The 56,074-nt window shown below is 62.3% G+C and carries 56 protein-coding genes (2 of these 56 only partly in view); 36 read left to right on the top strand and 20 right to left on the bottom strand.

Going from position 1 to position 56,074, the window contains the following annotated elements; translation table 11 throughout:
* Together ACODTY_RS04440 and ACODTY_RS04435 are read right to left on the bottom strand one after the other, a co-directional pair.
* Positions 1–338 carry the start of an ABC transporter permease gene (locus tag ACODTY_RS04440; RefSeq protein ID WP_488993072.1) on the bottom strand. The gene continues 1,336 nt to the left of window position 1, outside the view, so the window shows 338 of its 1,674 coding nt (coding positions 1–338); its start codon is at positions 336–338; its stop codon lies beyond the left edge, outside the window.
* A 12-nt stretch (positions 339–350) separates the two neighbouring features.
* A complete protein-coding gene (locus ACODTY_RS04435; RefSeq protein ID WP_488993071.1) occupies positions 351–1,343 on the bottom strand; it encodes an ABC transporter substrate-binding protein in 993 nt (330 codons plus the stop codon).
* Between the two features lie 253 nt (positions 1,344–1,596).
* On the opposite strand from ACODTY_RS04435, the gene ACODTY_RS04430 reads away from it, so the two are divergent.
* Both ACODTY_RS04430 and ACODTY_RS04425 read left to right on the top strand, forming a co-directional pair.
* On the top strand, positions 1,597–2,817 hold the full coding sequence (locus tag ACODTY_RS04430) for a carboxylate--amine ligase (RefSeq protein WP_488993070.1): 1,221 nt from the start codon (positions 1,597–1,599) through the stop codon (positions 2,815–2,817).
* Positions 2,814–3,860 carry a polysaccharide deacetylase family protein gene (locus ACODTY_RS04425; RefSeq protein WP_488993069.1) on the top strand — a complete coding sequence of 349 codons (1,047 nt, stop codon included), beginning with the start codon at positions 2,814–2,816 and terminating at the stop codon, positions 3,858–3,860. Before ACODTY_RS04430 ends, ACODTY_RS04425 begins: the two co-directional genes overlap by 4 nt.
* A 35-nt stretch (positions 3,861–3,895) precedes the next feature.
* Here the strand turns inward: ACODTY_RS04425 and hslU are convergent, their stop codons facing one another.
* Genes hslU through hslV form a run of 5 tightly spaced genes read right to left on the bottom strand, consistent with a single transcriptional unit; the run spans position 3,896 to position 7,956 of the window.
* Positions 3,896–5,206: an ATP-dependent protease ATPase subunit HslU gene (gene hslU, locus ACODTY_RS04420; RefSeq protein ID WP_488993068.1), complete on the bottom strand. Its 1,311-nt coding sequence runs from the start codon at positions 5,204–5,206 to the stop codon at positions 3,896–3,898.
* Between the two features lie 29 nt (positions 5,207–5,235).
* Positions 5,236–6,294 carry a hypothetical protein gene (locus tag ACODTY_RS04415; protein WP_488993067.1) on the bottom strand — a complete coding sequence of 353 codons (1,059 nt, stop codon included), beginning with the start codon at positions 6,292–6,294 and terminating at the stop codon, positions 5,236–5,238.
* A gap of 3 nt (positions 6,295–6,297) precedes the next feature.
* Positions 6,298–6,897 carry a DUF2585 domain-containing protein gene (locus ACODTY_RS04410; RefSeq protein ID WP_488993066.1) on the bottom strand — a complete coding sequence of 200 codons (600 nt, stop codon included), beginning with the start codon at positions 6,895–6,897 and terminating at the stop codon, positions 6,298–6,300.
* The gene (locus ACODTY_RS04405; protein ID WP_488993065.1) at positions 6,894–7,415 is read right to left on the bottom strand and encodes a GNAT family N-acetyltransferase; all 522 of its coding nucleotides are present in this window, start codon (positions 7,413–7,415) and stop codon (positions 6,894–6,896) included. The genes ACODTY_RS04410 and ACODTY_RS04405 overlap by 4 nt, the downstream gene beginning before the upstream one ends.
* Positions 7,405–7,956: an ATP-dependent protease subunit HslV gene (gene hslV, locus ACODTY_RS04400; protein WP_488993064.1), complete on the bottom strand. Its 552-nt coding sequence runs from the start codon at positions 7,954–7,956 to the stop codon at positions 7,405–7,407. The genes ACODTY_RS04405 and hslV overlap by 11 nt, the downstream gene beginning before the upstream one ends.
* 221 nt (positions 7,957–8,177) lie before the next feature.
* Here hslV and hisB point away from each other — a divergent pair, with 221 nt between their 5' ends.
* From hisB to coaA, 8 genes are all read left to right on the top strand, one after another.
* Positions 8,178–8,777: an imidazoleglycerol-phosphate dehydratase HisB gene (hisB, locus tag ACODTY_RS04395; RefSeq protein ID WP_488993063.1), complete on the top strand. Its 600-nt coding sequence runs from the start codon at positions 8,178–8,180 to the stop codon at positions 8,775–8,777.
* A 2-nt stretch (positions 8,778–8,779) separates the two neighbouring features.
* A complete protein-coding gene (locus tag ACODTY_RS04390; protein WP_488993062.1) occupies positions 8,780–9,256 on the top strand; it encodes a DUF2628 domain-containing protein in 477 nt (158 codons plus the stop codon).
* A 1-nt stretch (position 9,257) separates the two neighbouring features.
* Positions 9,258–9,908: an imidazole glycerol phosphate synthase subunit HisH gene (hisH, locus tag ACODTY_RS04385; protein ID WP_488993061.1), complete on the top strand. Its 651-nt coding sequence runs from the start codon at positions 9,258–9,260 to the stop codon at positions 9,906–9,908.
* Positions 9,905–10,654 (top strand): 1-(5-phosphoribosyl)-5-[(5-phosphoribosylamino)methylideneamino]imidazole-4-carboxamide isomerase, encoded by a 750-nt coding sequence (hisA, locus tag ACODTY_RS04380; RefSeq protein ID WP_488993060.1) that lies wholly within the window; start codon positions 9,905–9,907, stop codon positions 10,652–10,654. Before hisH ends, hisA begins: the two co-directional genes overlap by 4 nt.
* On the top strand, positions 10,651–11,487 hold the full coding sequence (locus ACODTY_RS04375; protein WP_488993059.1) for an arginase family protein: 837 nt from the start codon (positions 10,651–10,653) through the stop codon (positions 11,485–11,487). The genes hisA and ACODTY_RS04375 overlap by 4 nt, the downstream gene beginning before the upstream one ends.
* 103 nt (positions 11,488–11,590) lie before the next feature.
* A complete protein-coding gene (hisF, locus tag ACODTY_RS04370) occupies positions 11,591–12,385 on the top strand; it encodes an imidazole glycerol phosphate synthase subunit HisF (protein ID WP_488993058.1) in 795 nt (264 codons plus the stop codon).
* A gap of 9 nt (positions 12,386–12,394) precedes the next feature.
* Positions 12,395–12,721 carry a phosphoribosyl-ATP diphosphatase gene (locus ACODTY_RS04365; protein ID WP_488993057.1) on the top strand — a complete coding sequence of 109 codons (327 nt, stop codon included), beginning with the start codon at positions 12,395–12,397 and terminating at the stop codon, positions 12,719–12,721.
* Positions 12,722–12,745: 24 nt separating this feature from the next.
* Positions 12,746–13,705, top strand: a complete 960-nt coding sequence (gene coaA, locus ACODTY_RS04360) for a type I pantothenate kinase (protein WP_488993056.1) — start codon at positions 12,746–12,748, stop codon at positions 13,703–13,705.
* A gap of 262 nt (positions 13,706–13,967) precedes the next feature.
* Here the strand turns inward: coaA and ACODTY_RS04355 are convergent, their stop codons facing one another.
* The 4 genes from ACODTY_RS04355 to ACODTY_RS04340 form a co-directional block, all read right to left on the bottom strand.
* Entirely contained in the window at positions 13,968–14,582 is a 615-nt protein-coding gene (locus ACODTY_RS04355) for an alpha-ketoglutarate-dependent dioxygenase AlkB family protein (RefSeq protein ID WP_488993055.1), read from the bottom strand.
* A gap of 87 nt (positions 14,583–14,669) precedes the next feature.
* Positions 14,670–15,185, bottom strand: a complete 516-nt coding sequence (gene lysM, locus ACODTY_RS04350; protein ID WP_488993054.1) for a peptidoglycan-binding protein LysM — start codon at positions 15,183–15,185, stop codon at positions 14,670–14,672.
* Positions 15,186–15,255: 70 nt separating this feature from the next.
* Positions 15,256–15,693: an alternative ribosome rescue aminoacyl-tRNA hydrolase ArfB gene (gene arfB, locus ACODTY_RS04345; RefSeq protein ID WP_488993053.1), complete on the bottom strand. Its 438-nt coding sequence runs from the start codon at positions 15,691–15,693 to the stop codon at positions 15,256–15,258.
* A gap of 86 nt (positions 15,694–15,779) precedes the next feature.
* On the bottom strand, positions 15,780–17,390 hold the full coding sequence (locus tag ACODTY_RS04340; protein WP_488993052.1) for a phosphoenolpyruvate carboxykinase: 1,611 nt from the start codon (positions 17,388–17,390) through the stop codon (positions 15,780–15,782).
* A 327-nt stretch (positions 17,391–17,717) separates the two neighbouring features.
* Here ACODTY_RS04340 and ACODTY_RS04335 point away from each other — a divergent pair, with 327 nt between their 5' ends.
* From ACODTY_RS04335 to ACODTY_RS04275, 13 genes are all read left to right on the top strand, one after another.
* Positions 17,718–18,419 (top strand): response regulator transcription factor, encoded by a 702-nt coding sequence (locus ACODTY_RS04335; RefSeq protein ID WP_488993051.1) that lies wholly within the window; start codon positions 17,718–17,720, stop codon positions 18,417–18,419.
* Between the two features lie 41 nt (positions 18,420–18,460).
* Positions 18,461–20,239, top strand: coding sequence for a stimulus-sensing domain-containing protein (locus tag ACODTY_RS04330; protein ID WP_488993169.1), 1,779 nt, complete (start codon positions 18,461–18,463; stop codon positions 20,237–20,239).
* 5 nt (positions 20,240–20,244) lie between these two features.
* On the top strand, positions 20,245–20,718 hold the full coding sequence (locus ACODTY_RS04325) for an HPr kinase/phosphorylase (RefSeq protein ID WP_488993050.1): 474 nt from the start codon (positions 20,245–20,247) through the stop codon (positions 20,716–20,718).
* 203 nt (positions 20,719–20,921) lie between these two features.
* On the top strand, positions 20,922–21,323 hold the full coding sequence (locus ACODTY_RS04320; RefSeq protein ID WP_488993049.1) for a PTS sugar transporter subunit IIA: 402 nt from the start codon (positions 20,922–20,924) through the stop codon (positions 21,321–21,323).
* A 2-nt stretch (positions 21,324–21,325) separates the two neighbouring features.
* Complete coding sequence (locus ACODTY_RS04315; RefSeq protein ID WP_488993168.1) at positions 21,326–21,619, top strand: HPr family phosphocarrier protein; 294 nt, start codon at positions 21,326–21,328, stop codon at positions 21,617–21,619.
* Between the two features lie 201 nt (positions 21,620–21,820).
* A complete protein-coding gene (gene ahcY, locus ACODTY_RS04310) occupies positions 21,821–23,221 on the top strand; it encodes an adenosylhomocysteinase (protein ID WP_488993048.1) in 1,401 nt (466 codons plus the stop codon).
* A 195-nt stretch (positions 23,222–23,416) separates the two neighbouring features.
* Positions 23,417–25,966: a sensor histidine kinase gene (locus ACODTY_RS04305; protein WP_488993047.1), complete on the top strand. Its 2,550-nt coding sequence runs from the start codon at positions 23,417–23,419 to the stop codon at positions 25,964–25,966.
* 8 nt (positions 25,967–25,974) lie between these two features.
* Complete coding sequence (gene tsaE / locus ACODTY_RS04300) at positions 25,975–27,486, top strand: tRNA (adenosine(37)-N6)-threonylcarbamoyltransferase complex ATPase subunit type 1 TsaE (RefSeq protein ID WP_488993046.1); 1,512 nt, start codon at positions 25,975–25,977, stop codon at positions 27,484–27,486.
* A 20-nt stretch (positions 27,487–27,506) separates the two neighbouring features.
* Positions 27,507–28,211, top strand: coding sequence for a nucleotidyltransferase family protein (locus tag ACODTY_RS04295; protein WP_488993045.1), 705 nt, complete (start codon positions 27,507–27,509; stop codon positions 28,209–28,211).
* Complete coding sequence (gene addB / locus ACODTY_RS04290) at positions 28,208–31,339, top strand: double-strand break repair protein AddB (RefSeq protein ID WP_488993044.1); 3,132 nt, start codon at positions 28,208–28,210, stop codon at positions 31,337–31,339. Before ACODTY_RS04295 ends, addB begins: the two co-directional genes overlap by 4 nt.
* Positions 31,336–34,857 carry a double-strand break repair helicase AddA gene (gene addA / locus ACODTY_RS04285; protein ID WP_488993043.1) on the top strand — a complete coding sequence of 1,174 codons (3,522 nt, stop codon included), beginning with the start codon at positions 31,336–31,338 and terminating at the stop codon, positions 34,855–34,857. Before addB ends, addA begins: the two co-directional genes overlap by 4 nt.
* A gap of 73 nt (positions 34,858–34,930) precedes the next feature.
* Complete coding sequence (trxA, locus tag ACODTY_RS04280) at positions 34,931–35,254, top strand: thioredoxin (protein ID WP_056243619.1); 324 nt, start codon at positions 34,931–34,933, stop codon at positions 35,252–35,254.
* A 133-nt stretch (positions 35,255–35,387) separates the two neighbouring features.
* Positions 35,388–35,669: a cupin domain-containing protein gene (locus ACODTY_RS04275; RefSeq protein WP_488993042.1), complete on the top strand. Its 282-nt coding sequence runs from the start codon at positions 35,388–35,390 to the stop codon at positions 35,667–35,669.
* A gap of 15 nt (positions 35,670–35,684) precedes the next feature.
* Here the strand turns inward: ACODTY_RS04275 and ACODTY_RS04270 are convergent, their stop codons facing one another.
* The 5 genes from ACODTY_RS04270 to ACODTY_RS04250 form a co-directional block, all read right to left on the bottom strand.
* On the bottom strand, positions 35,685–37,016 hold the full coding sequence (locus tag ACODTY_RS04270; protein WP_488993041.1) for a bifunctional folylpolyglutamate synthase/dihydrofolate synthase: 1,332 nt from the start codon (positions 37,014–37,016) through the stop codon (positions 35,685–35,687).
* 69 nt (positions 37,017–37,085) lie between these two features.
* Positions 37,086–38,009, bottom strand: coding sequence for an acetyl-CoA carboxylase, carboxyltransferase subunit beta (gene accD, locus ACODTY_RS04265; protein ID WP_488993040.1), 924 nt, complete (start codon positions 38,007–38,009; stop codon positions 37,086–37,088).
* 44 nt (positions 38,010–38,053) lie between these two features.
* Positions 38,054–38,869: a tryptophan synthase subunit alpha gene (gene trpA, locus ACODTY_RS04260; RefSeq protein WP_488993167.1), complete on the bottom strand. Its 816-nt coding sequence runs from the start codon at positions 38,867–38,869 to the stop codon at positions 38,054–38,056.
* Positions 38,870–38,897: 28 nt separating this feature from the next.
* Positions 38,898–40,118 (bottom strand): tryptophan synthase subunit beta, encoded by a 1,221-nt coding sequence (trpB, locus tag ACODTY_RS04255; protein WP_488993039.1) that lies wholly within the window; start codon positions 40,116–40,118, stop codon positions 38,898–38,900.
* A gap of 82 nt (positions 40,119–40,200) precedes the next feature.
* Positions 40,201–40,863 (bottom strand): phosphoribosylanthranilate isomerase, encoded by a 663-nt coding sequence (locus ACODTY_RS04250; RefSeq protein ID WP_488993038.1) that lies wholly within the window; start codon positions 40,861–40,863, stop codon positions 40,201–40,203.
* Between the two features lie 382 nt (positions 40,864–41,245).
* Between ACODTY_RS04250 and ACODTY_RS04245 the strand changes: the two genes are divergently transcribed.
* The gene (locus tag ACODTY_RS04245) at positions 41,246–41,464 is read left to right on the top strand and encodes a hypothetical protein (RefSeq protein ID WP_488993037.1); all 219 of its coding nucleotides are present in this window, start codon (positions 41,246–41,248) and stop codon (positions 41,462–41,464) included.
* A gap of 12 nt (positions 41,465–41,476) precedes the next feature.
* Here ACODTY_RS04245 and ACODTY_RS04240 read toward each other — a convergent pair whose 3' ends face one another.
* From ACODTY_RS04240 to ACODTY_RS04225, 4 genes are all read right to left on the bottom strand, one after another.
* The gene (locus ACODTY_RS04240; RefSeq protein ID WP_488993036.1) at positions 41,477–42,232 is read right to left on the bottom strand and encodes a M48 family metallopeptidase; all 756 of its coding nucleotides are present in this window, start codon (positions 42,230–42,232) and stop codon (positions 41,477–41,479) included.
* A gap of 197 nt (positions 42,233–42,429) precedes the next feature.
* Positions 42,430–42,909, bottom strand: a complete 480-nt coding sequence (locus ACODTY_RS04235) for a DUF2852 domain-containing protein (RefSeq protein WP_488993035.1) — start codon at positions 42,907–42,909, stop codon at positions 42,430–42,432.
* A 115-nt stretch (positions 42,910–43,024) separates the two neighbouring features.
* Positions 43,025–44,167 carry a benzoate/H(+) symporter BenE family transporter gene (locus tag ACODTY_RS04230; RefSeq protein WP_488993166.1) on the bottom strand — a complete coding sequence of 381 codons (1,143 nt, stop codon included), beginning with the start codon at positions 44,165–44,167 and terminating at the stop codon, positions 43,025–43,027.
* A gap of 2 nt (positions 44,168–44,169) precedes the next feature.
* Positions 44,170–44,940: an alpha/beta hydrolase gene (locus ACODTY_RS04225; RefSeq protein ID WP_488993034.1), complete on the bottom strand. Its 771-nt coding sequence runs from the start codon at positions 44,938–44,940 to the stop codon at positions 44,170–44,172.
* A gap of 216 nt (positions 44,941–45,156) precedes the next feature.
* On the opposite strand from ACODTY_RS04225, the gene infC reads away from it, so the two are divergent.
* From infC to hrpB, 12 genes are all read left to right on the top strand, one after another.
* Positions 45,157–45,693 carry a translation initiation factor IF-3 gene (infC, locus tag ACODTY_RS04220; RefSeq protein ID WP_082549711.1) on the top strand — a complete coding sequence of 179 codons (537 nt, stop codon included), beginning with the start codon at positions 45,157–45,159 and terminating at the stop codon, positions 45,691–45,693.
* 96 nt (positions 45,694–45,789) lie between these two features.
* Positions 45,790–46,446 (top strand): methyltransferase family protein, encoded by a 657-nt coding sequence (locus tag ACODTY_RS04215; RefSeq protein WP_488993033.1) that lies wholly within the window; start codon positions 45,790–45,792, stop codon positions 46,444–46,446.
* 181 nt (positions 46,447–46,627) lie between these two features.
* On the top strand, positions 46,628–46,831 hold the full coding sequence (gene rpmI / locus ACODTY_RS04210) for a 50S ribosomal protein L35 (protein ID WP_027166935.1): 204 nt from the start codon (positions 46,628–46,630) through the stop codon (positions 46,829–46,831).
* A 37-nt stretch (positions 46,832–46,868) separates the two neighbouring features.
* Entirely contained in the window at positions 46,869–47,270 is a 402-nt protein-coding gene (rplT, locus tag ACODTY_RS04205; protein WP_042637600.1) for a 50S ribosomal protein L20, read from the top strand.
* A 190-nt stretch (positions 47,271–47,460) separates the two neighbouring features.
* The gene (locus tag ACODTY_RS04200) at positions 47,461–48,336 is read left to right on the top strand and encodes a serine/threonine protein phosphatase (protein WP_488993032.1); all 876 of its coding nucleotides are present in this window, start codon (positions 47,461–47,463) and stop codon (positions 48,334–48,336) included.
* Positions 48,333–49,418, top strand: a complete 1,086-nt coding sequence (pheS, locus tag ACODTY_RS04195) for a phenylalanine--tRNA ligase subunit alpha (protein ID WP_488993031.1) — start codon at positions 48,333–48,335, stop codon at positions 49,416–49,418. The genes ACODTY_RS04200 and pheS overlap by 4 nt, the downstream gene beginning before the upstream one ends.
* A 16-nt stretch (positions 49,419–49,434) precedes the next feature.
* Entirely contained in the window at positions 49,435–51,840 is a 2,406-nt protein-coding gene (gene pheT, locus ACODTY_RS04190; RefSeq protein ID WP_488993030.1) for a phenylalanine--tRNA ligase subunit beta, read from the top strand.
* 52 nt (positions 51,841–51,892) lie between these two features.
* Positions 51,893–52,480, top strand: coding sequence for a cytochrome b (locus ACODTY_RS04185; RefSeq protein ID WP_488993029.1), 588 nt, complete (start codon positions 51,893–51,895; stop codon positions 52,478–52,480).
* A 66-nt stretch (positions 52,481–52,546) separates the two neighbouring features.
* Positions 52,547–53,128, top strand: a complete 582-nt coding sequence (locus ACODTY_RS04180) for a YceI family protein (protein WP_488993028.1) — start codon at positions 52,547–52,549, stop codon at positions 53,126–53,128.
* A gap of 78 nt (positions 53,129–53,206) precedes the next feature.
* On the top strand, positions 53,207–54,193 hold the full coding sequence (locus ACODTY_RS04175) for a Gfo/Idh/MocA family protein (RefSeq protein WP_488993027.1): 987 nt from the start codon (positions 53,207–53,209) through the stop codon (positions 54,191–54,193).
* Positions 54,194–54,285: 92 nt separating this feature from the next.
* A complete protein-coding gene (locus ACODTY_RS04170) occupies positions 54,286–54,546 on the top strand; it encodes a hypothetical protein (RefSeq protein ID WP_488993026.1) in 261 nt (86 codons plus the stop codon).
* Positions 54,547–54,668: 122 nt separating this feature from the next.
* Positions 54,669–56,074, top strand: the 5' portion of a protein-coding gene (hrpB, locus tag ACODTY_RS04165) for an ATP-dependent helicase HrpB (protein WP_488993025.1). Its footprint extends 1,075 nt past the window's final position; the window shows 1,406 of its 2,481 coding nt (coding positions 1–1,406); its start codon is at positions 54,669–54,671; its stop codon lies beyond the right edge, outside the window.

Raw genomic sequence — 56,074 nt, 5'->3', positions numbered from 1 at the left:
ATCGGCAACAGTGTTATGTAGTGGAGCAGCGACTTGCCCGGAACGTTTAGCCGCGCCAGAACGAAAGCCGCCACGAAACCTATGATGACGCTGATCACACCGACAAATGCCGCAACGCCAAGGCTGTTGACCAACGCATTGCGATAGAGCTTGCGCTCACCCAGCGACCAATATTCCGACAGCGTCCATTGCCCGTCGACCTGCACGCTGGCCAAGAGGACCTTGGCCAGCGGATAGACGACAAACAGCACAATGGAAGCGGCGATTATACCTAATAGCGCGAGAAGAATCGGATCCCGCGCCAGTAGCTTCAATTCCTGGCGTGCTTTGAAAAACAAGTGAACTTGCCCTTACTGGCCGAGAACTTCCTTGGCCCAGCGCTCGACCAGCCGCTTCTTGTTCTCCGCAGCGAAGCCCGCGTCGGCGGCAACCAGCTTGATGGAATCCAGTGCCGGAACGCCGGTGCCGCCGCTGACGTCGGAACGGATCGGCAGGAAGTAGGTCTTGGAAGCGCTCAAAGCGCCCTGTCCATCGGTAGACGTCATCCAGTCGACCAGCTTCTTCGCTTCATCCGCATGTTGCGCGCCCTTGAGGATCGACATCGCTGCGACCTCGTAGCCTACGCCTTCACTCGGGAAGACCACCTTGACGGGGAAACCTTCGTCCGCAAGCTTGAGGAAGCCCGGCGTGAACTGGATCGCCAACGGCGTCTCGCCCACGCCAAGCGCGCCGCTCGGTGCGGTTCCGCTTTGCGTGTAGGTCTGCACGTTGGGGTTGAGCGCCTTCATGTATTCGAATGCGCCATCCTCGCCGCGCTCCTTGATCAGCGTCAGCATCATCGCATAGGCGGTGCCCGAAGACTGCGGTGACGGCATCTGGATCAGGCCCTTGTAGGCCGGGTTCTTCAGGTCTTCCCACGACGTCGGAACGGGCGCCTTGCGGCTTTCCAGGATGTCGGTGCGAACGCCGAAGGCAATCGGGTTGGTGTAGATTGCGTGCCAGAAACCGTCCTTGTCCTTGAACTCATCGGTGAGTTTGTCGGCATTGGCGGAGGCGTATGGCTCGGTCAGGCCGCGCTCCTTGGCAAGGATGTGGTTTTCGCTCGGCGCGCCAAACCAGACATCGGCCTGCGGGCTGGCCTTTTCGGCTTCGATACGGGAGAGCGCCGGGCCCGACGACAGGAACACCATCTGGACTTCGACGCCGCTGGCTTTGGAGAAAGCGTCCAGAAGTTTCTTGGCGTTCTCTTCGTCGACGCTGGAATAGACGACCAAAGCGTGAGCCGAAGTGACTGCCATGAACGACGCGAACGCGGTCGCCAGGATACGAGTAGGAAATTTCATGCACTGCCTCCCAAGGAATTTCAATCTGGTAGAAATTAATGAGCTGGCAAATTATCGATCGCGTTCCGCATGGTCAATGCAATGACAAAATAGTGATACTTCCGTCAGGCGTGCGACCACTCGGTGGCGGCGTTTGGCACGGCCTCGCAACTGGGATTTGTTAACGGAGATCGGCTAGGTTTCCACGCCATGATTTTGATCGGCCCAGCCATGGCGCGACCTTTCGATACGTGCCGATTTCCGGAACCGATCGATGCTTGCTGAGCCCTTGCCCAATACCGGTTCGGAGACCACAGCGCCGGGCGTCGTCATTCTCGGCGGCGCGCATGGCACGCTTGCCTTGGCGCGCAGCCTGGCAGCGATGGGCGTTCCGGTTACGCTTGTCAGCAACGATACGCCGCTGCCCGGCTGGTCGCGCCATGTGAGCCGCAAATTCAGCTGGCCCGGCCCGGACGCGCCGGACGCAACCTCTCGCCTGCTGGATCTTGCGGCAAAGCATGGCCTTGCGGGTGCACTGCTCATCGCCGGCGGCGATGCCGAGGTGCAGATGGTCTCGCGCTCGCTGGATGCCCTGTCAGCTGTCTATCGCGTCTCCCTGCCAGCCTGGGAGCAACTGCAATGGGTTTGCGAGAAGCCGCTTCTTTATCGCCGCGCGGCTGAACTCGGTCTGGCCGTCCCGCTGACTTATGCCTTCGCTTCGGTGGAGGAGGCGGAGCGGGCCGAGATGCATTTTCCTGTCGTGCTGAAGCCCAACATGGGCGGCGGCGACAGCGCGCTGGCGCGCGCCAAGGTGGTTCGCGCCGACGACAAGGCGGGCTTTCTTGCAGCCTTCGAAGTTGCCGCTCGCGAGATCGGTGCCGCAAATGTGGTCGTTCAGCAATTGATACCCGGTGGCGGCAAGGCCCAGTTCTCATACGCAGGGCTGTGGAACCATGGCGAACCTGTCGTCGAGTTCACGGCACGGCGCCTGCGGCAGTATCCGGTCGAATTCGGCTACACCAGCACCTTTGTACAGGTGGTCGAGCAGCCGGAGGCGGTTGCTGTCTCCCGGCGACTGCTCTCGTCGGTCAGCCATCACGGATTGGTGGAAATCGAATTCAAGCACGATGCCCGTGATGGTGGCTTGAAGCTGCTCGACGTCAATCCACGACCGTGGTCGTGGTTTGGCCTTGCCGGTGCGGCCGGGCTCGATCTCGGCGCCATGCTTTGGGCGACTGCGACTGGCGTCGATGTTGGAATGGGCACAGCGCAGGTCGGCACGGCGTGGATGTATCTGGCGCGCGACATGGTGGCCGCCGCGCAGCTCATGGCGAGGGGCGAGCTTTCGCTGCGTGACTATCTGGGTTCCTTCCGCGCTGTGAAGACGTGGGCGGCTTTTGCGCCGAATGACCCGGTACCGGGCGTCCTCGACCTGCCGTTGACGGCGTGGCGGGTGCTGACCCGCCGCGTGCTGAAGGAGCGGACGGGCGCATGAGCTTGAAAGCTGCCGCGAAAAGGATTCTGCGCAACGCCGCCATACGGGGCGGGTTGGAGGCGGTGGCGCTGAGCAACGCCGGCGCGCTTTGGCCTTCGGTAGCCGGGCGCGGCGTGATCTTCACGCTGCATCATGTAAGGCCAGCACAAACCGACACGTATCAGCCGAACGCGCTTTTGTCGGTGACGCCGCAGTTCCTCGATCAGGCGATCGAAGTCGCGCTGCAAGCGGGCCTGGTACCGGTTGCGCTGGAGGATTTGCCGGACTTGCTGGCCGACCCCAAAGACAGTCGCCGGTTCGTGTGCTTCACGCTGGACGACGGCTACCGCAACAATGCCGAACATGCAGCACCTGTCTTTCGCAAGCACGGGGTGCCGTACACGATTTTCATCTGCAAGGGCTTTGTCGAACGCACCCGGTCGATGTGGTGGGAGACCGCCGAGGCGCTGACCCGCGACAAGGATGCATTGGCGTTCGATTTCGGAAACGGGCCGGAAACGCAAGTGATGCGGACCGCGGGTGAGAAGCAGGCGGCCTTCGAGCGCATTTCCGGCTTTGTCCAGACGGTGGAAGAGGACGAGGCGGTGGCGCGGCTGGATGCGGCGGCACGCGAGAACGGCATCGAACCGCTGTCTATCGTCGAGCGGCTGGTGATGGATCACAAGGAACTGCGCGACCTCGCCCGCGATCCGCTCGCCCGTTTTGGCGCGCACACGCTGACCCACGTCAACCTCAAGCGCATCGAAGCCGAACGGCTGCGGCGGGAGATCGCCGGTTCGATCGAGGCGGTTGAAAGCTATGTCGGCCGCAAGCCCGCCAGCCTTGCTTACCCATACGGCTACGCGACTGCGGTCGGCGAGCGGGAGTTTGCGGCGGCGGCCGAGGCGGGGTTGAAGATTGCTGTCACGACGCAGCCAGGGGTTCTGGCTGCTGCGAACCTGAAGCGCCCGACGGCGTTCAACCGTGTGTCGTTGAACGGTCTCTATCAGCAGAAGCGCTATGTGCGGGCGCTGATCTCGGGCATACCGTTCAAGCTGATGTAGGCAGCGCGGGAAAGCCCGCGCTGCCACACGGTCCGTCAGAGGATAAAGCGCGACAGGTCCGTGTTCCTCGACAGGTCGCCGACATGCTTCTGCACATAGGCGGCGTCGATGGTGACGGCGGTGCCGTTGCGGTCCGGCGCGTCGTAGGAGATATCGTCCAGCACGCGCTCCATCACCGTCTGCAAGCGGCGCGCGCCGATGTTTTCGACCGACGCGTTGAGATCGACGGCGATGCCGGCCAGCGAATCGATGGCGTCGTCGGTGAACTCGAGCGTGACCCCTTCGGTCGCCATCAGCGCCACATACTGCTTGATCAGGCTGGCTTCCGTCTCGGTGAGGATGCGCACGAAGTCTTCCTTTTCCAGCGCACGCAACTCGACGCGGATCGGCAGGCGGCCCTGAAGTTCAGGCAAAAGGTCGGACGGCTTCGAGACGTGGAAGGCGCCTGACGCGATGAACAGGATGTGGTCCGTCTTGACCGGTCCGTATTTGGTCGCGACCGTGGTGCCTTCGACCAGCGGCAGAAGATCGCGCTGCACGCCTTCGCGCGAAGGTCCGCCCGATATGTCGGAGCGCGCGGCGATCTTGTCGATCTCGTCGAGGAAGACGATGCCGTCATTGGCGGTTGCTTCCAGTGCGCGGCGCACCACTTCGTCCTGATCGAGCAGCTTGTCGGACTCGTCGTTGATCAAGACCTCGTAGGAATCCTTGACGGTGGTCTTGCGCGTCTTGGTGCGCTTGCCGCCCATCGCCTTGGACAGCATGTCGTTGATGTTCATGACGCCGATATTGGCGCCCGGCATTCCGGGGATTTCGAAGCCGGGCATGCCGCCGGTTCCGGTATCGGCGACTTCGACCTCGATCTCCTTGTCGTCGAGTTCGCCGTCGCGCAGCTTCTTGCGGAAACTGTCGCGCGTGGCGGGTGATGCGGTCTTGCCGACGAGCGCTTCCAGGACGCGTTCCTCTGCATTGAGGTGGGCGCGCGCCTTAACGTCTTCGCGCATCTTCTCTCGTTGCAAGCCGATGGCGACCTCGACCAGGTCACGCACGATCTGCTCGACGTCGCGGCCGACATAGCCGACCTCGGTGAATTTGGTCGCCTCGACCTTGACGAAGGGGGCACCAGCGAGCTTGGCCAGCCGGCGCGAGATCTCGGTCTTGCCGACGCCGGTCGGGCCGATCATCAGGATGTTCTTGGGCATGACCTCTTCGCGCATCTGGCCTTCAAGCTGCTGGCGGCGCCAGCGATTGCGCAGCGCGATCGCCACGGCGCGCTTGGCGTCCTTCTGGCCGATGATGAAACGGTCGAGTTCGGAAACGATTTCGCGGGGGGAAAAACTACTCATATGGACAACTCATGAAACGAGGATGGCGTTTATGTATGAGACGGCAGCCGGCGTACAAGACCCGCCGGCAACAGGGCGAGCAGGCGATTGCGCAGGCTATGCCAGCCGGCGCTGAGCGAAAGCACCAGGGCTCCCAGCACCAGCATGGTCAGCGGCACAACACCTTGGCTGAAGCCGATCTGCGTGATCAGCGAGCCGAAGGCGATGCCGGCATAGGAAAGGCCGGAGACAAGCACCGCGCGCCGGTCGACCAGAACGGCGACGATGGCAAGGCCGAGGAAGATGGCGAGGATGCCGACCGAAGCGGCGATGGTCAGGCCGCCGGTTCCGATCAGGCCACTGACAAGCGGATGGACGACCAGCGGCGCGGCCAGCATGTGCAGCCAGAAGGCGATGTCGGTGCGCCGGGTCTGGCGCTTCGGGTCGCTGAGATCGAAACGCATGGCGAGCGCAAACACGCCGATGCCGCAAGCCAGGAGTATCGGCCGGGCGAACGTTTCGGCAAGATCCGGTACAACGCCGAACACAAGCCCCAACACGCTGGCGACCAGGGCCGCGACACCGGCGGCAAAGGTGATCGGGATATGAAAGCGCCGGTAGTGCAGCGCAGTCGCGGCAATGGTGACAAGGCCTGCAATGACCACCGGCCAGTTCTCGTTGGTGACGACGCTCAGGCTGAAGTCGTCGAGGCCCGATGCAAGAAGCAATGCGGCGATGAAGATCGAAGCCGCAAAGGCCAGAAGCAGGACGATGCTGGGCAGCGCCATACGGCGCTGGCGGGCGAAATATTCCGCCAGCAGCCAGCTTGCAGCCGCAACCACCAACCCGCAGCCAAACCCGCCAAGCGATTGGCTGGCAAAGTAAGACAATGCGCTGAGGAAAAGCGCGATGCCGATGGTGACGAAAATGTCGCCGAAGCCGTTGATGAAGCGGAATTGCTCGTCATCGACTTGATCTGCGGGCGATGCGGCTGCGGCATTGCCTTCCAGATATTGCAACATTTCCACTTGTTGGGTCGTCAACACGCCCTGTGCGACAGCGCGATCGAGCGTCGTGGCCGAAATGGAAGCTGAAGGGGTGGCCGCCATGCCTCAAAGCCCTCCTTGCCACGCTTTGACGGCATCCAACGGGTACACCAGCATCAGGACGTTGAGCGTCAAATTATCGCGGATCAGGTAGCCGACGACGATTTCAAACGCGATTGCCAGCACCACGGTTACCCAGACTGGCAGGCGGGCGGCGAGGAAGAAGCCGAGCACCATGAACAGCGTGTCGGACACCGAATTCAGGATCGAATCGCCGAAGTAGTCGAGCGAGATGGTCGCTTCGCGGTAGCGGTTGATGATGATGGGGCTGTTCTCGAGGATTTCCCAGCCGGCCTCGATCAGTGTGGCTAGCGAAAGCCTTGTCCAGATGGACGAGCTGCGCAGTACCAGCCAAAGCAGGAAATAGAACAGGAAGCCGTGGATGACATGGGAGAACGTGTACCAGTCGGCGATATGCTGGGAGTTTTCCGAACTGACGACCACGCCTTGCCAGAGTTTCACGTAGCCGCAGGTGCAGATCGCCGGATGGCCTTGCCAGTAGAGCACGATGGCCTGAATGGCGATGAGGCCAGCGACAACCGCGAGCCCCGCCCGCCATGAAAGCTGCAAAGCCGCCGGCCCGCCGCGATTGGCTGCATCTGTCATTCGTCTATGTCCCCCTCTGGCGAATCGATTGCCATCAGCAATACGCGACCATATTGCGACGTTCTTTCGCCAAGTGAACGAAAACCTGCCTTTTCATAGGCACGAATGGCGCGGCCATTGTCCGGATGCGGGTCGATGACGACGCGCGGCGCGCCTTCCTCGAACAATTCCGCCACGAATTGCCTGACGATGGCCGAGCCATGGCCGATGCCGATCAGGTCCGGCACACCGATGGTGAGGTCGATGCCGAGCGTGCCGAAGGGCTGGTCCGCATAGGGGTGATCGTCTTCCATATGCGGATCGTAGGCCTGCAGGTAGGCGATCGCCTTTCCATCGAGTTCGGCGATCAGCGGTTCGACCGAGACGCTGTCGATATGGTCGCGAATGGCGGCGAGTTCCTGTTGCGGGTCATCCCACCATTCGGCCACATGCGGTTCGGCAAGCCACCTTGCGATCAAAGGCAGGTCAGCCCTTGTGACCGGCCGAAAATCATAGATGGCGGCCTGTTCAGGCCGCATCGATGACTTCGACGACGAAATTGTTGTTGGTGTAGACGCAGATGTCGGATGCGATCTGCATTGCCTTGCGGGCGATCTCCTCGGCATCCTTGTCGGTGTCGATCAGCGCGCGGGCGGCCGCGAGCGCATAGTTGCCGCCGGAACCGATGGCCATGACGCCGTCTTCCGGTTCCAGCACGTCGCCATTGCCGGTAAGCGCCAGCGACACCGACTTGTCGGCGACCAGCATCATCGCTTCCAGCCGGCGCAGATAACGGTCGGTGCGCCAGTCCTTGGCGAGTTCGACGCAGGCGCGTGTCAACTGGTCGGGATATTGTTCGAGCTTGGCTTCCAGACGCTCCAGAAGGGTGAAGGCGTCGGCGGTGGCGCCCGCAAAACCGGCGATGACATTGCCGCCCTTACCGATGCGGCGAACCTTTTTCGCGTTGCCCTTCATGATGGTCTGGCCAAGGCTGACCTGGCCGTCGCCGGCAATCACCACCTTGCCGCCCTTACGCACGGTCACGATGGTCGTGGCGTGCATGGAAAGTTCATTGGACATATGTAGCTCCGATGTCGCGCCATCCCTTCCTAGGCGATTGGCGCGTTACGAGGAATATTTTCGCATATGTATGCTGCAAATGGCCGATTGCAAACTGGCAAGGATCAAGCGCCGCAGCCTGCTTTGTAAACTGGCAATCGCCGGATCATGCTGCTAGAAGGCTCTCGCTTTCAAGCGCTGAAGTCATCGACTTTTGCCAGTGCAGCGACGAGGATCATGTGATGTCACTCCGTTCCGCCGAGGTGAGCCGCAAGACGAAGGAAACCGAGATCACGGTTTCCGTGCATGTCGACGGCAGCGGCAAGTCCGACATTTCGACCGGCGTCGGCTTCTTCGACCACATGCTCGACCAGTTGTCGCGCCATTCGCTGATCGACATGACGGTGAAGGCCAAGGGTGACCTGCACATCGACGATCACCACACGGTGGAAGATACCGGCATCGTGCTCGGGCAGGCGCTTGCCAAGGCGCTCGGCGAGCGGCGCGGCATCATGCGCTATGCCTCGATCGACCTTGCCATGGACGAGACGCTGACGCGCGCGGCAATTGATGTGTCGGGACGCCCGTTCCTTGTCTGGAATGTCGGCTTTTCCTCGCCGAAGATCGGCACCTTCGATACCGAATTGGTGCGCGAATTCTTCCAGGCGCTGTCCCAGCACGCGGGCATCACGCTGCACGTGACCAACCACTACGGCGCCAACAACCACCACATTGCCGAAACCTGCTTCAAGGCGGTGGCGCGAGCGCTGCGCGCCGCCACCGAAGCCGATCCGCGCCAGCCCGACGCGGTGCCTTCCACCAAGGGATCTCTGAAGGGATAGGCATGGCTAGCTATGTGGTTATGCTGCCGCCGGGCGGCAGTCCCGAGCAACGGCTGGAACAGGCGGTCTTCCTGCGCGACGGCTATTCGTGGCTGGGATTTTTGGTGCCACCGCTCTGGCTTCTGTGGCATCGCCTCTGGCTTGAGGCGATACTCGCCTTCCTGGCAATGGCCTTGTTTTCGGGGTTGGGCGAGGCATTGAACCTGCCACTGGTGGGCGGGCTGCTTGGCCTTTTGGTCTCGCTTTATGTCGGGCTGGAAGGGCAGGCGATGCGGGTTGCGGCGCTGCGCCGGCGCGGCTGGCAGGACTGGGGCGTTATCGAAGCCGACCGGGCCGACACTGCTGACCTCAGATACAGCCTCGCCGCCACGGAAGAACCGGTAGCAACGGAGCCTGCCGTCACCATCGTGCCTGCCGCAGCCGCGCCCCGCTCCACGCAGGCGACGCTCGGCCTCGTTTCCTATCCCCAAAGGCCCTGACATGCGCGTTGCCATCATCGACTACGGCTCGGGCAATCTGCGCTCGGCGACCAAGGCTTTTGAGCGCGCCGCACGTGAGGCGGGCATTGACGCAGATATCGACCTGACTGCCGATCCCGAACGCGTTCGCAGTGCTGACCGCATCGTGCTGCCGGGGGTGGGCGCCTATGCCGATTGTGCCGCGGGCCTGCGCGCCGTGGACGGCATGTGGGAGGCGGTTGAAGAGACAGCTATCACCAAGGGCCGGCCGTTTCTCGGAATTTGCGTTGGCATGCAGCTGATGTCGGAGCGCGGGCTTGAAAAGACCGTCACCAGGGGCTTCGGCTGGATCGCGGGCGACGTGAAGGAAATCACCCCTGCCGATCCGGCATTGAAGGTTCCCCAGATCGGCTGGAACACAATCGAGCTGCGCCGCGAGCATCCGTTGTTTGCCGGCATCAAGACGGGTTCGGACGGCCTGCACGCCTATTTCGTCCATTCCTATCACCTCGACGCCACGCGGCCGGATCAGGTGTTGGCCGTGGCTGACTATGGCGGGACTGTTACGGCTGCGGTAGCGCGGGACAATCTTGCCGGTACCCAGTTCCATCCTGAAAAAAGCCAGGCGCTCGGCCTTGCTCTCATTGCCAATTTCCTGAGGTGGAAGCCTTGATCCTTTTCCCCGCCATCGACCTCAAGGACGGCAAATGCGTGCGCCTGAAGCTCGGCGACATGGCGACCGCCACGGTCTACAACGAAGACCCCGCGGCGCAGGCCAAGGCGTTCGAGGACCAAGGCTTCGAGTGGCTGCACGTCGTCGATCTGAACGGCGCCTTCAAGGGCCAGAGCGTCAACGCCGCCTCGGTTGGAGCGATTCTCAAGGCGACCAAGAACCCCGTGCAGCTCGGCGGCGGCATTCGTACGCTGCCTCAGATCGAGGACTGGCTGGATCGCGGCCTAGCGCGGGTGATCCTCGGCACGGTCGCGGTGCGCGATCCCGATCTTGTCAAGCAGGCGTGCAAGGCATTCCCCGGCAAGATCGCCGTCGGGATAGATGCCAAGGGCGGCAAGGTGGCGGTCGAGGGATGGGCGGAAGCGTCGAGCCTCGGCGTCATCGAACTGGCAAAGAAGTTCGAGGGCGCGGGCGTCGCGGCCATCATCTACACCGACATCGACCGCGACGGCGTTTTGACCGGCATCAACTGGAATTCAACCATCGATCTGGCCGACGCCGTTTCGATCCCGGTGATCGCATCCGGCGGCCTTGCCTCTGTCGCGGACATTGTGCGCATGACCATGCCGGATGCCCGCAAGCTGGAAGGCGCGATTTCCGGCCGGGCGCTTTACGATGGACGCATCGACCCCGATGAAGCGCTCACTATATTGCGTGAAGCACGCAACCGGAGCGGAGTGCAATGAAACTCTCGGTCATCCTCGCAGCCTATGACAGCGGCCACTACCAGTCAGGCTTCGGACAGGGGCCGGAGGCGCTTGTTGCAGGCGGGCTGGTCGAGGCCCTGACCCTGGCGGGACACGATGTGACGGTTGAGGATATCGGGCAGGTCGGCGACGCGCAGGAACGCGAGATCGCCACCGGCTTTGCCGTGTGCAGGGCGGTTGGCAACAAGGTTGGCCACGCCATCGACCATGATCGCTTTCCGATCGTGCTGGCAGGCAACTGCCTGACGGCGGCGGGTGCCGTCGCCGGCGAGGTTGCAGACTCCATCATCTGGTTCGACCAGCATGGTGATATCAATACGCCTGAGACATCGTCCTTCGGCTTTCTCGACGGGATGGCGCTGTCCACCGTGCTCGGCCTGTGCTGGCGCCCGATCTCAAAGACGATCCGCGGGTTTCGCCCGATCGATCCTGCGCGCTGCCTTCTGGTCGATGCCCGCGACCTCGATCCCGACGAGCGCAAACTGCTGGACACCTTGTCGGTGATGCGCGCCGAATGCGCCAACGCCGCCGAAAAGGCCGGCAAGCTGAATGCAAGCGGGGCCAAGCGCACCCACCTGCATCTCGACCTCGATGTGCACAACCCGGATTTCCTGCAGGTCAATCGCTATGCGACACCCGGCGGCCCCAGCCCCGAGCAGTTGCGCGAGGCTGTTTGCAGCATCGGCCGCTCGGTTCCGATAACGGGCGTGACGGTTTCGGCCTACGATCCGGCCTTCGATCCGCAAGGAGAGGTGCCTCCGGTTACCGGCCACCTGCTGGTCGATCTCGTGGCAGCATTGGAGCGAATCTGATGCTGAAGGCCAGAGTCATTCCATGCCTCGACGTGAAGGACGGCCCGCGTCGCCCGCAGCCGCATAGCGGCGAGGACGCGCAGACAAGAATGGAGGCCGTCCTTTGACCCTCAAGGCTCGCGTAATCCCCTGCCTCGACGTGAAGGACGGGCGCGTCGTCAAGGGCGTCAATTTCGTCGATCTGGTCGATGCCGGCGATCCGGTCGAAGCGGCCAAGGCCTATGACGCAGCCGGGGCCGACGAACTGTGCTTTCTCGACATTACGGCCTCGTCGGAGAACCGGGAGACGATCTTCGATGTGATCGCGCGCACTGCCGAGCAGTGCTTCATGCCGCTGACCGTCGGCGGCGGCGTGCGGCAGGTCGCCGACATCCGCAAGCTGTTGCTTGCAGGCGCAGACAAGGTGTCGATCAATACCGCAGCGGTGAAGAACCCAAACTTCGTAGCGGAAGCCGCCGACAAGTTCGGCAACCAGTGCATTGTCGTCGCCATCGACGCCAAGAAGGTGAGCGGGGCCGGAGAAGCCGACCGCTGGGAGATATTCACCCATGGCGGGCGCGAGAAAACCGGCATCGACGCCGTCGAGTTCGCCGAAAAGGTCGTTGACCTTGGCGCCGGCGAAATCCTGCTTACCTCGATGGACCGCGACGGCACCAAGATCGGCTATGACATCGCGCTGACGCGCGCCGTGGCGGACGCCGTGCGCGCGCCGGTGATCGCTTCCGGCGGTGTCGGCAACCTCGACCACATGGTGGCAGGTATCCGCGACGGACACGCTACGGCGGTGCTCGCTGCCTCGATCTTCCATTTCGGCACATATTCGGTGCGGGAAGCGAAGGAACACATGGCCGCTGCCGGCTTGCCGATGCGACTCGACTCCGAAGCCAAACAATCCTAGACGGCGCAAATGGCCAGTTTTTCGCTATCAGACCTGGAAACGACAATCCGTGAGCGCGCCAGTTCCGGGGATCCGGAATCCTGGACGGCGAAGCTATTTGCCAAGGGCATGGACAAGGCCGCGCAAAAGCTTGGCGAAGAAGCGGTTGAGACGGTGATTGCCGCAGTGAAGGGCGATACCAAAGCGGTGATTTCGGAAAGTGCCGATCTCCTCTATCATTGGCTCGTGGTGTTGGCGATCGCGGGCATTTCGCTTGATGACGTGCTGGCGGAGCTGGAGAGGCGCACCGGCCGCTCAGGCATTGCCGAGAAGGCTTCACGACCGCAGTCTGGCTGACTGCGACGAAGGGCAGGAGACGCGATGGACCAGCTTGCGCCGACCGCGAAATACTCGCCCTATCTGTTTTTCTCGGCCCAGGAATGGGCCAAATTCCGCGCCGATACGCCACTGACGCTGTCCGGCGAGGAAATCGACCGCCTCCGTTCCCTCAACGACCCTGTCGATCTCGACGAGGTGCGGCGCATCTATTTGTCGCTGTCGCGGCTTTTGTCGGCGCATGTCGAGGCCAGCCAGTTGCTGTTTGCCCAGCGGCGCGCCTTCTTCAACGTGCAGACGGCGACCAAGACTCCGTTCATCATCGGCATCGCCGGATCGGTCGCGGTCGGCAAGTCGACCACTGCGCGCGTGCTGAAGGAGCTTTTGGCGCGGTGGCCGTCTAGCCCCAAGGTCGATCTCATCACCACCGACGGCTTCCTGCTGCCGAATGAAATCCTGCGCCGCGAGAACCTGATGGAGCGCAAGGGTTTTCCGGAAAGCTATGACGTCGGCGCGCTGCTGCGGTTCCTGTCGGCGATCAAGTCCGGCCAGAAGGATGTGCAGGCACCAGTCTATTCGCACCTGACGTATGACGTTATTCCCGACCAGTTCATCACCATCGATCGGCCGGATATCCTGATCTTCGAGGGCATCAATGTGCTTCAGCCCGGCAAGCTGCCGAGCGACGGCAAGATCGTGCCGTTCCTGTCGGACTTCTTCGATTTCTCGATCTACATCGATGCGGACGAGGAGCGTATCCACGACTGGTATATCGCCCGCTTCATGCGCCTGCGCGAGACGGCGTTCCGCAATCCGGACTCTTTCTTCCACCGCTATTCCAAGCTGTCGGAAAGTGCGGCGCGCGCCATCGGCGAAGGCTTGTGGAGCAACATCAACCTGAAGAACCTGCGCGAAAACATCCTGCCGACGCGCGCCCGCGCTGACCTCATCCTGCGCAAGGGCGCCGACCATCTGGTCGAGGAAGTAGCGCTGAGAAAGCTTTAGGGTCAGGACCTATTAATCTGGCTGAAATGGTCGGAGCGGATTTGTGCGGATACGAGGAGCGAAGCCGCTGGAAGGCTGAAGCCTTTCAAGGCTTTGCGACACTGTAGCCCGTGCAAATCCGCCCGATCCGTAGGACGATCGAACTGGCGTCGAACTGCTGCGTCAAAGTCCTCGACCGGGGGAACCACCCCGCTCCACGGACTTTTCCTTGCATCTCTCGCCATTTCGAACGCCATTCCAGTCATATTAACAGGTCCTGACCCTAGGGTTTCGTCACCCGGCGCAGGGTCAGGTTGATGCGGCCGCTGTTCTTGAGCAGCGTTGAAGTATCTGGGTAGATGCGGTCGACGCCGTGATAGGCCAGCCGCCCTTCGCCTCCGAGGACAAGAACATCGCCACTTTGCAGACGCAGGGACACGGTCTTTGCACTGCGCTGCGGCGGACCGACGCGAAACAGGCAGTCGTCGCCGAGCGAAACTGAGACGACAGGCGCCAAAAGATCGGTTTCGTCGCGGTCCTGATGCAGGCCCATGCGGGCACTGGCCGAGTAGAAATTGACAAGGCAGGCTTCCGGCCTGTGCGGATAGTCGGCGACCTCTTGCCAAAGGGCCATGAGTGCTGCCGGGATTGACGGCCATGGCTGGCCTGTCACCGGATGGGTCGGCTGGTAGCGATAGCCGCGTTCCTTGTCCGTCACCCAGCCGAGCGATCCGCAATTGGTCATGCGCACGCTCATTTCCTTGCCGGTCTTCGGCATTGCCGGCACGTAGAGCGGAGCGGCCTCGACCACGTTCCTGATGTCTTCGACCAAAGCGGCCTGCGCTTGCGGCGACAGGAAGCCGGGCAAGTGGCGCACGCCGTCGGGCAAATCGGCCATCGTGTTCCTCTTTTTGCCCAGTGTGTCCGATTCAAAAGGAAACGGCGACCCGAAAGCCGCCGTTTGAACAAGAGGTAGCCGGTTTTATCAGGCCTGTGCGATGTCCGGAATGCGCAGCACCTGGCCGGGATAGATCTTGTCGGGATGCTTGAGCATCGGCTTGTTGGCCTCGAAGATCACCGTGTACTTTGAGGCCTTGCCCTTGCCGTATTGGGCTTCGGCGATCTTCGACAGGTTGTCGCCTTTCTTGACCGTGTAGAAGACCGGTTCCTTGGCAGGCGTCGAAGCCTTGACCAGTTCGGTCATGTCGACATTGCCGTCGAGCTTGAGGCCGGAATCGGGTGCGACCACCTTCAGTTCGTCGGCCTGCACCTTCGAGACGCCGAGCGTGTTGCCGACGGCAATGATCGCTTTTTCGAAGATCGACTGGTCCTTGACCACGCCCTTGAGCACTGCGGTATCGCCGCGCACTTCGATGTCGACCTTGTCGGTGCCGAGCTTGTGTGATTCGAGCTCCTTCTTGAGCGCGTCGGCGTTGGGGGTTTCATCGTCGCCAAAGCCGAGCTTTGCGCCGACATTTTTCACGAAGTCGAAAATGCCCATAGTGGCCTCCATTGCTGCACCGCTCCGTTTTGGCAGGTGCAACCGCAAATGGGAAGATGCCAATTTGGCGTCAGTCGTTCTCTACTTTGCCGCGCAATTTCTTGACCGTGGAGCGGCCAGCCTTCGATTTCAGCCGCCTTTCGACCGAACCCTTGGTCGGCTTGGTCTTCCTGCGCGGCGGCGGCGGTGGCTCGGCGGCCTTGGCGACCAGTTCGGTCAAGCGCGCGCGGGCATCGGCGCGGTTCTGCTCCTGGGTACGGAAGCGTCCGGCCTCGATGACGATGACGCCGTCCTTGGTGGCGCGCTGGCCGGCCAGCTTGATGGTGCGCGCCCTGACGCGTTCGGACAGGCCGGGCGCATTGGCGGCGTCGAAGCGCAGCTGCACCGCGGTCGCGACCTTGTTGACGTTTTGTCCGCCCGGCCCCGAGGAACGGATGAACGTCTCGCTCAGGTCGTCGGGATAGATGATCGCTTCCGGCGCGATCTCGATGTTCTCGTCGGCACTCATGGCGCAGTCATGATGCCTTGGCGGTCAAAAGAAAAGGCCCGATCGAAACCGGGCCTTTCTCGCATTCATTGGATGTGCGTCCGAATTTATTCCGCAGCCTGCTGCAAATGCGGCGCAGCACTCAGCACAAGCGCATCGACATGGCTCTCGAACTTGCCGAAATTGTCGATGAACATGCCGACCAGCTTGGCCGCCTGGCGGTCATAGGCCGCCTTGTCCGCCCAGGTGGCGCGCGGATCGAGGATCGACCCGTCGATACCGGGCAGGGCAACCGGCACTTCGAAGCCGAAAGTGGCATCGGTGCGGAATTCCGCCTGCTTGAGTGAGCCGTCCAGCGCCGCTGCGAGCAGAGCCCGCGTCGCCTTGATCGGCATGCGCTTGCCGGTGCCATAGGCGCCGCCGGTCCAGCCGGTGTTGACCAGCCAGCAATCGACATTGTGACGTGCGATCAGTTCGCGCAGCAAATTGCCGTACTCGGAAGGATGACGCGGCATGAACGGCGCGCCGAAGCAGGTGGAAAATGTCGCTTCCGGTTCGGTCACGCCCTTTTCCGTGCCAGCCACCTTGGCTGTGTAACCGGACAGGAAATGGTACATCGCCTGCGCCGGGGTCAGCCGGGCAATCGGCGGCATCACGCCGAAGGCATCGGCGGTCAGCATGATGATATTCTTCGGGTGGCTTGCCTGTCCCGTCGCGCTGGCGTTGGGAATGAAGTTGAGCGGGTAGGCGCAGCGCGTGTTCTCTGTCAGCCGTCCGTCGTCGAAATCGGGAACGCGCTGTTCATCGAGAATGACGTTTTCGAGCACAGTGCCGAAACGCTGCGTGGTCGCGAAAATCTCGGGCTCGGCTTCGGCCGAAAGCCGGATCGTCTTGGCATAGCAGCCGCCCTCGAAGTTGAAGACGCCCTGCGGTCCCCAGCCATGCTCGTCGTCACCGATCAGTGTGCGCGACGGATCGGCCGACAACGTCGTCTTTCCGGTGCCGGAAAGGCCGAAGAACACAGCGGCATCGCCATTGGGACCTTCGTTGGCCGAGCAGTGCATGGGCATGACGCCTTGCTGCGGCAACAGGTAGTTGAGCGCGGAAAACACCGACTTCTTCATCTCGCCGGCATAGGAGGTGCCGCCGATGAGCACGATCATGCGGGTGAGGTCGAGCGCGATCACCGTTTCGGTGCGCGTGCCGTGGCGCGCGGGATCAGCGCGGAACGACGGCAGGTCGATGATCGTCATCTTCGCGGTGAAATCGGCAAGGCTGTCCGCCTCTGGTCGGATCAGGAGGTTGCGGATGAACAGCGAGTGCCAGGCAAGCTCGGTAACGACGCGGGTCGGTAGGTTGAGGTCCTTGTCGGCGCCGCCGACGAGATCCTGCACATAGAGATCCTTGTCGGCCGCATGGGCAAGGAAATCGGCCAGAAGCGTATCGAACTGCGCCGGCGACATTGCCTTGTTGGCGTCCCACCAGACATGCGGTTCGGTGTTTTCGTCACGTACGACGAACTTGTCCTTTGCCGAACGGCCGGTGTGTTGTCCGGTCTCGGCGACGAGTGCGCCATGCGCGCTGAGGCGTGCCTCGCCGCGACGGATCGCCTCTTCGTAAAGTGCCGATGCACCGAAATTGTAGCGCACCGTGCCGGATGTCTTGAGTCCCACCGCATCGATGCCGAATGCAGGGTTTCGTTTGCCGAGTTCCGACATGAAGGTCCTTTCAATATGCGACGGATGTCATATGCGTGGAGCCGCCTGTGCCGAGGCTTGCTCTGGTCAGAACCAGAAAAACCAAACGATATCAAATCATTAATCGATTTAAAAAATTTGAAAGTTGTTTAAATCGTTTAGATATGGCAAAAGTCGGAGAGTTGTCCAAAGGATCGGGTTGGCCTCGGCGTCTTACCCATGATTTGAGTATGGCGTAGCGTCGGAGTTGCAGTTGCAGCGGCGCGCCACATTTTGTACCTAATTTGTCCTGCAAAAGCGCCCTTCTTCACGACGAAGGGACATTCGCCCATGAGGGAGCCGCTCGAAATGGCAACAATCGCGCTTGTCGACGACGACCGCAATATCCTGACCTCGGTCTCGATCGCCCTTGAATCTGAGGGGTATCGGGTCGAGACCTACACGGACGGTGCGTCGGCGCTGGAGGGCCTCGCAGCAAGGCCGCCGAGCCTTGCCATCCTCGACATCAAGATGCCGCGCATGGACGGCATGGAGCTTTTGCGCCGCATGCGCCAGAAGACCGATCTTCCGGTGATCTTCCTGACTTCGAAGGACGACGAGATCGACGAATTGTTCGGCCTCAAGATGGGCGCCGACGATTTCATCAGGAAACCGTTCTCGCAGCGCCTGCTGGTGGAACGGGTCAAGGCGGTGCTGAGGCGCGCCGGCGCCCGCGAAACGGCGGCGAAGACGCCTGCCCAGCAAAGCCGCTCGCTGGAGCGTGGCCAGCTGGTCATGGACCAGGAGCGTCACACCTGCACCTGGAAAGGCGAGCCGGTAACGCTGACCGTCACCGAATTCCTGATCCTGCATTCGCTGGCCCAGCGCCCCGGCGTGGTGAAAAGCCGTGATGCCTTGATGGATTCAGCCTATGATGAGCAGGTCTATGTCGATGATCGCACCATCGACAGCCACATCAAGCGGCTTCGCAAGAAGTTCAAGGTTGTCGATGACGACTTCGAGATGATCGAAACATTGTACGGCGTCGGCTACCGGTTCAAGGAGGCCTAGAAGCCGGCCCTGAGCGCAGCGGGGGCTGCTGACAGATGGCCATGGAAGCAGAGCTGAACAAGCCGGCAAGCACCGCCAGACGCACGACGCGTCGGGCGCCTTCCGCCTTGTCGAAGCTGACGGTGCCTATGCGCCGCTTCCTCGGCCATCATATTTTCTCCAGCCTGACCCGCCGCATTCTTTTCCTCAACCTCGCCGGCCTTGCCGTCCTGGTCGTCGGCATCCTCTATCTCAACACCTTCCGCGACGGGCTGATCGATGCGCGCGTCGAAAGCCTGATGACGCAAGGCGAAATCATCGCCGGCGCCATTGCAGCTTCGGCCACCGTCGAAACGGATTCGATCAGCATCGATCCGGAAAAACTGCTTGAATTGCAGGCGGGCGAAAGCATCGCGCCGGGGTCCGATGCCCTTGATAATCTCGATTTTCCCATCAACCCGGAGCGCGTCGCCCCGGTGCTGCGGCGATTGATTTCGCCGACGCGCACGCGCGCCCGCATCTATGACCGCGACGCCAATCTGCTGCTCGATTCGCGCCATCTCTATTCGCGCGGCCAGATTCTGCGCTACGACCTGCCTTCCGTCGAAGAGGAGGAGCCGGACCTTCTCGAGCGGGTGCAGAAGTTCGTTTTCGACATCTTCCGCAACAAGGCCTTGCCTGTTTATCACGAGCAGCCGGGCGGCAACGGCACGGCATTCCCGGAAGTCCGGACGGCATTGACGGGCAGCCCGTCCACTCTGGTGCGCATATCGGAAAAGGGCGAGCAGATCGTTTCGGTCGCGGTTCCGATCCAGCGCTTCCGCGCCGTGCTTGGTGTCCTGATGCTGTCCACCGAAGGCGGCGATATCGACAAGATCGTTGCCGCCGAGCGCAAGGCGATCCTTCGCGTGTTCGGTATTGCCGCGCTCGTCACGGCGCTTTTGTCGCTTCTTTTGGCCTCGACCATCGCCAATCCGTTGCGTCGGCTGTCGGCGGCCGCGGTCAGGGTGCGGCGCGGCGTCAAGAACCGCGAGGAAATCCCGGATTTTTCCGACAGGCAGGACGAAATCGGCAACCTTTCAATCGCGGTGCGCGATATGACCAACGCGCTCTATGCCCGCATCGAGGCGATCGAGAGTTTTGCCGCCGATGTCAGCCACGAACTGAAGAACCCGCTCACCTCGCTGCGCAGTGCCGTGGAGACCTTGCCGCTGGCCAAGAACGAAACATCGCGCGCCAGGCTGATGGAAGTGATCCAGCACGACGTGCGCCGTCTCGACCGCTTGATAACCGACATTTCCGATGCCTCGCGCCTCGATGCGGAACTGGCGCGTGAAGATGCCGCCAGGGTCGACCTGAAGAAATTCGTCACCGACCTCGTCGCCATCTCGCGCGAGGCTTCACGTCACAAGAAGCCGGTCGAAATCGAGCTGAAGATCGCCAAGCTTCCGCAAGGCGTGAAGGGCTTTTATGTCGTCGGCCATGATCTCAGGCTCGGACAGGTCATTACCAATCTGATCGAAAATGCCCGCTCCTTCGTGCCCGATGAGCATGGAAACATCACCATTTCGCTTGAGCGCGCCGGCAAGTTCAACATCATTACCATCGATGACAATGGTCCCGGCATCAGGGCCGAAACCATCGAGCGCATCTTCGAGCGCTTCTACACGGACAGGCCTGCCGGCGAAGCCTTCGGTCAGAACTCCGGCCTCGGTCTTTCGATCAGCCGCCAAATCGTGGAAGCACATGGCGGCACACTCGCTGCCGAAAACATTTCCGGCACCAAGCCCGGCGATATCAAGGGCGCACGCTTCGTCATTGCCTTGCCGGCCGACGAGTGACAGCCATGCCATCCAGAGATGGGGAGTTTGCGCAGGGTGGTCAGCCGCGCAATCTGCACGCCACGGCCGTGCTGATCGGTGATCGCGGTATTTTGGTCATGGGGCCGTCGGGGGCGGGCAAGACGACCCTGGCGCTCGCCTTGCTCGACCATTTCGCCGGCGTGAGCCAATTCGCGCGGCTGATATCGGATGACCAAGTATTCCTATCGGCAAAGGGGGCACGAGTGGTTTGCCGCGCACCGGCCTCCATCGCGGGTCTTGCCGAAGTCCACGGCATCGGGCCGCAGCCTGTGGCCTATGAGCGATCGGCGGTGATCGACCTCTGCCTGGAGTTGGTCGAAGGCCAAACGGAACGCTTTCAGGGCGAGGCCAGCCTGAGCGTTGATGGGTGCTCGATTCCGAAAATCAGGGTCCCGGCTCGAAACGTCCCTGCGGCACTGCAAATCGTACTAAGTATGGTTGTTCGCCGCGACGCATGAAGCGCTGTCGATGAAACGAATTTGGGCAGGAGCATGGCCGGAATTGCCCGATTTCATGCTGCAATGCGTCAAAATGGCCCGCGGTGACGCACTTTTGGGCTTGTCAACGTGCCCGGTGTCGACAAGATAGCGCTCCCGCCGCCCGCTAGGCTGGCGAGCATAAAGAGCGCTTGTGAAGAGGCCATGACGGGAGCCACCAGATTATGATCGGACTCGTGCTTGTTACGCACGGTCAATTGGCGACCGAGTTCCGCCTTGCGGTGGAGCATGTTGTTGGGCCGCAGGAACTCTTCGAGACCGTTGCAATCGGCGCCGACGACGACATGGAGCAGCGCCGCCGCGATATCGTCGATGCGGTGGCGCGTGTCGATACCGGCTCCGGCGTCATCTTGTTGACCGATATGTTCGGCGGGACACCTTCCAACCTCGCGATTTCGGTGATGGAAGCCGGCCGCACCGAAGTGATTGCCGGCATGAACCTGCCGATGCTGATCAAGCTTTCAAGCGTGCGCAAGTCCGACAACATGGCGCTGGCGCTTGACGAAGCGCAGGCGGCCGGACGCAAATACATCAACGTTGCCAGTCAGCTTTTGGCGAGCAAATGACGATGGATGCCGACGCCAGCCTCGTACAGGTTTTCCGTGACATGCGGATCATCAACCAGCGTGGCCTGCACGCGCGGGCCTCGGCAAAGTTTGTCCAGGTTGCCAGCGGCTTCGATGCCACGATTGATGTCGAGAAGGATGGCGTCAAGGTTGGTGGAACTTCCATCATGGGGCTGATGATGCTGGCCGCCAGCCCGGGCTGTTCGATCCGGGTGATGGCTCAAGGTCCAGAGGCCGTCGCCGCCATCGATGCGCTCGAGCAACTCGTCGCCAGCCGCTTCGGCGAAGAGGTCTGATCCCTCTGTTTCTTCGAGCATGACTTTTCCGAAAACCGGAATCCGATTTTCGGGATCATGCTTTGGAACATGCACGAATAAAGATTTCTTTATATCCCGTTGTCGTTTTGGCCGCGATCTGGTAGTCAAGCGGCCAATTCGCGCTGGCCGGCAATGCTGCGGCACAGGCGCCTGAAAACAACAAATCTCTGGAGCACTGCCATGACAGGTAGCAAGGATTACGTGGTCGCCGACATTTCGCTGGCCGACTGGGGCCGCAAGGAAATCGAGATAGCCGAGACCGAAATGCCCGGCCTGATGGCCTGCCGCGAGGAGTTCGGCGACAAGAAGCCGTTGAAGGGCGCGCGCATCACCGGCTCGCTCCATATGACGATCCAGACGGCAGTGCTGATCGAGACGCTGAAGGCGCTCGGAGCCGATATCCGCTGGGCCTCGTGCAACATCTTCTCGACGCAGGATCATGCCGCGGCCGCCATTGCCGAAGCCGGTGTTCCCGTCTTCGCCATCAAGGGCGAGACGCTTGAAGACTATTGGACCTACACCGACCGGATCTTCCAGTGGTCCGACGGCGGGCTCTCCAACATGATCCTCGACGATGGCGGCGACGCCACCATGTACATCCTCATCGGCGCCCGCGCCGAGGCCGGCGAGGACGTTCTGTCCAACCCCGGCAGCGAAGAAGAGGAAATCCTGTTTGCCCAGATCAAGAAGCGCATGGCGGCAACGCCGGGCTTCTTCACCAAGCAGCGCGAAGCCATCCGCGGCGTGACCGAGGAAACCACCACCGGCGTCAACCGTCTCTATCAGTTGCAGAAGAAGGGCCTGCTGCCGTTCCCGGCAATCAACGTCAACGATTCCGTGACCAAGTCGAAGTTCGACAACAAGTACGGCTGCAAGGAATCGCTCGTCGATGGCATCCGCCGCGGCACCGACGTGATGATGGCCGGCAAGGTGGCTGTGGTCTGTGGCTACGGCGACGTCGGCAAGGGTTCGGCCGCTTCGCTCAAGGGAGCCGGCGCGCGCGTCAAGGTAACCGAGGTCGATCCGATCTGCGCCCTTCAGGCCGCGATGGACGGCTTCGAGGTGGTCACGCTCGAGGACGCGGCACCGGGCGCAGACATCGTCATCACCACCACCGGCAACAAGGACGTCATCACGCTCGACCACATGCGCGCGATGAAGGACATGGTCATTGTCGGCAACATCGGCCACTTCGACAACGAGATCCAGGTCTCTGCCCTGCGCAACCTGAAATGGACCAACGTCAAGCCGCAGGTCGACATGATCTCCTTCCCCGATGGCAAGCGCATGATCCTGCTTTCGGAAGGCCGCCTGCTGAACCTCGGCAACGCCACCGGTCACCCGAGCTTCGTCATGTCGGCATCGTTCACCAACCAGGTGCTTGCCCAGATCGAGCTGTTCACCAAGCCCGGCACCTACCAGAACCAGGTCTATGTGCTGCCCAAGCATCTCGACGAAAAGGTCGCCAAGCTGCACCTCGACAAGCTCGGCGCCAAGCTGACCGAGCTTTCCAACGAGCAGGCCGCCTATATCGGCGTCACGCCGAAGGGTCCGTTCAAGTCGGAACACTACCGCTATTAACCATAGCAAGAATTAGCACAACATGTAGCGCCGGGCGATTGACAAATCGCCCGGCGTTATTTTTGCGCGCCGCGCGGCTTCACGGCGATTCGGCGAGACGGTATTGTGAGGTGATTCGCGATGCGTTGAAGCCGGGCACGGGGCGGGGCTCGCTGCACGGCGGTCTTGCATTCAGGCGGCGGAGAGGACCAGGACATGCCGGGGGAAGACCCGCGAAACGCGGGAAAGGCCGTTTCCGGCGGCCGCAACGATTCGAGCAACAGGCGCTTGCCATTGCGCGGCAATCGGGTTTGCCGTCGATTCGCGGCGTGGCTGGTGGGTTCGACTGCGATCTTGCCGGTCACGACTCTCGCCGTCCACGCGCAGGAAGTATCCAGGAAAGCCATAGCATCTATCGGCACCGTCGAAGTCATCCAGCTCGCCGTATTCGTCGGCGTCATGGGTGCGGCCCTTATTTCGGCCGTCGCCCTCATTCGCGAGCGCCAGCGCACCGCGACCGAAAACGCGCAACTGCGAGCCCGCGTAGCCGACCTCAATGCCTCGCTGCAGCGCTCGGAGGCCCTGCTCAACCTGCGCGACCAGCGCATCGTCGTCTGGGCATCGGAAAACAAGAAACCCGAGATCATCGGCTCGCTGCCGCTCGATACCGGCGCGCCGGACGACCGTGCCGCTTTCCTGGCGTTCGGGCGCTGGCTGATGCCCCGCTCTGCGGCAGCACTGGAACACGGCCTGGCGACCCTGCGCGAGAAGGGTACAGGCTTTGAGCTGGTCGCGGAAACCCAGACGGGCTCCCCGATCGAGATACATGGTCGCAAAAGTGCGGCGCATGCGTTGGTCCGGTTCATCTCGCTGTCGGAAACGCAGCGCAGCCAGGCCAGGCTGAAGCTGGAGAACCAGAGGCTGGCGAGCGAGCATGAAACGCTGCTCGGCCTGTGCAATGCGCTCGGCATGCCGTTGTGGTTGCGCGCGGCCGATGGTCGGCTGAAATGGGTCAACCGGGCCTATGCCGAAGCCGTCGAAGTGTCCGACCCGGACGAGGCCGTGCGCAAGGAAAAGGAATTCCTCGGCAGCCAGTCGCTCGACGCCATTGCCGACCAGCACAAGGCGCATGCGGTCTTTGAACAGACGCTTTCGACAGTGATCGAAGGCGACCGGCGCAAGTTTACCGTGACCGACTTTTCCGGCCCCGAGGGCTCCGCCGGCCTTGCCTGCGATGTCAGCGCGATTGAAACGGTGCGCGAGGAATATGAACGCACGGTGCGCAGCCACGCCGACACGCTCGACCAGCTCAACACCGCCGTAGCCATCTTCGATACGGACCAGAAGTTGCGCTTCTTCAACCAGGCGTTCCAGAAGCTCTGGAGCCTCGACAATGCCTTCCTGCACAGCGGCCCCGATCACGCCATGCTGCTCGACAGGCTGCGCAGCGAAGGCAAGCTCGCCGAACAGCCGGAATGGCGCCGGTGGAAGGATACGCTGCTCTCCGCTTACCGCTCCGTCGAACCGCAGGAACACTGGTGGCATCTGCCGGACGGCAAGACCATTCGCGTCGTTGCCAATCCGCAGCCGAAGGGCGGCGTCACCTGGGTGTTCGAGAATCTGACCGAAAAGATCGATCTCGAAAGCCGTTACCAGACGGCGGTGCGGGTGCAGGGCGAAACGCTCGACAATCTGGCCGAAGGCGTGGCGGTGTTCGGGCCGGATGGCAGGCTGCGCCTGTCCAACCCGGCTTTCGCGTCGCTGTGGGGTCTTGATATCGACACCGTGGTGCCGAACAGCCACGTTTCTGTAATACGCGACCTGTGCGACCGGCGCGCCAAGGACAGCCCGTGGAACGGCTTTGTTGCCGCCATAACCGGCTTTGACGACGAACGCCGCGACCGGCATGGCCAGACGGAGCTCAATTCGGGAAGCGTGCTGCGCTATGCCGTAATCCATCTTCCCAACGGCCAGGTTATGACGACCTTCGTCGATGTCACCGATAGCGTGAATGTCGAACGCGCATTGAAGGATAAGAACGAAGCGCTCCTGAAATCCGACCAACTCAAGAACGAATTCGTCCAGCACGTCTCCTACGAATTGCGCTCGCCTCTCACCAACATCATCGGCTTCACGGAGTTGCTTTCGCTGCCCGCCACGGGTCCGCTTTCGACCAGGCAGCGCGAATATGTCGAACATATCGGCTCGTCGTCGTCCGTGCTGCTGACGATCGTCAACGACATCCTCGATCTGGCCACCGTCGATGCCGGCATCATGCAGCTCGAGATTTCCGAAGTGCAGGTCGACCGCGCCATTTCGTCCGCTGCGGAGCTGGTCGCCGAGCGCCTCCAGGAACATGCGATCAGGCTTGAGATCAACGCCGCTGCCGCACCCGCGAGCTTCCATGGCGACGAGGTGCGCGTCCGCCAGATCCTCTACAATCTGCTGATCAACGCGGCGAACTATGCGCCGGCGTCCAGCACCGTCACCTTGACCTGCCGCCAGACGGCGGGCGGCATCGAGTTTTCCGTCCATGACGACGGGCCGGGCATGCCGCCTGATGTGCTGGATCTGGTGTTCCATCGCTTTGAATCGCGCGTCAATGGCGGACGCCGCCGTGGTGCTGGCCTTGGCCTCTCGATCGTCAAGAGCTTCGTCGAATTGCATGGCGGCAGCGTTCGCATCGAAACGGGCAAGGGGAAGGGCACCACCGTGGTCTGCGTCTTCCCGGACCAACCTTCGGGTATCCGTGAAGCGGCCGAGTAGTCCGCCGTATGCCGGGTTCTCTCATCGAGATATTCCTCGCTGATGCCGCCGCAACTGAACGGCTGGGCGAAGACCTTGCCATGGCGTTGCGTCCCGGCGATGTGCTGGCGCTGCGCGGCGATCTCGGCGCCGGCAAGTCTACGCTGGCGCGGGCCTTGATCCGGGCCTTGGCCGATGATGCGCAACTGGACGTGCCAAGCCCCACTTTCACGCTGGTGCAAAGTTACGAGGCGCGTTTTCCAGTCCATCATTTCGATCTCTACCGGCTTTCCTCAGAGGCGGAACTCGATGAGCTGGGTTTCGAAGATGGACTTGCAGAAGGTGCAGCGCTGGTCGAATGGCCTGAGCGGGCGGGCAACCGCCTGCCGCCGGACGCCGTATGGATCGAACTTGAGCACCTGAATGACGGTCGAAATATCCGCCTGTCTGGAAAGGGCGCTGCGCTTGAGCGCATCAGCCGGTCTTTTGCCATGCGCGACTTTCTCGAACGCTCAGGCTGGGGTTATGCCGAAAGGCGTCACTTCGTCGGCGATGCATCCGCCCGCTCATATGAAATCGTCACGCAGGACGGATCGTCCCCGCGCGTCCTGATGAATTCGCCTCGCTTGGTGATGGGGCCGCCGGTTAGGGATGGAAAGCCCTATGCCGAGATCGCCCATACGGCGCAATCGGTGGCCGCCTTCGTTGCGGTCGATCTCGCCTTGCACACGGCAGGGGTGACCGTTCCCGAAATCTATGCGCAGGATCTCGATCAGGGCTTTCTGTTGCTGGAGCATCTCGGATCTGGGAGCTTTCTCGACGGCGAAGGCAGGCCGATAGCCGGGCGTTATGCGGCGGCGGGCGAGCTTCTGGCGATGATGCATGGCCGCTTGTGGCCGCAACGGCTGGAGGTCGCATCGGGCGTCGTCCATGACGTGCCCCCATTCGACCGCGATGCCATGCTGATTGAGGCCGACCTGTTGGTTGACTGGTATGTTCCCGCCGTTACCGGCGCGCCGGCGGGTGATGCCTTGCGCGCGGGCTATCATGAACAATGGAATGCCGCACTCGACCGGCTGGCCGGGCGGGAATACAGCCTGATGCTGCGCGACTTCCATTCCCCCAACATCATCTGGCGCGGTAACCGCACCGGCCATGACCGGTTGGGCATCGTCGATTTCCAGGATGCGCTGATCGGCCCTTCCGCTTACGACGTTGCCTCGCTGGCGATGGACGCGCGCGTCACCGTTTCGCCGGCAATCGAACAGGTGACGCTCGCCGCTTACATTGCCGCGCGAAATGCTGCCGGTCCGTTTGACGAAGAGGCGTTTCGAGAGTCCTATGCATTGATGGCCGCACAGCGGAACTCCAAGATTCTCGGCATTTTCGTGCGGCTGGATCGCAGGGACGGCAAGCCCGCCTATCTGAAGCACCTGCCCCGTATTCGCGACTATCTGCGCAGGGCGTTGGCCCATCCAGCCTTGGCGGACATGCACGCCTTCTATGAAAAGCACGGACTGCTGGAGGAACGCGACCTGTGACTTCAGCCCCGAAAACAGCGATGGTTCTCGCGGCAGGTCTTGGCAAGCGCATGCGGCCGATCACCAACACGATGCCGAAGCCTTTGGTGAAGGTCGCCGGAAAAACGCTGCTCGATTGGGGCCTCGACAGCCTCGCCGCTGCCGGTGTCGAGAAGGCGGTGGTCAATGTCCACTACCTGCCGCAGCAGATTGTCGATCATGTGGCCACCCGCAAGGCACCCGCAGTTGTGATTTCGGACGAAAGCGAGTTGCTGCTGGACTCCGCCGGCGGCATTGTAAGGGCGCTGCCGGAACTCGGGCCGGACCCTTTCTACATCGTCAATGCCGATACGTTCTGGATCGACAGCGGTGTCTCCAATCTGGCCCGCCTTGCCCTTGCCTGGGACGAGGCGAAGATGGATATTCTGCTCATGCTTGCAGACCTTGCCTCATCGACCGGCCACAGTGGCGGCACCGATTTCCTGATTGGGCCCGATGGCAGTCTTCAGCGTTCGAAAGGCGATCCTGCGGGCGTGATCTACGCAGGGGCGGCCATCGTCCATCCGCGCATTTTCCAAGGTGCAGCCGATAACCCCCACTCGCTCAACCTCTATTTCGACCGCGCCATTGCGGCGGGCCGCCTGCACGGCATGACCATGCATGGCCATTGGATAACGGTCGGAACGCCCGATGCGATTCCGCTCGCCGAGGCGGCAGTCGAACGCGCGCTGGCCGGGGTGCCATGAGCGGCGCCTGCCGCGTTTTCTCCATTCCTCCCGGCGCGCCCTTTCTGCCAACCCTGGCCGAGGCGCTGCTTTCGGGGTCGCTTGTGCCGGGTTTCCGTTTTGGCGGCGATCCTTTGGCGCTGGCCGACGCCACCATCTACGTGCCGACGAGGCGTGCGGCACGTGCGCTGCGGGGCGTGCTTGCGGACATGATCGGCGGAGGGTCGGCGATCTTGCCGACCATCTTGCCGCTTGGCGAAGTTGACGAGGAAGACGGGGTTTTCGAACTCGATTCTTCCGGTGGTGCGGCCTCCATCGATCTATCACCGCCGATTGGATCGACCGAGCGGCTGCTTTTGCTCGGAACGCTGGTGCGGGCGTGGAAGCGGCGACTGCCGGCAGAAGTGGCGCAGCGCTTCAATGAAGAAATCTTCGTTCCCGCTTCCGCCGCCGACGCGATCTGGCTGGCGCGCGATCTGGCCCGGCTGATGGACGAGGTCGAGACCGAAGGTTCGGACTGGGCAAAGCTTGCCGGACTGGTCACCGGCAACCTTGCCGGCTGGTGGCAGGTTACGCTCGACTTCCTCGGTATCGCGACAGAGCATTGGCCGCTCGTTCTGGCCGAAAGGGACAGGTCCAATCCCGCTGCGCATCGAAGCATGCTGATCCGCATGGAGGCCGCGCGGCTGAAGCGCAATCCACCGAAGGGGCCAGTCGTCGCCGCCGGATCGACCGGCTCCATTCCGGCCACTGCCGAACTGCTCAAGGTGATTGCCGGATTGCCGGATGGTGCGCTGGTCCTGCCCGGTCTCGACCAGGCACTGGACGAGCCGTCCTTCTCGGCGATCTCGGAACAGGGCGCGCGGCCGGCGCTGCTCGGCCATCCGCAATACGGCCTGATGAAGCTGCTCGGCAAGATCGGCGTCCTGCGCGCCGACGTGGCCGACATCGGGACATTGGACAGCGCGCTTTCCATGCGGGCGAGGCTGGTCGGCGAGGCCTTGCGGCCAGCGGAAACCACCGAATTGTGGACAGAAACCCGCAGCCGGTTCAGCGAGGGGGACGTAGCCACCGCGCTTGATGGGGTGACGATTGTCGAGGCCGCCACCGAGCGGGACGAAGCGGTGGCAATTGCCATCGCCTTGCGCCGGGCAATCGAAACCCCCGGCCAACACGCCGCGCTGGTGACCGGCGACCGTGCGCTCGCCCGCCGTGTTTCAGCCGAGTTGTTGCGCTTCGGCATCGTGGCCGATGATTCCGGCGGAACGTCGCTGGCGAACATGCCTGCTGCCGTACTTTTGCGCCTGATGGTGCGTTGCGTTTTCCAGCCCGGAGACCCGGTGGCGCTGCTGGCGCTCATTAAGCATCCGCTGCTGGCGCTTGGCCTTGAACGCAGCGTCGTACGCCGTGCCGCCGAACTGGTCGAACTGGTCGCTTTGCGCGGTGGAACCGGGCGGCCGGATATCGCCACCTTGACGCATCACTTCGAACAGCGGCTCGCCGCACCCGGCGAGGGCCGGCGCGAGCCGTTCTGGTTCAGGCGGTTCTCGGCTGGCCGCATCGAACAGGCGCAGGTCGTCGTCGCCAGGCTGGTGGAGAGCCTCTCACCCTTGCTTGCATTGCGCACGCAGACCGACCTTGATGTTGCGGCGCTGACCGAAGCCAGCGTCACGGCATTGGAAGCGCTCGGGCGTGATGCCGATGGCAGTCTGTCCCGCCTCTATGATGGCGATGCGGGCGAAAAGCTGGCCGAGGTGCTGCGCGACTTCATTGCCGTTTCTGCGCCCTTCAACTTCGCCGCGGATGAATGGCCGGATGTTCTGGAGGCGCTTTTGGCCCCGGAGACGGTTAAGCCCGGGCGCGGTACCGACAAGGCCATCTCCATCTGGGGCGCTCTGGAAGCACGATTGCAGCATGTCGATACGCTGGTCGTCGGCGGGCTCAACGAGGGTATCTGGCCGCGAAAGCCGGAGAGCGACCGCTTCATGTCGCGGCTGATGAAGACCGGCATCGACCTTGAGCCGCCGGAGCGGCGCGTCGGCCTTGCCGCGCACGACTTCCAGATGGCGATGGGTGCCGGCAAGGTCGTGCTCACACGCGCTGCCCGCTCCGGCGATGCCCCTGCCGTGCCGTCGCGCTGGCTCCAGCGCATCCTGACTTTCGTCGGCGAGGAGCACACCGGCACCATGCGCAGGCGCGGCGAGGAACTGCTTTCCTGGGCGCGCACACTCGATACGGGTGAGCGCCTTGACTTTGCCCCGCGGCCGAAGCCCACGCCTCCGATTGAATTCCGGCCGACGCATTTTTCCGTCACCGAGATCGAGACGCTGCGCCGCGACCCCTACGCCGTCTATGCAAGGCGCATACTTGGGCTTTACCCTCTCGACCCGGTGATCCGTGATCCGGGCGCAGCCGAGCGTGGCACGCTCTTCCATGCCATCCTGCACCGCTTCTCCACGACGACTACCGATCCGCGCGCCTCCGACGCGCTGAACCTTCTTCTCGATGCCGGACGGGCCTGTTTTGCCGAAGCCGCGCTGCCCGAGGATGTCGAGGCGGTTTGGTGGCCGCGCTTCGAAAAACTCGCGGTCAACATCATCATTTGGGAGCGTGAGCGCGCCGCCGCTGTCAGCCGGCGTTTTGCCGAGGAACATGCGGAGCGAACACAAGTCGGCGGCTCCGGCGTCACGCTGTCGGGTTACGCCGACCGGATCGATCTTCTGGCCGGCGGCATGGCCGACATCCTCGACTACAAGACCGGCTCTTCGCCCTCGAAAGCGCAGGCGCACACGCTTCTGTCGCCGCAGCTTGCGCTTGAAGCCGCGCTTCTGAGGCGCGGTGCGTTCCGCGAACTCGGCAAGCGCGAGCCGTCGCAATTGGCTTTCGTGCGGTTGAAGGCCAATGGCGATGTGGCTGAAGAATCAATCCTCGAGCTCAACCGCAAGCCGCGTTCCGCGTCCGACCTCGCCGAAGATGCCTGGGCGCGGCTGGAAAAGCTTCTCGTCCACTATGCCGATCCCGCTGCCGGCTATCTGTCGCGGGCTTTGCCGTTCCGGGAAGGCGAAGCCGACGACGACTACGACCATCTGGCGCGCGTCCTCGAATGGTCCGCAGGTGGCGATGGGGCGCAGGAAGGTGGGGAGGAATGAAGAAGACCTACCCCATCCCCACGGACACTGCCGTCAATCAGGCGCGCGCTTCCGATCCGCTGAATTCCGCGTGGGTGTCGGCCAATGCGGGTTCGGGCAAGACGCATGTTCTGGCGCAGCGCGTCATAAGGTTGCTCTTGCGCGGCACCGATCCGTCCAAGATCCTGTGCCTGACCTATACGCGCGCGGCCGCCGCCAACATGTCGAACCGCGTGTTCACGACGCTGTCGCAGTGGACGACACTATCCGATGGCGAACTCGCCGAACGGATAAAGGCACTGGACGGTCGGACGGCGGATCGCGACACGCTGCGGCGGGCGCGGCGACTGTTCGCCGAGGCGCTGGAGACGCCGGGTGGGCTGAAGATCCAGACCATCCACGCGTTCTGTGAATCCGTGCTGCACCAGTTTCCACTGGAAGCAAACATCGCCGCGCATTTCGAAATGCTCGATCCGCAAATGGAGCGGGCACTGTTCGCAACCGCCAAGCGCGACATGATTTCGGGTGTCAGCGGCGGTGAACGCATCGAACTGGCGGAAGCGTTCGCCACCGTTCTGGAGCACGGCGGCGAAACCGGGCTCGATGCCCTGCTTGCCGAAATCGTCGGCAAGCGCGATGGTTTGCGCAAGTTTATCGCTGACATCGGAGGAACCAGCCCCGGCTTCCAGCCGCTGTTCGACGAGTTCGGCTTTGCGCCCGATGAAACCGAGGCGGCGATAGCGGCGGCTATATGGCCGCTGCCGGGTTTCGAGCCGGCCTTCCTCGCCACTCTCGACGGTCTGGCCACGCAAGTGGGGGCAAACCGCGCCCGCGAGTCCCTGATAGATGATGCACTGGCCGGCTTTGCGGAAAGCGACCCGGCGCGCCGATTGGCGATCCTGCGACGCGCATTTCTGAGCGGCAAGGGCGAAGCCTACAAGCCGGACTGGCTGTTCGGAAAGGCTCTTCTGTCCCGGATTCCGGACCTGCCGGAACGCTATCTCGCGACGGTTGAGGCGATCAGCAAGGCGTGTGACCGGCTCGCGCTTTTCCAAATGCTGAAGGCCACGCGGGCTGCCCTCACCATCGCCGACTGGTTGATCGCCCGCTATGAACAATTGAAGCGCGGTCGCGGCCTGCTCGACTTCAACGATCTCATCACCCGCACCATCAACCTGCTTAGGCGGCCCGATGCCGGCGCATGGGTGCAATTCAAGCTTGACCAGGGTATCGACCATATACTGCTCGACGAGGCGCAGGACACCAGTCCCGAGCAATGGGACGTGGTCAAGAAACTGACGGAGGAATTCTTTGCCGGCGACGGCGCCCGGGGCAACATGCTGCGGACCATCTTCGCCGTTGGCGATGAAAAGCAGTCAATCTATTCCTTCCAGGGTGCGGCCCCCGATTCCTTTGCCGACAGCAAGCACGAGTTTGCCGGCAAGGTTCGGGCCTCTGGCCGCGAGTTCGCCGACCTCAAGCTGACATGGTCGTTCCGCTCTTCGGAAGATGTTCTGAAAGCGGTCGATCGTGTGTTCGATGATCCGGACGTGCGGCGCGGCATCAGCCACGATCCCGACCCGCTCGACCACAAGGCTATCCGCAACGATGCACCGGGCTACGTGGAAGTGTGGCCAACGGTCGGGGCCGATGTGATCGATGAGCCCGACGATTGGGCCTTGCCGGTCAATCACGCCAGCGCGCCGGCGGTAAAGGTCGCGGAGCGTGTTGCCCAGACGATCAAGGATTGGATTGATGGCGGCGAGGTGATCGAGGGCAAGGGATCGCTGCTAAAGGCAGGCGACGTTCTGGTGCTGGTGCGCAAGCGCGACCGCTTCGTTCACGCCTTGTCGAAGAGCCTGAAGGAAAAGAATGTGCCGGTGGCCGGTGCCGACCGGCTGAGCCTGCCCGGCCACATAGCCGTAAAGGACTTGGCGGCGCTTGGTCGCTTCCTCGTGCAACCCGAGGACGACCTGTCGCTCGCGGCGGTGCTGCGCTCGCCGATGTTCGACCTTTCCGAAGAACGGCTGTTCGACCTTGCCGCCAAGAGGGACAAGGGCGTTTCGCTAATCAGGTCGCTGCACAAGCAGGCAGAGGCGGATGCCACCTTGCAGGCAGTGGCCGAGCGGCTCGATGCCTGGGCCACAGAAGCCGCTTACAAGCCGGTGTTCGAGTTCTATGCCGGGCTTCTCGCGCGTGACGGCGTTCGCAAGAAGATGATCGCGCGGCTGGGGCCGGAGGCTGGCGATATCCTCGATGAGTTCCTCAATTTCTGCCTGGCCGAGGAACGCACCGGCCTGCCGGGCCTCGACTCTTTCATCGCCACGTTGGAAAGCGCCGGCCCCGAGATTAAGCGGGAGATGGACCAGACCCGCAACGAGGTCCGCATCATGACTGTTCACGCCGCCAAGGGACTGGAAGCCCCGGTCGTGTTCCTTATCGACAGTGGTGCGCGCTCGTTCAGCGACCAGCATCTGCCGCGCCTGATATCGTTCAAGGGATCTGGCGAGCACTGGGACGGCAAGGGCTATCTGTGGCGTGCAGGCAGCGACATTGCCAACGGTATTTCCAGGTCAGCGGCCGATCGCGCCCGTGAGCTTGCCGACGATGAATACCGCCGCTTGCTCTATGTCGGCATGACGCGTGCCGAGGACCGTCTCATCGTCTGCGGCTATCACGGCAAGCGCCCGCCAGGCGACGGCACGTGGCACTCCATCGTCAGCCGGGCGCTCGCAGGCGCGCCGGAAAGCGAGCAGCGCATACGCTCGTCCGATGGCGACGCGGTTCATCGCTTCCGGGTCACCAGCCTGCCCCCGGTGGCGCTGATCCGAACCGACGACGACCGCAAGCAAACCGCTTTTGGGCCTTTGCCACCCGGTCTGTGGGATGAATTGCCGGCCTCCGAAGAATTGCCACGGCCATTGTCACCGTCCGGCGCCTCCGCGCTCATCGAGGAAGCCGCTGAAGCCACGGTCGATACGTCTTCGCCTGTGCTGGAAGCAGAAGCGGTGCCGAGCTTTTCCATATTGCGTGGATTGGCCTTGCATAAACTGCTGCAAATGTTGCCGGGTCTTCCGCAGGACCAGCGCCTTCCTGCCGCAGAGCGCTATCTTGGCCGAGCTGGCGCGGACTGGCCACCGGGTGAGCGCGACAAGGCGCTGTCTTCAGCGTTGATGATCCTTGCCGACCCACATTTCGAACCCCTGTTTGGCAACGGTTCGCGAGCGGAGGTGGCCATCACCGGAAGTATTGAGATAGCAGGCCGGAAGCGTGTCGTGTCGGGGAAGATCGACCGGTTGGCGGTAACGCCTGAAAAGGTCCTCATCGTCGACTACAAGACCAACCGGCCGGCGCCGGTCTCGCCTGAGAAGGTACCGCCCGCCTATATCCTGCAGCTTTCGCTCTATAGAGCACTGTTGAAGCCGCTCTACCCGCGGCGTCAGATTTCGGCTGCACTGCTTTTCACTGAAGCGCCGCGCCTGATCGAACTGCCGCTGGTGGCGATGGAAGATGCCCTTGCTCGACTCACGGCATCGTGACACAAGAACTGCTTGAATGAGGCAGCAACCACCACCACATTTGGTGCAACGAACTAACCGAGAGGATTTTCGAATGGCCACCGTCAAGGTCGACAAGAACAATTTCCAGACCGATGTGCTCAATGCCAAGGAGCCGGTTGTGGTGGATTTCTGGGCCGAATGGTGCGGTCCCTGCAAGATGATCGGCCCGTCGCTCGAAGAGATTTCTGCCGAGCTCGGCGGCAAGGTCAAGATTGCCAAGCTCAACATCGATGAAAACCCGGAACTTGCTGCGCAGTTCGGCGTGCGCTCGATCCCGACCCTGATGATTTTCAAGGGCGGTGAAGTGGCGGATATGAAGGTCGGCGCGGCACCGAAGACTGCCCTGTCTCACTGGATCAGCGGCTCGGTCGCCTGACCTGCGCTGACGGATATCCTGCTTGAAAGCCCGGCCTTTGTGCCGGGCTTTTTGCTGGCGCGGAGAATTCTCGTTGCTGGCACTCCCGCAGACGCTCCTTGCCGCCGTTCCATAGGCGAAACAGGAGGAGACGATGACTGGAACAGCCAAACCAACCGTCTTTGTCGACAACGACCGCGTGGTCGTCACCGAATGGCGTTTTGCGCCGGGTGCCAACACCGGATGGCACCGCCACGGCCACGACTACGTCGTCGTGCCTCTCATGGACGGCAAGGTGAAGCTGGTCACCAAGGACGGCGAAAGTTTCGGCGAGATGAAAAAGGGCGTACCCTATTTCCGCAAGGAAGGTGTCGAGCACGACGTGATCAATGCCAATGAGGGCGAATACGCCTTTATCGAGATTGAACTGAAATAGCTGCTATCCCTGATCTCAGGTCGGCGGCGTGCCGTTTTCTGCCAGCACGGATCCAGCAAGATAGAGTGAGCCGCCGATGAGGATCCGCGGGGGCACTTCGTTCTCGTTCCATGTCTCGCGCAGCAACTGCAAGGCGCTGGCGACCGAGCTTACAGGCTCGGCCGATAGCCCGGCTTCAGTGGCGCGGATGGCCAACTCGTCGTTTGGCACGCTGGACTCGCTGAAGTTCACCGGTACGGTATAAACGTGCTTCACCAATCCCTTGAAGGCATGGAAATAGCCGCTCTGATCCTTCGTGTTGATCATGCCGGCAATGAGGAACAGAGGCCGTGGGTTCTTTTCCTCCTGCTCCGCCAGAGCTTCGGCGATGACGACACCTGCGCCGGGGTTATGGCCGCCGTCCAGCCAGATTTCCGAGCCTTCAGGGGCAAGTTCCGTCAACAGGCCCTGGGTCAGCTTTTGCATACGTCCCGGCCAGGCAACCGTGGCCATGGCGCGGTCGATGGCCCGCTCGCTGAGAGCAAATCCCGCTGCCTTGACGCCGGCGATTGCGGCGGCCGCGTTGGCGAACTGGTGGCGGCCTGGCAGGCGCGGCGATGTCAGGTCCATCAAGCCGTCGTCGTCCTGATAGACCATGCGGCCGTTTTCCTCGAAGGCAAGGAAGTCCTGCCCATAGACCGATAGCGGGCAGTCGAGCCGGTCTGCGGTATCGACGAGAACTTCAAGCGCCGCATCGAACTCCTGCGCGCCGATCACGGTGGGGCAGCCGCGCTTGATGATGCCGGCCTTCTCGGCCGCGATCAGTTCGACGCGATCGCCGAGATAGGCCTCGTGGTCGAGCGAAACCGGCATGATGATCGAAACGGCCGGCTTGCGGATCACATTGGTGGCGTCGAAGCGCCCGCCAAGCCCGACCTCCATGATGGCAACGTCGGCAGGATGTTCCGAAAAAAGGACGAACCCGACTGCCGTCAGGATTTCGAATACCGTGATTTTCTGGCCGTCATTTGCCTTGGCGACGCGGGAGATGGCGTCTGCGAATGTTTCATCGTCAACGAGTTTGCCGCCGCCGTCGGCCGCGAGGCGATAACGCTCGTTCCAGTTGACCAGATGTGGCGAAGTATGGGTGTGGACCAGGTACCCCTGCGTTTCCAGAAGGGCGCGGGAGAATGCTGCGCACGATCCCTTGCCGTTGGTGCCGGCAATGTGGATGACCGGAGGCATGCGGTCCTGCGGGTTGTCCAGTTTTTCGAGGAGCCGCGAAATCCGATCAAGCGAAAGGTCGAAACCTTTCGGATGCAGCGTCATCAGGTGTTCGATTTCGCGCTCGGCACTCAGCGTTGTCATGGCAAATCCTTGAATCGACAAGGGCGGTTGCAAACCACCCCGACCAGTCGTGTCATAACCACCTTGAGGTCAGGCGCGGGGCCGCGTTTCACCTGAGGTTACGGCAGGCGGCAGGATTTCCGGTTGAGGCGCGCTGGCCTTCTCCGGCACCTTGAGCAGCAGCTTGAGCAGATTGGCAACCGTCTTCTTCATTTCGAGACGGGAGACGACCATGTCCACCATGCCGTGCTCCATGAGGTACTCGGCGCGCTGGAAGCCCTCCGGCAGCTTTTCGCGAATGGTCTGCTCAATGACGCGCGGGCCGGCAAAACCGATAAGCGCGCCGGGCTCGGCGATGTGGACGTCTCCCAGCATGGCATAGGATGCGGTGACGCCACCGGTGGTGGGGTTGGTCAGGACCACGATGTAGGGGAGGCCAGCCTCCTTCAGCCGATCGACACCAACGGTGGAGCGCGGAAGCTGCATCAGCGACAGGATGCCTTCCTGCATGCGCGCGCCACCGGAGGCCGCGAAAAGGATCAGGGGGCGCTTGCGCTTGCGGGCGGTCTCGAATGCATGGATGAGCGCTTCGCCCGCCGCCATGCCGAGCGAACCTCCCATGAAGGCGAAGTCCTGCACGGTGACGACGACAGGCAAGCCCTCGATGGTGCCCTGTGCACTGAGGACCGCATCTTCGAGACTTGTCTTCGACTTTGCGTCCTTGAGCCGGTCGACGTAGCGCTTCTCGTCGCGGAACTTCAGCGGGTCCTGCGCCACTTTCGGGTTTTCCAAAACCTCGTACTTGCCGCCGTCGAAGAAGAATTTCAGCCGCTCACGGGCCGAGATCTTCATATGATAGCCGGAGGCCGGTATGACGAACTGGTTCTCTTCCAAGTCCTTGTGGAAGACCATCTCGCCGGTCTCCGGATCCTTGATCCAGAGATTGTCCGGCATTTCGCGCCGGCCAAGCATCGAATTGATCTTCGGGCGGACGAAATTGGTGATCCAGTTCATCGTAAGGCTCCTGTCCGCGACTGCACGTTTTTCACCTAGGCCAACTATTCGGCAGCGGCAAGGCGGGCCGAGCGAACGCCGTTCGAAAGCTCCGTCACCAGTGCGGCGACGGCTTCGACGGGATTGGAAGTACGTTCACCTTTGGGGCCGAGCACATTGGCAACTGCATTGATGATGGCCGTGCCAACGACGACGCCGTCGGCTGACGCGCCAATGGCACGCGCCTGTTCCGCCGTCTTGACGCCGAAGCCGACGCAGACCGGCAGATCGGTGTGGCTCTTGATGCGCCTGACCGCTTCGGTAACCTTGCCGGTGTCGGCAAGCGCGGAGCCAGTAATGCCGGTCATTGACACGTAATAGACGAAGCCGGACGTATTTTCGAGGACTTTGGGGAGGCGTTTGTCGTCGGTGGTAGGCGTTGCCAGCCGGATGAAGTTGATGCCGGCATTGAGTGCCGGGATGCACAGTTCCGCATCCATTTCGGGCGGCAGGTCGACCACGATGAGTCCGTCGACGCCGGAACCCTTGGCATCCTTGAGGAAACGCTCGACGCCGTAGATGTAAATGGGGTTGTAGTAACCCATCAGGACGATCGGGGTGTGGTCGTCGCCTGCGCGGAAATCGGCCGCCATCCTGAGCGTCTTGGCGAGCGTCTGCCCGGCCTTCAACGCGCGCAAACCGGCCGCCTGGATGGCCGGACCATCGGCCATCGGGTCGGAAAACGGCATTCCGAGCTCGATAATGTCCGCTCCCGAGCTGGCAAGGGCTTTCATGATCGAGAGCGAGGTGTGGTAGTCGGGATCGCCGCCCATGAAGTAGGTGACGAGCGCGGGACGGCCCTCGGCCTTCAGCTTCGCCATGCGGCGATCGATACGGGTATCCGTCACGTCAGATCTCCATGCCCATCATCGAGGCCACCGTATGCACGTCCTTGTCGCCGCGGCCCGACAGGTTGACGATGACGATCTGGTCCTTGCCCATGGACGGCACGATCTTCATCGCATGCGCGATGGCATGCGCCGATTCCAGCGCCGGGATGATGCCTTCCACCCGCGTCGTGAGCTGGAACGCCTCCAGCGCCTCATCGTCGAGGATCGGCACATATTCGACGCGACCGGTGTCGCGCAGCCATGAATGCTCGGGGCCGACGCCTGGATAGTCGAGGCCTGCCGAGATCGAGTGGCCGTCGAGGATCTGGCCGTCGTCGTTCTGCAAGAGGTAGGTGCGGTTGCCATGCAGCACGCCCGGCTTGCCGGCGTTCATAGAGGCGCAATGTTCGATGCCGTCGAGACCGCGGCCGCCGGCTTCGATGCCGATGATGCGGACGTCCGCGTCGTCGAGGAAGGGATGGAACAGGCCAATCGCATTGGAGCCGCCGCCAACCGCCGCGATGATGGCGTCAGGCAGCCGGCCTTCCTGTTCGAGGATCTGGGCGCGGGCCTCGGTGCCGATGACCGACTGGAAGTCGCGGACCAATTCCGGATAGGGGTGCGGGCCGGCGGCGGTGCCGATCAGGTAATAGGTATCCTCGACATTGGTGACCCAATCGCGAAGCGCTTCGTTCATGGCGTCCTTGAGCGTGCCGTGACCTGCCGTGACAGGCCTGACTTCCGCGCCGAGCAGCTTCATGCGGAACACGTTGGGGCTTTGGCGCGCAACGTCTGTGGCGCCCATATAGACCACGCAAGGATAGCCGAAGCGGGCGGCAACCGTTGCCGAGGCAACGCCGTGCTGGCCGGCGCCGGTTTCGGCGATGATCCGCTTCTTGCCCATGCGCTTGGCAAGCAGGATCTGGCCGAGGCAGTTGTTGATCTTGTGCGAGCCGGTGTGGTTGAGGTCCTCGCGCTTGAAATAGACTTTGGCTCCGCCGAGGTGCCGGGTCAGGCCTTCGGCGAAATAGAGCTTCGACGGACGCCCGGCATAGAAGGTGGACAGGGCCTGCAACTCGGCCTTGAACGCCGGGTCGTCCTTGACCTCGTTCCAGTGGCGTTCGAGTTCAAGGATCAGGGGCATCAGCGTTTCGGCAACGAAACGTCCGCCAAAAATGCCGAACATGCCCTGGTCGTCAGGGCCGGTGCGGAAGGAATTGGGTATTGCCGGCTTGTTCATGCCGATCTCCTAGAGTTCCGTTCGCAGCATGTCCAGCGTAGGGGCCGGTGTTGCGCGCTGCAAGGTGTGTCTGACTAGCTGATCAGGCCGCGCGGTCGCTGCGCGCTGCCCGGACGGCCTTGAAGAATTGTTCGATCAGCGCCGTATCCTTGATGCCCGGCGCGCTTTCCACGCCTGACGATATGTCGAGGCCGGGCGGGTTCGCAAGCCGTATGGCCTCGCCTATATTGGCGGCGTTGAGACCGCCGGAAAGCATGTAATCGACGTCTGCGTCAAGCCGGGCAAGAATGGTCCAGTCGAAAGAGACGCCGTTGCCGCCCGGCAATTCCGAGCCCTTTGGCGGCTTTGCGTCGAACAGCAAGCGGTCGGCTATGCCGCGATAAGCCGCAATGGCTGCAAGGTCCGCCGGTTCACGAACGGAAAGGGCCTTCATGACCGGCAAGCCGTAGCGCGATTTCAGCTCGGCGAGCCGCTGCGGCGTTTCGCTGCCGTGAAGCTGCAACATGTCGGGCTGCATTTCGGCGACGATCGTGTCCAGAAATTCGTTGTCGGCATCGACGGTGACGGCAACGGCCTTTGCTTTGCCGCCGGCAAGCTTGCGCAAGCGGCCGGCTTCCGGGGGAGCAATGTTGCGCGGGCTTTTCGGGAAAAAGATGAAACCGACATGCGTCGCGCCACCGCTGAGCGCTGCCGCCAGCGCCGCATCGGTCTTCAAACCGCAAATCTTAATGTCGAGCACCTTCATGCCTGCGAATTGCCATGAAAAGGCGGCGAAGTCGAGGAAAAGCGCTTATTGTCGATGGCAGCAAGCGCGCTAGGTCGTGGACTCATAAATGTGATCGAAATGGCGCCCGGAACGGCAAAGAGATGCAAGGAGATGCGCGAAGGGCGATGTGGTTTATCGACCGAGCGGTTCGACGCGGCAGCTTGCAGCCGTTCCGGCGTCCCCAAAATGGGTGTCATGGGGATGTGGTCCATCTGCCCGGTTACTTTGTCGAAAGAGCTTGAAAATGAATGACATTTCCTGCGCTCTTTCTTCGCGTATCCGAGCAGATGGCCTCACACCATTTCGACCAGATTTATGAGTTCACGACCTAGTTTCAATGTTCAAGGCAGGAGCGACGACCATGAAAACCGAGACTGTCGCCGAACTGAAGGAAAAGCTCGCTCAGGCCCACTCGGTCATCGAACATCTGATGGACAAGGCCGCGTTCAATGGCGCGGAAGCGCACCGCGCGCTGGCCTATTTTTCCAAAGATGGTTTCGACGGGGAATTCCTGCCCTGGCCACGTCACACCGACGACAGGCTGCGGCCAGACGAGCTTAACGCCGCCAATGATGACTGAGCATTGCCCGTTTCAGAACTGTATCGCCTGAAGCGCGCCGCCGTTCTTCTTGAGCCAGGCCTTGCAACGCTCGGTGTCCGGGCAAAGCTCCTCACACAGTTTCCAGAATTTCGGCCCGTGGTTCATCTCTTTCAGATGCGCCACTTCATGCGCCACGAGGTAATTGATCACAGGGCGCGGCGCCATCATGATGCGCCAGGAGAACGACAGGTTGCCGTCCGACGTGCAGGACCCCCAGCGGCTGGACGTGTCCTTGAAGCGCACCGCCTTGGCTTTGCGGCCGACTTTCGCGGTGTGCTTTTCGACCAGTGCCTCGATCTCGCGCTTGGCTTCGCGCTTCAGGTAGTCGGTCAACCTGCGCGGCAGATGCACCCTGTCGCCATGGATGACGAGCGTGGGGCCATTCTCGTCGCTACCGACCGAAACGGTGCCGCGCTTGCCGGGTTCGTGCACGATCATGTGCGGCACGCCATAAACCGGCAACTTGATGCCGGGGCGCACCTGCGGCCGGTCGGGCACCTTGGCTAGCCGCTGTTCCAGCCAGCCCTGATGGCGATGCAGGAATTTCTCGACCTCGCCACGGCGCAAGCCGGGCGGCACGGTGATGCGCAGGCCCTGCCCGCCGGCATCTATCCTCAGCGTCAGGCGGCGGGCGCGATCGTTCTCGACGATTCGCAAGGGCAGCGAGCGCCCGGCGACCACATGCTCCCGCTCTTCGACGGGGGCGGGCGCAGGTTTGGTGAGGTTTCGAAAGAAGCCGAAGGACATGGCGGCACGATACGTGATTCGAGGTTTAGAGCGGTTCATATTTTAACAGAACCGTTGAACCGCTCTAACGCCTTGTTCCTACGCAATTCCGGACGGAAAACCGGTTCCCACTTTTCCTGGAATTGCTCTGGTAAAGAACAAAAAAGAAACGGCGCCGCTTTCGCGACGCCGCTCATGTCTACCGCTTGCTGGACTTCTCAGTCGTCAAGCAGGTCATCGTTGCGCTTGCCGCCACGACGCTTCGGGGTGTCTTCCGTCGTGGTCGTCGGGGCCGTGGATTTGTTGCGGTTCGCCATGAAGCGATCGAACTCGTCCTGGTCCTTGGCGCGGCGCAGTTCACGCGCATACTCGTCGAACTCCGCCAGCATCTCGTCGAGCTTGCGGCGTTCTTCATCGAGGCGGGCAAGTTCCTTCTCGCGCCAGTCGTCGAAAGCGACGTTACCGGTGCGGGCCGAACCATGACCCCAGCGATGCGCCTTGTTTGCACCGCGGCGGCAGCCGGCAAAGATGCCGTCCGTGGCGCGGTTCATATCGCTTTTGAAGCCGTCAAGCCGGTCGCCCCAGATGATGTAGGCAAGCATGGCGAGGCCGAGCGGCCAGAACACCATGAAGCCGATCACCATCAAAGCGATGGTCGCCGGCGTCCAGGCCGGACGGATCAGTGCAGTCGTGTTCATATTCTCCCGTTCCTTCAGTTGGAGGCAGCCGATCCGACTGCTCAAATCGAAATGGGAAGACAAAAACGGCGATTCAAGACGGTCGCCGCCGAATCCGGGCAAGATACTGGAATGGCTAGGTTTTTTTGAATCGGTCGAGGAAAAGCACGATCAGTCCACCAACTAGGCCCCAGAAGGCCGAGCCGATGCCGAACAGCGTCAGGCCGGATGCTGTGGCGGCAAAAGTGACGGTCGCGGCCATGCGGTCCTTGTCGTCCTGCAAGGCGATGGTGAGCGCATTGGCAAGTGAGCCCAGCAGGGCGAGACCCGCAACCAGCACGATCAGGCTTTGCGGCAGGACGGCAAAGATCGCCACCAGCGAAGCGCCGAAAATCGCGAATATGAGATAGGCGAAAGCGTAGAACGGCCCTGTCTTCCAACGCTCTGCCGGATCGGGGTGAACGTCGGGTCCGGTGCAGATGGCCGCCGAAATTGCCGAAAGGTTGGTGGTCGAGGCGCCGAACGGCGCGCTCAGGATTGAAAACAGTCCGGTAATGCCGATCAGCGGCGCAGGTGCCGGATCATAGCCGGAGGCGCGCAGCACGGCCAATCCCGACAGGTTCTGCGAGGCCATGGTGACGAGGTAGAGCGGGATGGCGAGGCCGACGATAGCGGCCGGCGTGAACTCCGGCGCAATCCATGTCAGCGTCGACAGTTCGGGTGCCGGCAGGCCGCCGACGCGACCGGTAAGGAATGCGGCAAGGCCGCCGCCGATCAGCACAACCAGGACGGACAGGGGCGGGTTGACCAGCCGCAGCAGGAAAAAGGCGGCAATCAACGGCACGATAAGCCAAGGGTCCGCAGGGATCGTTTTCACAGCGCCGGTGGCGAAGGTCACGACGATGCCAGCCAGCATTCCAGATGCCACCGAGGCCGGAATCCTGGCGATCAGGCGCATCAACGGCTTGAACAGCGCGGTGGCGACCAAAAGCACGCCGGCGACCAGAAAAGCACCCACCGCCTCGCCCATGGTGAAGCCGCTCGATGCCGCAATCAAGGCAGCGCCGGGCGTCGACCACGCCGTGATGACGGGCATGCGGGTTCGCCATGAAAGCCAGATCGTTTCTATGGCCATGGCAAGGCAAAGCGCCGTGACCCAGCTTGCCGTTTCGAGTTGTGTCGCGCCGACCGCCGTCGCCGCGGCGATGATGATGGCAAGCGTGCCGCCGAAGCCGACGATTGCAGCGACGAATGCTGAAACGGGAATGGATATCCGCACGGTCAACCAGCCCTTTCCGCGATCGAGCCCACGGCGTTGGTCAGAAGGTCGAGATCCTGCGGCCGCGACAGGCGATGATCGCCATCGGGAATGAGCGAAAGGGTTACGTCATCGGCGGGAAGGAGGCCAACCAGCTTCAGCGCATGGCTGTGTGGCACCGCTTCATCCGCCATGCCTTGCAGCACATGGACCGGGCAATGCGTGTCGATGGGGCCGGTCATGACCAGATTGGCGCGGCCATCCTCGATCAGCGCGCGCGTATAGATATAGGGTTGGTCCGAATAGTCCGACGGCTCTTCGAAATAGCCCTTGGTGGCGAGGTCGTGCCGTTGCGTATCGGTCAGCACCGGCTCGACAAGTTCGGCGGTGAAGTCAGGGGCCGGGGCTATCAGCACAAGGCCGGCGACGCGCCTGTCGTCTGCCTTGTTCAGCTCCTGCACCATGCGCAGCGCGATCCACGCGCCCATGGACGAGCCGACCAGGATTTGCGGCCCGTTGGTGAACTGCGAAAACACGCAAAGGCTCTGGCGCAGCCATTTGGAAATGGTGCCGTCGGCGAATGCGCCGCCGGATTCGCCGTGACCCGAATAGTCGTGGCGCAGGAAGGCGCGGCCGTGTTCTCCGGCCCACGCTGCCAAGGCTTCGGCCTTGGTGCCGAGCATGTCGGACTTGTAGCCGCCAAGCCAGACGATGCCGGGTGTCGCGCCACCTTGATGGCGAACGGCGATCGATGTTCCCTCGACGTCGAGAAACTGTGGTGCGGCAACGGTCATGGCGTGTTCCTTGCAGGCCGGGTCTTGTGGCATAGGCGGGCATTGCCGAAAAGCCGCCTGTCGATTTCTTCGGTTAGGGCAGGCGGGGAACTGTGGATTCTGATGATTTCTGATGCATGCTATGCTATTGACACGGCGCACGCGCTTCCCACATAGGCGCGTCCGCACCTATGAAACCAGAACCCTGCCCCTCAACGGCTCAAGGAGACCACGACCATTCGCAGACCTTTCAAAGCAGCGGCGCCCACCAAGGATGGACCGCGCGCAAATACCGATATTCGCGTTCCCCGCGTCCAGCTCATTGATGCCGACGGGGAGAACCGGGGTGAAGTTTCCATCAACGACGCTTTGTTGCTCGCCGAAGAGGCCGGGCTCGATCTTGTCGAAATTTCCCCGAACGCAAATCCGCCGGTCGCTAAGATCCTCGACCTCGGCAAACTGAAATACGCCAGCCAGAAGAAGGCCGCCGAAGCGCGCAAGAACCAGAAGGTCATCGAGATCAAGGAGATCAAGATGCGCCCGAACATCGACAGCCATGACTACGAAGTGAAGATGCGCGCCGTGCGCCGCTTCTTCGAGGAAGGCGACAAGGTCAAGCTGACGCTGCGCTTCCGTGGCCGCGAGATGGCGCATATGGAGCTTGGCATGCAGCTTCTGAACAAGGTGCGCGAGGAAGTCGCGACGATCGCCAAGGTAGAGGCCGAGCCGAAGCTGGAAGGCCGCCAAATGATGATGGTGCTGTCGCCGCGCTGACGGCCTGATTTTTGCAAGGCGCCTCGGTGGGGCGCCTTTTTCTTGCCGCCGTGCCGTGGTGTCGATCATGGCAGGCTGCAAACGGGTGGATTCGACATGGACGGTGGTGTCTTGGAACAAAGGGCTGCTGGTCGGCAGGATCGCCCGACGCTCGGCAATTATCAGCGCACCCGCCGCTATGTGCTGGCGGTGCTGGTCGTCGGGTTGTTTGCCCTGCTTCTGGTCGGGCAGTCGTGGTTTCCGCCTGAATCGGTGGTCCACGAGACCATCGAGATGGCCGGCATCGTGATGATTTTCCTAGGCATCGTCGGGCGGCTGTGGTCGACGCTTTATATTGGCGGGCGCAAGTCGGCCGAGGTCGTGACCGGTGGGCCCTATTCGGTGACCCGCAACCCGCTCTACGTGTTCTCCACTATTGCTGCCGCCGGCGTCGGCGCGCAGATGGGTTCGTTCACGGCGATGATCGGCTTTGGCCTGTTGTGCGCGCTTGCCTTCCACATCGTCATCCTGCGCGAGGAGCGCTTCCTGTCGGAAGTCATGGGCGCGCCCTACAAGGAATATCTGGCTCGCGTGCCGAGGTTCGTTCCCAACCTGTCGCTCTACAATGAAGGCGATACCGGGTCGTTCAAGCCGCGCCTGCTTTTGACCACGTTGCTTGACGGGCTGGTGTTCCTCGTCGCCATGCCGGTGTTCGAGATGATCGACAGCGCACAGATCGCCGGCACCTTGCCGGTTCTGTTCAGGGTGCCCTGACACCAGCGTGCGACGCAGCTTTCGACGGGTGTTGCGCCGCGAGCGGCTTTGACGTATAGAGCCGCCGTTAAAGAAAAGCCGCCCGGCAGGGCATGCCGTGGCGGTCTTTATGCTTTTCGGGCCTTTTGGTCGCCTGAAGCAAGACAGAAGCGCAGCAAATGCGCGTGAGAAAGGAAGCAAAATGCCCAAGATGAAGACCAAATCCGCTGCCAAGAAGCGGTTCAAGATCACTGCGACCGGCAAGGTTTTGTCGGCGGCAGCCGGCAAGCGCCATGGCATGATCAAGCGCTCCAACAAGTTCATTCGCGATGCCCGCGGCACGATGGTTCTGGCTGAACCGGACGGCAAGAAGGTCATCAAGAATTTTCTTCCGAACGGCCTCTAAGGCATTCGGTCCGGACAGCGTTTAAGGAGATCACGACATGGCACGCGTAAAGAGAGGCGTTACCGCCCACGCCAAGCACAAGAAGGTCCTGAAAGCCGCCAAGGGCTTCTACGGCCGCCGCAAGAACACCATCCGCATCGCCAAGCAGGCGGTGGAGAAGTCGCTGCAGTACGCCTACCGCGACCGCAAGAACCGCAAGCGCTCGTTCCGCGCGCTGTGGATCCAGCGCATCAACGCAGCGACGCACGAGCATGGCCTGACCTACGGCCGCTTCATCGACGGCCTCAACAAGGCCGGTATCGAGATCGACCGCAAGGTTCTGTCCGACATGGCCATCCATGAGCCGCAGGCTTTCGCCGCGCTCGTGGCCAAAGCCAAGGTCGCGCTTGAATACCTGAAGAACACGACGCCGAATGCTTTTGAAAGCGCTGTAGCCTAGCATTTTCCAGCGCTCGCGACGCGAGCGCGTGGGAAAAATGCGGCTAGGAATTGTGAGGAGCATGATCTTCACCGAAAAGTCTGCAACTTTTCGGGATCATGCTTCGAACCAGCGCCTTCCCAAGCTTCTGCAAATCTGTTTTGGGAAACCCGCGCTGGCAGGGCTGGCGCGGGTTTTTCGTGTGGATCGAATGACCGAGGACACCGAGATCAGGACGGACATGCTTTCCGACGATGGGCTGGCAACGCTGTTGCGCCTCATCGTTGCGCAGGCGTCGTTGCGCGTGTCGCGCGCCTCGGTCGATGGGCATCTGGTCTGGATCAAGCGTTACGACGTTGAAGGCAAGCCGCTTGCCAAGCGTCTGCACAGCCTGATTTCGCCGCTGCTGCCGGCGTTCCTGCGCTCGTCGCCGACAACGGGGCCGGCGGAAGCTATCGCACGCGAAATGCGCAAGCTGGCAGGTTTTCGGGCGGCGGGCTTCGCGGTTCCAGATCTCGTGTTTTCCAACCAGTCGGTGCTGGTGCTCTCCGATGTCGGGGAGGTCGTGCAAAAGACGCTGGTGGATTCGCTTCCCGCTAACCCATCCCGGCACGACGACCTGCTCGTCGAGCTCGCAAAGGCGCTCGGCGAAGCGCATCGGGCCGGCCTTTGCCATGGCAGGCCGCATCCGCGTGACGTGTTCCTGCGCGACGGTCGCATCGGTTTTCTCGACTTCGAGGAAGAGCCGGAAGCGGTGATGCCGCTGGCGATGGCGCAGGCGCGCGATGCCTGGCTTTTGTTCCTGCAGATATCGCCGCGCGCTGTGCTGCCGGAGACGCAGGCGCGTGCGCTTGCCGCCTATCGCGCCGTCGCGCCGCTGGAGGTCATTCCGGCATTGCGCACGCTCACGACTTTCTTCGCGCGAGCGATGGCTCCGCTGCGTCTGGTTCCGAACGGCCTGATCGGTAAGGATGGCCGCCGCGCCATCGACGCGACCGACTTTCTGAGCCGGGCGCTCGGCACGGCGCTGCCATCGAATTCCAAGGTTTCAGTGACAGGCCGTGAGCGGCCAAGAGGACAATCATGACGGATATCGATCAACTTGAACGATCGCTGGTCGACGCTGTCGCCAGCGCCGCCGACGAAGCCGCTATCGAGGCGGTGCGCGTGTCGGCGCTCGGCAAGAAGGGCTCGATATCGGAAATGCTGAAGACGCTGGGCACGATGAGCCCGGAAGAGCGCCAGGTGAAAGGCCCGGCGATCAACGGCCTGAAAAACCGCGTCACCGAGGCGTTGAGCAGCCGCAAGGCGGAACTGAAGGACGTCGCCATTGCCGCACGGCTCGAAGCCGAGAAGGTGGACGTCACCTTGCCGGTGCGCCAGTCGCCGGCAGAGCGCGGTCGCATTCACCCGATCAGCCAGGTCATCGACGAGATCGCAGCGATCTTCGGCGACCTCGGCTTCGCCATCGCCGAAGGGCCGGATGTCGAGACCGACTATTACAATTTCACCGCGCTGAATTTCCCCGAAGGGCACCCGGCGCGCGAAATGCATGACACCTTCTTCTTCCAGCCGGACGAAAAAGGTGAGCGCAAGGTGCTGCGCACCCACACCTCTCCGGTGCAGATCCGCACCATGGAGACGCAGAAGCCGCCGATCCGCATCGTCATTCCGGGCAAGACCTACCGGCAGGATTCCGACGCAACGCATTCGCCGATGTTCCATCAGGTCGAGGGGCTGGTGGTCGACAAGTCCGCCAACGTCGCCAACATGAAGTGGGTGCTGGAGGAATTCTGCAAGGCATTCTTCGAAGTGCCTTCGGTGAAGATGCGCTTTCGTCCGTCCTTCTTCCCGTTCACCGAACCGAGCCTCGAGGTCGATATCCAATGCGACCGCTCGCGGCCCGGCGAAGTGCGCTTCGGCGAAGGCAGCGACTGGATGGAAATCCTCGGCTGCGGCATGGTTCATCCCAATGTGCTGCGCGCCGGTGGGCTCGATCCGGACGAATATCAGGGCTTCGCCTGGGGCATGGGCATCGACCGCATCGCCATGCTGAAATACGGCATGCCCGACCTGCGCGCCTTCTTCGACGCCGACGTGCGCTGGCTGCAACATTACGGCTTCCGCCCGCTCGACATGCCGACGCTGTTCGGCGGACTGAGCAACTGAGCCGGAGGAAACGATCATGAAATTCACACTCTCCTGGCTCAAGGATCATCTCGAAACCGACGCCACGCTTGGCGAGATCGTCAAGCGTCTGACGTCGATCGGCCTTGAAGTCGAATCGGTCGATGACAAGGCGGCGCTGAAGCCGTTCGTCATCGCAAAGGTGCTCACTGCCGTTCAGCATCCCGATGCCGACCGCCTGCGCGTTCTTTCCGTCGATACAGGCTCCGGCGACCCGGTGCAGGTCGTGTGCGGCGCGCCCAATGCGCGGGCGGGCCTGATCGGCGCCTTCGCCGCCCCCGGCACCTATGTGCCCGGCATCGATGTCACGCTCGGCATCGGCAAGATCCGTGGCGTCGAAAGCCGCGGCATGATGTGCTCGGAGCGCGAACTTGAACTGTCGGACGAGCACAACGGCATCATCGAACTGCCCGAGGATGCGCCTGTCGGCACCAGCTTTGCTGCCTATGCGCATCTCGACGATGCGGTCATCGACATCAACCTGACGCCGAACCGTCCTGACGCGACCAGCGTGCACGGCATTGCGCGCGACCTTGCCGCGGCGGGCCTTGGCAAGCTGAAATACGGTGCGGTCGAACCGGTTGGCGGCGCTGGCGAATGCCCGGTCAAGGTGAAGATCGAAGCGACTGATCTTTGCCCCGGATTTGCGCTCAGGCTGGTCAAAGGGGTCAAGAACGGCCCGTCGCCCAAGTGGATGCAGCAAAGGCTGCTCGCAATTGGCTTGAGGCCGATCAACGCGCTGGTGGACATTACCAACTACATCACCTTCGACCGCGGCCGGCCGCTGCACGTGTTCGATGCGGCCAAGGTCGCCGGCAATCTGGTCGTGCGCCGGGCGAAGGCTGGCGAAAAGGTGCTGGCCCTGGACGGGCGCGAATATGCGCTCACGCCCGAGATGTGCGTGATCGCTGACGACAATGGAGTGGAATCCATCGCCGGCGTCATGGGCGGTGAGCATTCGGGCTGCGACGAGAACACCACCGATGTGCTGATCGAGTCGGCACTTTGGGAGCCCTTGAACGTTGCCCGTACCGGCCGCGCGCTCGGCATCATCACCGATGCCCGCTATCGCTTCGAGCGCGGCGTCGATCCCGAGTTCATGGGCGCGGGATTGGAGTTGGCGACCCGCATGGTGATGGAGCTTTGCGGCGGTGAACCCAGCCGTGAAGAAATCACCGGCTATGCGCCCTACAAATATCGCTCGGTCTCCTTCCCCTTTGCCGAGGTGAAGCGCCTGACCGGTCTCGACGTGCCGCGTGCGACCTGTCTCGATATCCTCACCCGTCTTGGCTTCGTGCCCAAAGGCGAGGGCGATGTCGTTGACGTCATCGTGCCGTCATGGCGGCCGGACGTGGACGGCAAGGCCGATCTGGTGGAAGAGGTGATGCGCATTCACGGCGTGGACGAGATCACGCCGAAGCCGCTGGCGGGCCACGATGCCGTCAACGGCAAGATCCTGACGTCGTTGCAGATACGCACCCGTGCCGCCCGGCGCGCACTTGCGGTTCGCGGCATGATGGAAGCGGTGACATGGTCGTTCATTCCGGCCAAACATGCGGAGCTGTTCGGCGGCGGCAGCGAGCGGTTGAAGCTCGCCAACCCGATTGCCGCCGATATGTCCGACATGCGGCCTTCGCTTCTGCCCGGCCTGATTGCCGCCGCGCAGCGCAACGCCGACCGCGGCATTGGCGACGTTGCCCTGTTCGAGGTCTCCGGCACCTATGAGGGCGATACGCCCGAAGGGCAGCGCCGGGTTGCCGCCGGCGTGCGGCGCGGAACGGCTGGCCTCGACGGTTCGGGTCGCCACTGGGCAGGCAATGCCGGCAATGTCGGCGTCTACGATGCCAAGGCGGATGCGATTGCCGCGCTTGAAGCCTGCGGCGCGCCGGTCGAACGGCTCCAGATCGAGGCTGGTGGCCAGGCCTGGTATCATCCGGGCCGCTCCGGCACGATCAAGCTCGGCCCGAAAGTGGTGCTCGGCACCTTCGGCGAATTCCACCCCAGGACACTGGAAGAAATGGACGCGACAGGACCGCTGTGCGGCTTTGAAGTGTTCATCGACGCCGTACCGGAGGCCAAGGCCAAGCCGACTCGCACCAAGCCGAAACTGGAGCTCTCCGCTTTCCAGGCGGTCAAGCGCGACTTCGCCTTCGTGGTCGAACGGACGGTCGAGGCAGGCACGCTGATGCGTGCGGCACTTGGCGCCGACAAGAAGCTGGTCACCGGCGTTTCGGTGTTCGACATCTTCGAAGGCCCGTCGCTGGGTGCGGACAAGAAGTCGGTCGCCATCGAGGTTTCGATCCAGCCGTTCGAAAAGACGTTGACCGACGAGGATTTCGAGGCGCTTGGCAAGCGCATCGTCGAGAACGTTGCCAAGCAGACCGGCGGCGTGCTGAGGACGTAGCGCCTTTCCCCGTCGCCGGGAATAGCGTGCCGGCGGCAGCCGTTCATACGGCATGAGCGTGCGGCTAACCAATACCGCCAGCACCTATGGCTGGGGCGCGATCATCCTTCACTGGGTGATCGCCATTCTCTTTATCGGCCAGTTCGTGCTTGGGCTCGCAATGTCGCGCGTCACCAGCCAGCGCACTGCGTTTGAACTGATCCAGTTGCACAAATCCTTCGGCTTCCTGCTGCTTGGTCTTGTCGTGCTGCGCGTGGCGTGGCGGCTTGGCGGGGTCACGCCGCGCTTGCCTGCGCAAACGGGCTTGCTTGAGCGCCGTGCGGCCCCCTTGGCGCATCTTGCGCTCTATCTGTTTCAGGTGGGTTTGCCGCTTTCCGGATGGGCGCTGGTGTCGGCCTCGGTGCTGGCGATACCGTCGATGCCGTTCGGGCTTTTTGTCATGCCCAACCTGCCGCTCGGCATTTCGGCGAGCGCCGAGGGCTTCTGGCTGAAGGCTCACAGCTATCTAGCCTATGCCGGGATGGCGCTGGTGGCTTTGCATGCTGCGGCCGCGTTCCGGCATCACTTCTGGGCGAGGGACAATGTGCTCGTGCGCATGATTGCGCCTTCTTTTGGCAATGGCCGGCGCGGGGCGGAATAGGACGTGCCGCCCGGGCGTTCGTTTCATGCAATCCCCGATCCACCGCCTTCAACGAAGGAGGCTTTGATGTCTTCCCGTGCCTTGGCCTTCGCGGCGATCGCCGCCATTTGCATGTCAGTCTTGCCCGCTCGTGCCGCTGTTTCGCTAAGTGAAGTGGCCGGTCGCTATGTCATCAACCAGAATGGCTCTTCGATCCATTTTTCCATCGCCAATGCCGGTGGCGGCTCGCTCAAGGGCGATTTCAGCCGCTTTAGCGGCACCATTCGGCTCGACAACAACGATGTCGGCCGCTCGGCTGTTGCGATCACGATTTTCCCCGAAAGCGTGGTCACGGGCGAAAGCCGGGTGGATGATTTCCTGCGCTCCGACGCGGTGTTCGACGTGGCCAATGAAAAGGAAATCATGTTCCGTTCAACCGGCGTGCAGCGCACGGGTGACGACACCGCTTTGATCACCGGCCGGCTGACGGCGCGGGGCAAGACGTTTCCCGAAAAATTCTCGGTGGAGCTTGCCGGCCTCAAGTCGGGCAACCTTCAGTTTCATGTCACCGGCAAGGTTTTGCGCTCGCGCTACGGCATGGATGTCGGCACGCCGATCTATTCCAACGTGGTTGTGTTCGACATGATGCTGACCGGCCGCCGCGGATAGGTTACGTCGCCGGTTGCGGTTGGCATTTGGTGACGGCCGGAGAATAATGCCCGGTCGCCACTTTTCTGGAGAGGTTGCATGTTTCGTTGGGGAGTTCTGTCGACAGCCAAGATTGCGCGCGAGCATCTTCTGCCGGCCATCGTCGAGGCGGACAATGGCGTGCTTTCGGCCATTGCCAGCCGCGACCTCGGCAAGGCGAAAGCGCTGGCCGCCCATTTTGGCGCACCGCACGCCTTTGGCTCCTATGAGGAATTGCTTGCGTCGAGCGAAGTAGACGGCGTCTACATTCCGCTGCCGACCTCGCAGCATGTCGACTGGACGGCCAAGGCCATCGAGTCCGGCAAGCACGTGCTGGTGGAAAAGCCGCTGGCGCTCGATGCCAAGGCCATCGCTCCGCTGATCAAGCTGCGCGACAAGCACAAGGTTTTGGTGTGCGAGGCCTTCATGGTCATCTATCACCCGCAATGGCTCAAGGTGCGGGAGCTGATCGCCGGCGGCGCCATCGGGCGGCTGCGGCATGTGCAAGGAGCCTTTTCCTACTACAACGTCGATCCCGGCAATATGCGCAACCAGCTCGACCTGGGCGGCGGTGCGTTGCCGGACATCGGCGTCTATCCGACGGTTTCGACCAGGTTCGTGACCGGCAAGGAGCCGAGGCGGGTGCAGGCCACGATCGAACGCGACAAGACATTCGGCACCGACATCTATTCCTCGATACGCGCAGATTTCGGCGAGTTCGAGCTGTCGTTTTACCTTTCGACACAGATGGCGGCGCGGCAGGTGATGGTGTTCCACGGCGACAAGGGCTTCATCGAGGTCGCCTCGCCGTTCAATGCCGGGCTCTATGACCACCACCGTATCGAATTGCAAAATCAGGACCATAGCCGGACCGAGGTGTTCCGCTTTGCCGGCGCGCAGCAATATCGGCTCGAGGTCGCGACATTCGCCCGTGCCGCGAAGGGAGGTGGCGACCACGTCTTCACGCTGGAGCAATCGGTGCTGAACCAGAAGGTTATCGACGCGATCTTTCGCGCTGGGGACAAGGATGGCTGGGAGCCAGTCTGAATGCCGGCGGATTCGGCGCGGGGGTAGCAGCTCGAAGTCATTGTCCCATTATGGGGCATATCGGTTGGCACGCTGCGTGCATGGCGTTGCGCATGAAGATATCTGTGCGGCCAGCAAAGCGAGACGGTGAAGCCAAGGTCATTTTCGACGGGCCGCTGGATCGCGAGCATATTGCGATTTCGAGCGAGGACGTGACGCTGACTTTTGTCGCGCGCGATATCTACAGCACGGCCTCGAACCAGCGCTACACGATTCAGCTCAGCGTCGACGAACTGGCCACGATCCTTGATGTCGATGACGACAGCGAGGACGGCGCTGGCGAAGCTGGCGATGGAGCCAACGCAGCAGAGTAGGGCGTTGCGCGCACCTCTTGTCTTGATCAACCCCGATCCTTGCCAGGATACTGCTGGTTGCGCTTACGCGTGACCGGCTGATATGCGGGTGGCTTGATGAGCCCGCCAAAGACCTGCGTTGGATGACTGTGCCAACTCTGCCCGAGCTACCGGTATCCGCCGCCTTGCCACGGCTTGGCGAGGCGCTTTCCGTCGGCAACAAGGCGGTTCTGGTGGCGCCTCCCGGAGCGGGCAAGACGACGCTGGTGCCGCTGTCGCTGCTCGATGCCGGATGGATCGGCACCGGCAAGATCGTGCTGCTCGAACCGCGCCGGCTGGCGGCGCGCGCCGCGGCCCGTCGCATGGCGGCTCTTCTAGGCGAAGAACCGGGTGCGACGGTCGGCTACGCCATGCGTATGGAGAACCGCACGTCGGCGCGGACGAGGATCCTCGTCGTGACCGAAGGCGTGCTCTCGCGCATGATCCTCGACGATCCGGATTTACCGGGCGTTGCCGCCGTCATCTTCGATGAGTTTCACGAACGCTCGCTGGATGGCGATTTCGGCCACGCGCTGGCGCTCGACGTGCAGGGCGCGTTGCGGCCCGACCTGCGGCTGCTCGTCATGTCGGCGACGCTTGACGGCGCGCGTGTCGCCAGCCTGCTGGGCGACGCGCCGGTTGTCGAGAGCGAGGGACGGGCCTTTCCCGTAGAAGTTCGTCACGAGGAGCGGCCGGCAGGCGTCGCGATCGAGGATGCGATGGCGACGGCCATTCGCGGCGCGCTCGCCGACGAAACCGGCAGCATCCTTGCCTTCCTGCCCGGTCAACGCGAGATCGAGCGCACGGCGGAACGTCTTGAAGGCCACGTGGGGGCAGATACCGATATCGTCAGGCTCTACGGCATGATGGACGGCAAGGCGCAGGACGCCGCGATCCGTCCGTCTCCTGCCGGTCGCCGCAAGGTTGTCCTGGCGACTTCGATTGCCGAGACCTCGATCACCATCGATGGCGTGCGGGTTGTTGTCGACAGCGGACTGTCGCGCCTGCCGCGCTATGAGCCGGCCAGCGGCCTGACCCGGCTGGAAACGGTGCGCGCCTCGAAGGCTTCGGCCGAACAGCGGGCAGGGCGTGCCGGTCGTACCCAACCGGGCGTTGCCATCCGCTTGTGGCGGGCCGAGCAGACGGCGGCCTTGCCGGCTTTCACGCCGCCTGAAATCCTCGACGCCGATCTGTCGGGATTACTGCTGGACTGCGCTGCCTTTGGCGTTGCCGATCCGGCCAGCCTTGCCTTTCTCGATCCGCCGCCCTCGCCTGCGCTCAAGGAGGCGCGCAGCCTGCTGACGGCGCTCCATGCCATCGACGGGGATGGGCGGTTGACCGATGCCGGGCAAGCAATGCGCAAGCTGGCCTTTCCCGTGCGGCTTGCGCACATGGTTGCGGAGGCTGCGAAATCCGGCCAGGCGCTGGAAGCGGCGCAGCTTGCTGTTTTGCTCACCGAGCGCGGCCTGGGCGGAGACAGTGTCGATCTCGAGCGGCGGGTGAGCCGGTT

The sequence above is a fragment of the Mesorhizobium sp. FG116 genome, assembly GCF_057809835.1.
Note: the sequence above shows the minus strand (reverse complement) of the source record. Positions and strands in the feature narration are given on the sequence as shown.

Excerpts from the sequence above, each read along its gene's own strand:
- ACODTY_RS04390 (WP_488993062.1), top strand. The coding sequence starts at position 8,780 with ATGGCTAGCTATGTGGTTATGCTGCCGCCGGGCGGCAGTCCCGAGCAA.
- ACODTY_RS04240 (WP_488993036.1), bottom strand. The coding sequence starts at position 42,232 with ATGTCCTTCGGCTTCTTTCGAAACCTCACCAAACCTGCGCCCGCCCCC.
- rplT (WP_042637600.1), top strand. The coding sequence starts at position 46,869 with ATGGCACGCGTAAAGAGAGGCGTTACCGCCCACGCCAAGCACAAGAAG.
- ACODTY_RS04330 (WP_488993169.1), top strand. The coding sequence starts at position 18,461 with ATGGAAGCAGAGCTGAACAAGCCGGCAAGCACCGCCAGACGCACGACG.
- ACODTY_RS04405 (WP_488993065.1), bottom strand. The coding sequence starts at position 7,415 with ATGCGGCCTGAACAGGCCGCCATCTATGATTTTCGGCCGGTCACAAGG.
- hisH (WP_488993061.1), top strand. The coding sequence starts at position 9,258 with ATGCGCGTTGCCATCATCGACTACGGCTCGGGCAATCTGCGCTCGGCG.
- accD (WP_488993040.1), bottom strand. The coding sequence starts at position 38,009 with ATGAACTGGATCACCAATTTCGTCCGCCCGAAGATCAATTCGATGCTT.
- rpmI (WP_027166935.1), top strand. The coding sequence starts at position 46,628 with ATGCCCAAGATGAAGACCAAATCCGCTGCCAAGAAGCGGTTCAAGATC.
- pheS (WP_488993031.1), top strand. The coding sequence starts at position 48,333 with ATGACGGATATCGATCAACTTGAACGATCGCTGGTCGACGCTGTCGCC.
- ACODTY_RS04215 (WP_488993033.1), top strand. The coding sequence starts at position 45,790 with ATGGACGGTGGTGTCTTGGAACAAAGGGCTGCTGGTCGGCAGGATCGC.
- ACODTY_RS04375 (WP_488993059.1), top strand. The coding sequence starts at position 10,651 with ATGAAACTCTCGGTCATCCTCGCAGCCTATGACAGCGGCCACTACCAG.
- ACODTY_RS04415 (WP_488993067.1), bottom strand. The coding sequence starts at position 6,294 with ATGGCGGCCACCCCTTCAGCTTCCATTTCGGCCACGACGCTCGATCGC.
- ACODTY_RS04315 (WP_488993168.1), top strand. The coding sequence starts at position 21,326 with ATGGATGCCGACGCCAGCCTCGTACAGGTTTTCCGTGACATGCGGATC.
- ACODTY_RS04225 (WP_488993034.1), bottom strand. The coding sequence starts at position 44,940 with ATGACCGTTGCCGCACCACAGTTTCTCGACGTCGAGGGAACATCGATC.
- hslU (WP_488993068.1), bottom strand. The coding sequence starts at position 5,206 with ATGAGTAGTTTTTCCCCCCGCGAAATCGTTTCCGAACTCGACCGTTTC.
- addB (WP_488993044.1), top strand. The coding sequence starts at position 28,208 with ATGAGCGGCGCCTGCCGCGTTTTCTCCATTCCTCCCGGCGCGCCCTTT.
- ACODTY_RS04435 (WP_488993071.1), bottom strand. The coding sequence starts at position 1,343 with ATGAAATTTCCTACTCGTATCCTGGCGACCGCGTTCGCGTCGTTCATG.
- pheT (WP_488993030.1), top strand. The coding sequence starts at position 49,435 with ATGAAATTCACACTCTCCTGGCTCAAGGATCATCTCGAAACCGACGCC.
- ACODTY_RS04335 (WP_488993051.1), top strand. The coding sequence starts at position 17,718 with ATGGCAACAATCGCGCTTGTCGACGACGACCGCAATATCCTGACCTCG.
- hisB (WP_488993063.1), top strand. The coding sequence starts at position 8,178 with ATGTCACTCCGTTCCGCCGAGGTGAGCCGCAAGACGAAGGAAACCGAG.
- ACODTY_RS04200 (WP_488993032.1), top strand. The coding sequence starts at position 47,461 with ATGACCGAGGACACCGAGATCAGGACGGACATGCTTTCCGACGATGGG.
- ACODTY_RS04410 (WP_488993066.1), bottom strand. The coding sequence starts at position 6,897 with ATGACAGATGCAGCCAATCGCGGCGGGCCGGCGGCTTTGCAGCTTTCA.
- ACODTY_RS04425 (WP_488993069.1), top strand. The coding sequence starts at position 2,814 with ATGAGCTTGAAAGCTGCCGCGAAAAGGATTCTGCGCAACGCCGCCATA.
- lysM (WP_488993054.1), bottom strand. The coding sequence starts at position 15,185 with ATGGGCATTTTCGACTTCGTGAAAAATGTCGGCGCAAAGCTCGGCTTT.
- ACODTY_RS04320 (WP_488993049.1), top strand. The coding sequence starts at position 20,922 with ATGATCGGACTCGTGCTTGTTACGCACGGTCAATTGGCGACCGAGTTC.
- ACODTY_RS04340 (WP_488993052.1), bottom strand. The coding sequence starts at position 17,390 with ATGTCGGAACTCGGCAAACGAAACCCTGCATTCGGCATCGATGCGGTG.
- ACODTY_RS04365 (WP_488993057.1), top strand. The coding sequence starts at position 12,395 with ATGGCCAGTTTTTCGCTATCAGACCTGGAAACGACAATCCGTGAGCGC.
- ACODTY_RS04325 (WP_488993050.1), top strand. The coding sequence starts at position 20,245 with ATGCCATCCAGAGATGGGGAGTTTGCGCAGGGTGGTCAGCCGCGCAAT.
- tsaE (WP_488993046.1), top strand. The coding sequence starts at position 25,975 with ATGCCGGGTTCTCTCATCGAGATATTCCTCGCTGATGCCGCCGCAACT.
- trpA (WP_488993167.1), bottom strand. The coding sequence starts at position 38,869 with ATGGCGAAGCTGAAGGCCGAGGGCCGTCCCGCGCTCGTCACCTACTTC.
- trpB (WP_488993039.1), bottom strand. The coding sequence starts at position 40,118 with ATGAACAAGCCGGCAATACCCAATTCCTTCCGCACCGGCCCTGACGAC.
- ACODTY_RS04185 (WP_488993029.1), top strand. The coding sequence starts at position 51,893 with ATGAGCGTGCGGCTAACCAATACCGCCAGCACCTATGGCTGGGGCGCG.
- hslV (WP_488993064.1), bottom strand. The coding sequence starts at position 7,956 with ATGTCCAATGAACTTTCCATGCACGCCACGACCATCGTGACCGTGCGT.
- ACODTY_RS04235 (WP_488993035.1), bottom strand. The coding sequence starts at position 42,909 with ATGAACACGACTGCACTGATCCGTCCGGCCTGGACGCCGGCGACCATC.
- ACODTY_RS04180 (WP_488993028.1), top strand. The coding sequence starts at position 52,547 with ATGTCTTCCCGTGCCTTGGCCTTCGCGGCGATCGCCGCCATTTGCATG.
- ACODTY_RS04305 (WP_488993047.1), top strand. The coding sequence starts at position 23,417 with ATGCCGGGGGAAGACCCGCGAAACGCGGGAAAGGCCGTTTCCGGCGGC.
- ACODTY_RS04270 (WP_488993041.1), bottom strand. The coding sequence starts at position 37,016 with ATGACAACGCTGAGTGCCGAGCGCGAAATCGAACACCTGATGACGCTG.
- ACODTY_RS04170 (WP_488993026.1), top strand. The coding sequence starts at position 54,286 with ATGAAGATATCTGTGCGGCCAGCAAAGCGAGACGGTGAAGCCAAGGTC.
- ACODTY_RS04275 (WP_488993042.1), top strand. The coding sequence starts at position 35,388 with ATGACTGGAACAGCCAAACCAACCGTCTTTGTCGACAACGACCGCGTG.
- ACODTY_RS04355 (WP_488993055.1), bottom strand. The coding sequence starts at position 14,582 with ATGGCCGATTTGCCCGACGGCGTGCGCCACTTGCCCGGCTTCCTGTCG.
- addA (WP_488993043.1), top strand. The coding sequence starts at position 31,336 with ATGAAGAAGACCTACCCCATCCCCACGGACACTGCCGTCAATCAGGCG.
- ACODTY_RS04250 (WP_488993038.1), bottom strand. The coding sequence starts at position 40,863 with ATGAAGGTGCTCGACATTAAGATTTGCGGTTTGAAGACCGATGCGGCG.
- ACODTY_RS04430 (WP_488993070.1), top strand. The coding sequence starts at position 1,597 with ATGCTTGCTGAGCCCTTGCCCAATACCGGTTCGGAGACCACAGCGCCG.
- coaA (WP_488993056.1), top strand. The coding sequence starts at position 12,746 with ATGGACCAGCTTGCGCCGACCGCGAAATACTCGCCCTATCTGTTTTTC.
- ACODTY_RS04295 (WP_488993045.1), top strand. The coding sequence starts at position 27,507 with ATGGTTCTCGCGGCAGGTCTTGGCAAGCGCATGCGGCCGATCACCAAC.
- trxA (WP_056243619.1), top strand. The coding sequence starts at position 34,931 with ATGGCCACCGTCAAGGTCGACAAGAACAATTTCCAGACCGATGTGCTC.
- ACODTY_RS04245 (WP_488993037.1), top strand. The coding sequence starts at position 41,246 with ATGAAAACCGAGACTGTCGCCGAACTGAAGGAAAAGCTCGCTCAGGCC.
- ACODTY_RS04175 (WP_488993027.1), top strand. The coding sequence starts at position 53,207 with ATGTTTCGTTGGGGAGTTCTGTCGACAGCCAAGATTGCGCGCGAGCAT.
- ahcY (WP_488993048.1), top strand. The coding sequence starts at position 21,821 with ATGACAGGTAGCAAGGATTACGTGGTCGCCGACATTTCGCTGGCCGAC.
- arfB (WP_488993053.1), bottom strand. The coding sequence starts at position 15,693 with ATGAGTGCCGACGAGAACATCGAGATCGCGCCGGAAGCGATCATCTAT.